This window comes from Streptomyces neyagawaensis, assembly GCF_023516595.1.
Taxonomy (GTDB): Bacteria; Actinomycetota; Actinomycetes; order Streptomycetales; family Streptomycetaceae; genus Streptomyces; species Streptomyces neyagawaensis.
The window spans coordinates 115,343-171,339 of record NZ_JAMGBG010000041.1; the positions used below are offsets into that span (position 1 = coordinate 115,343).

General features: G+C 70.7%; 52 protein-coding genes (2 of these 52 running past the window's edge). 20 read left to right on the forward strand and 32 right to left on the reverse strand.

The features are described from left to right. Positions 1 to 884, forward strand: partial view of a methionine--tRNA ligase gene (gene metG, locus M8J73_RS19215; protein ID WP_055538396.1) — the 3' portion only. The gene continues 832 nt to the left of window position 1, outside the view; the window shows 884 of its 1,716 coding nt (coding positions 833-1,716); its start codon lies off the left edge, out of view; the stop codon is at positions 882 to 884. 53 nt (positions 885 to 937) lie between these two features. After that, positions 938 to 1,303 carry a PH domain-containing protein gene (locus tag M8J73_RS19220; RefSeq protein WP_055538397.1) on the forward strand — a complete coding sequence of 122 codons (366 nt, stop codon included), beginning with the start codon at positions 938 to 940 and terminating at the stop codon, positions 1,301 to 1,303. A gap of 56 nt (positions 1,304 to 1,359) precedes the next feature. Here M8J73_RS19220 and M8J73_RS19225 read toward each other — a convergent pair whose 3' ends face one another. Both M8J73_RS19225 and M8J73_RS19230 read right to left on the reverse strand, forming a co-directional pair. Further along, a complete protein-coding gene (locus M8J73_RS19225; RefSeq protein ID WP_055538398.1) occupies positions 1,360 to 2,235 on the reverse strand; it encodes a serine hydrolase domain-containing protein in 876 nt (291 codons plus the stop codon). Between the two features lie 175 nt (positions 2,236 to 2,410). Continuing rightward, a complete protein-coding gene (locus M8J73_RS19230; protein ID WP_055538399.1) occupies positions 2,411 to 2,776 on the reverse strand; it encodes a cupin domain-containing protein in 366 nt (121 codons plus the stop codon). A 255-nt stretch (positions 2,777 to 3,031) separates the two neighbouring features. Between M8J73_RS19230 and M8J73_RS19235 the strand changes: the two genes are divergently transcribed. From M8J73_RS19235 to M8J73_RS19245, 3 genes are read left to right on the forward strand one after another with little or no spacing between them, the layout of a single operon-like run. Beyond that, the gene (locus M8J73_RS19235) at positions 3,032 to 3,751 is read left to right on the forward strand and encodes a nucleotidyl transferase AbiEii/AbiGii toxin family protein (RefSeq protein ID WP_249828851.1); all 720 of its coding nucleotides are present in this window, start codon (positions 3,032 to 3,034) and stop codon (positions 3,749 to 3,751) included. Then, complete coding sequence (locus M8J73_RS19240) at positions 3,748 to 3,936, forward strand: hypothetical protein (protein WP_055538270.1); 189 nt, start codon at positions 3,748 to 3,750, stop codon at positions 3,934 to 3,936. The genes M8J73_RS19235 and M8J73_RS19240 overlap by 4 nt, the downstream gene beginning before the upstream one ends. An 11-nt stretch (positions 3,937 to 3,947) precedes the next feature. Beyond that, a complete protein-coding gene (locus M8J73_RS19245) occupies positions 3,948 to 4,286 on the forward strand; it encodes a hypothetical protein (RefSeq protein ID WP_240501180.1) in 339 nt (112 codons plus the stop codon). Positions 4,287 to 4,410: 124 nt separating this feature from the next. On the opposite strand, the gene M8J73_RS19250 is transcribed toward M8J73_RS19245, so the two are convergent. From M8J73_RS19250 to M8J73_RS19260, 3 genes are read right to left on the reverse strand one after another with little or no spacing between them, the layout of a single operon-like run. Next, on the reverse strand, positions 4,411 to 5,199 hold the full coding sequence (locus M8J73_RS19250; protein ID WP_055522576.1) for an ABC transporter permease: 789 nt from the start codon (positions 5,197 to 5,199) through the stop codon (positions 4,411 to 4,413). Further along, the gene (locus tag M8J73_RS19255; RefSeq protein WP_055538269.1) at positions 5,199 to 6,188 is read right to left on the reverse strand and encodes an ATP-binding cassette domain-containing protein; all 990 of its coding nucleotides are present in this window, start codon (positions 6,186 to 6,188) and stop codon (positions 5,199 to 5,201) included. The genes M8J73_RS19250 and M8J73_RS19255 overlap by 1 nt, the downstream gene beginning before the upstream one ends. Before the next feature lie 32 nt (positions 6,189 to 6,220). After that, positions 6,221 to 6,889, reverse strand: a complete 669-nt coding sequence (locus tag M8J73_RS19260; protein WP_055538268.1) for a DUF4097 family beta strand repeat-containing protein — start codon at positions 6,887 to 6,889, stop codon at positions 6,221 to 6,223. A 226-nt stretch (positions 6,890 to 7,115) separates the two neighbouring features. Between M8J73_RS19260 and M8J73_RS19265 the strand changes: the two genes are divergently transcribed. Then, positions 7,116 to 7,976, forward strand: coding sequence for a GbsR/MarR family transcriptional regulator (locus M8J73_RS19265; RefSeq protein WP_055538267.1), 861 nt, complete (start codon positions 7,116 to 7,118; stop codon positions 7,974 to 7,976). Positions 7,977 to 8,471: 495 nt separating this feature from the next. On the opposite strand, the gene M8J73_RS19270 is transcribed toward M8J73_RS19265, so the two are convergent. From M8J73_RS19270 to aspS, 4 genes are all read right to left on the reverse strand, one after another. After that, entirely contained in the window at positions 8,472 to 9,107 is a 636-nt protein-coding gene (locus M8J73_RS19270; RefSeq protein ID WP_240501178.1) for a GOLPH3/VPS74 family protein, read from the reverse strand. 2 nt (positions 9,108 to 9,109) lie between these two features. Then, the gene (locus tag M8J73_RS19275; RefSeq protein WP_063799188.1) at positions 9,110 to 9,547 is read right to left on the reverse strand and encodes a hypothetical protein; all 438 of its coding nucleotides are present in this window, start codon (positions 9,545 to 9,547) and stop codon (positions 9,110 to 9,112) included. 241 nt (positions 9,548 to 9,788) lie between these two features. After that, entirely contained in the window at positions 9,789 to 10,718 is a 930-nt protein-coding gene (locus M8J73_RS19280; RefSeq protein ID WP_055538265.1) for an intradiol ring-cleavage dioxygenase, read from the reverse strand. A 130-nt stretch (positions 10,719 to 10,848) separates the two neighbouring features. Next, positions 10,849 to 12,612: an aspartate--tRNA ligase gene (aspS, locus tag M8J73_RS19285; RefSeq protein WP_249828852.1), complete on the reverse strand. Its 1,764-nt coding sequence runs from the start codon at positions 12,610 to 12,612 to the stop codon at positions 10,849 to 10,851. A 365-nt stretch (positions 12,613 to 12,977) separates the two neighbouring features. Between aspS and M8J73_RS19290 the strand changes: the two genes are divergently transcribed. Beyond that, the gene (locus M8J73_RS19290; protein WP_249828853.1) at positions 12,978 to 15,566 is read left to right on the forward strand and encodes a SpoIIE family protein phosphatase; all 2,589 of its coding nucleotides are present in this window, start codon (positions 12,978 to 12,980) and stop codon (positions 15,564 to 15,566) included. A 160-nt stretch (positions 15,567 to 15,726) separates the two neighbouring features. Here the strand turns inward: M8J73_RS19290 and M8J73_RS19295 are convergent, their stop codons facing one another. Together M8J73_RS19295 and M8J73_RS19300 are read right to left on the reverse strand one after the other, a co-directional pair. Then, positions 15,727 to 16,767, reverse strand: a complete 1,041-nt coding sequence (locus M8J73_RS19295) for an AI-2E family transporter (protein WP_055542348.1) — start codon at positions 16,765 to 16,767, stop codon at positions 15,727 to 15,729. A 98-nt stretch (positions 16,768 to 16,865) separates the two neighbouring features. Beyond that, positions 16,866 to 17,984, reverse strand: coding sequence for a helix-turn-helix domain-containing protein (locus M8J73_RS19300; protein WP_249828854.1), 1,119 nt, complete (start codon positions 17,982 to 17,984; stop codon positions 16,866 to 16,868). Between the two features lie 241 nt (positions 17,985 to 18,225). On the opposite strand from M8J73_RS19300, the gene M8J73_RS19305 reads away from it, so the two are divergent. Continuing rightward, positions 18,226 to 18,993 carry a right-handed parallel beta-helix repeat-containing protein gene (locus tag M8J73_RS19305; RefSeq protein WP_055537573.1) on the forward strand — a complete coding sequence of 256 codons (768 nt, stop codon included), beginning with the start codon at positions 18,226 to 18,228 and terminating at the stop codon, positions 18,991 to 18,993. Between the two features lie 50 nt (positions 18,994 to 19,043). Here the strand turns inward: M8J73_RS19305 and M8J73_RS19310 are convergent, their stop codons facing one another. The 3 genes from M8J73_RS19310 to M8J73_RS19320 all read right to left on the reverse strand — a co-directional run bounded on the left by M8J73_RS19310 (position 19,044) and on the right by M8J73_RS19320 (position 21,562). After that, a complete protein-coding gene (locus M8J73_RS19310; RefSeq protein ID WP_157873067.1) occupies positions 19,044 to 19,730 on the reverse strand; it encodes a hypothetical protein in 687 nt (228 codons plus the stop codon). Between the two features lie 163 nt (positions 19,731 to 19,893). Beyond that, complete coding sequence (locus M8J73_RS19315; RefSeq protein ID WP_055537571.1) at positions 19,894 to 20,865, reverse strand: pirin family protein; 972 nt, start codon at positions 20,863 to 20,865, stop codon at positions 19,894 to 19,896. 190 nt (positions 20,866 to 21,055) lie between these two features. Further along, entirely contained in the window at positions 21,056 to 21,562 is a 507-nt protein-coding gene (locus M8J73_RS19320) for an SseB family protein (protein WP_055511713.1), read from the reverse strand. A gap of 150 nt (positions 21,563 to 21,712) precedes the next feature. On the opposite strand from M8J73_RS19320, the gene M8J73_RS19325 reads away from it, so the two are divergent. The 3 genes from M8J73_RS19325 (at position 21,713) to M8J73_RS19335 (ending at position 25,383) form a co-directional block, all read left to right on the forward strand. Then, positions 21,713 to 23,539: an acyl-CoA dehydrogenase gene (locus M8J73_RS19325; RefSeq protein ID WP_055537570.1), complete on the forward strand. Its 1,827-nt coding sequence runs from the start codon at positions 21,713 to 21,715 to the stop codon at positions 23,537 to 23,539. 174 nt (positions 23,540 to 23,713) lie between these two features. Then, complete coding sequence (locus M8J73_RS19330; protein WP_055537569.1) at positions 23,714 to 25,012, forward strand: M18 family aminopeptidase; 1,299 nt, start codon at positions 23,714 to 23,716, stop codon at positions 25,010 to 25,012. A 131-nt stretch (positions 25,013 to 25,143) separates the two neighbouring features. Continuing rightward, on the forward strand, positions 25,144 to 25,383 hold the full coding sequence (locus tag M8J73_RS19335; protein ID WP_055537568.1) for a DUF6458 family protein: 240 nt from the start codon (positions 25,144 to 25,146) through the stop codon (positions 25,381 to 25,383). Positions 25,384 to 25,423: 40 nt separating this feature from the next. Here the strand turns inward: M8J73_RS19335 and M8J73_RS19340 are convergent, their stop codons facing one another. Continuing rightward, positions 25,424 to 27,274: a thioredoxin-like domain-containing protein gene (locus tag M8J73_RS19340; RefSeq protein ID WP_055537567.1), complete on the reverse strand. Its 1,851-nt coding sequence runs from the start codon at positions 27,272 to 27,274 to the stop codon at positions 25,424 to 25,426. Between the two features lie 175 nt (positions 27,275 to 27,449). Here M8J73_RS19340 and M8J73_RS19345 point away from each other — a divergent pair, with 175 nt between their 5' ends. Next, a complete protein-coding gene (locus M8J73_RS19345; RefSeq protein ID WP_055537566.1) occupies positions 27,450 to 27,944 on the forward strand; it encodes an LURP-one-related/scramblase family protein in 495 nt (164 codons plus the stop codon). Positions 27,945 to 28,049: 105 nt separating this feature from the next. Here the strand turns inward: M8J73_RS19345 and M8J73_RS19350 are convergent, their stop codons facing one another. Then, complete coding sequence (locus M8J73_RS19350; RefSeq protein WP_055537565.1) at positions 28,050 to 28,868, reverse strand: carbon-nitrogen family hydrolase; 819 nt, start codon at positions 28,866 to 28,868, stop codon at positions 28,050 to 28,052. A gap of 245 nt (positions 28,869 to 29,113) precedes the next feature. On the opposite strand from M8J73_RS19350, the gene M8J73_RS19355 reads away from it, so the two are divergent. Beyond that, on the forward strand, positions 29,114 to 29,938 hold the full coding sequence (locus M8J73_RS19355) for a maleylpyruvate isomerase family mycothiol-dependent enzyme (protein WP_055537564.1): 825 nt from the start codon (positions 29,114 to 29,116) through the stop codon (positions 29,936 to 29,938). A 93-nt stretch (positions 29,939 to 30,031) separates the two neighbouring features. On the opposite strand, the gene M8J73_RS19360 is transcribed toward M8J73_RS19355, so the two are convergent. Both M8J73_RS19360 and M8J73_RS19365 read right to left on the reverse strand, forming a co-directional pair. Continuing rightward, complete coding sequence (locus tag M8J73_RS19360; RefSeq protein ID WP_079054703.1) at positions 30,032 to 31,345, reverse strand: MFS transporter; 1,314 nt, start codon at positions 31,343 to 31,345, stop codon at positions 30,032 to 30,034. After that, positions 31,342 to 32,028: a GntR family transcriptional regulator gene (locus tag M8J73_RS19365; RefSeq protein ID WP_055537574.1), complete on the reverse strand. Its 687-nt coding sequence runs from the start codon at positions 32,026 to 32,028 to the stop codon at positions 31,342 to 31,344. Before M8J73_RS19365 ends, M8J73_RS19360 begins: the two co-directional genes overlap by 4 nt. 248 nt (positions 32,029 to 32,276) lie before the next feature. Between M8J73_RS19365 and M8J73_RS19370 the strand changes: the two genes are divergently transcribed. Together M8J73_RS19370 and M8J73_RS19375 are read left to right on the forward strand one after the other, a co-directional pair. Next, positions 32,277 to 33,179, forward strand: a complete 903-nt coding sequence (locus M8J73_RS19370; protein WP_055537563.1) for a D-alanyl-D-alanine carboxypeptidase family protein — start codon at positions 32,277 to 32,279, stop codon at positions 33,177 to 33,179. 188 nt (positions 33,180 to 33,367) lie between these two features. Continuing rightward, the gene (locus M8J73_RS19375) at positions 33,368 to 34,414 is read left to right on the forward strand and encodes a BRO-N domain-containing protein (protein WP_055537562.1); all 1,047 of its coding nucleotides are present in this window, start codon (positions 33,368 to 33,370) and stop codon (positions 34,412 to 34,414) included. 95 nt (positions 34,415 to 34,509) lie between these two features. Here the strand turns inward: M8J73_RS19375 and M8J73_RS19380 are convergent, their stop codons facing one another. The 4 genes from M8J73_RS19380 to M8J73_RS19395 all read right to left on the reverse strand — a co-directional run bounded on the left by M8J73_RS19380 (position 34,510) and on the right by M8J73_RS19395 (position 40,228). Beyond that, complete coding sequence (locus tag M8J73_RS19380; RefSeq protein WP_055537561.1) at positions 34,510 to 35,982, reverse strand: dihydrolipoamide acetyltransferase family protein; 1,473 nt, start codon at positions 35,980 to 35,982, stop codon at positions 34,510 to 34,512. An 11-nt stretch (positions 35,983 to 35,993) separates the two neighbouring features. Further along, complete coding sequence (locus M8J73_RS19385) at positions 35,994 to 36,995, reverse strand: alpha-ketoacid dehydrogenase subunit beta (protein WP_055537560.1); 1,002 nt, start codon at positions 36,993 to 36,995, stop codon at positions 35,994 to 35,996. Between the two features lie 2 nt (positions 36,996 to 36,997). Next, the gene (gene pdhA, locus M8J73_RS19390) at positions 36,998 to 38,221 is read right to left on the reverse strand and encodes a pyruvate dehydrogenase (acetyl-transferring) E1 component subunit alpha (protein ID WP_055537559.1); all 1,224 of its coding nucleotides are present in this window, start codon (positions 38,219 to 38,221) and stop codon (positions 36,998 to 37,000) included. Positions 38,222 to 38,662: 441 nt separating this feature from the next. Next, the gene (locus tag M8J73_RS19395; RefSeq protein WP_055537558.1) at positions 38,663 to 40,228 is read right to left on the reverse strand and encodes a protein kinase domain-containing protein; all 1,566 of its coding nucleotides are present in this window, start codon (positions 40,226 to 40,228) and stop codon (positions 38,663 to 38,665) included. Between the two features lie 391 nt (positions 40,229 to 40,619). On the opposite strand from M8J73_RS19395, the gene M8J73_RS19400 reads away from it, so the two are divergent. Further along, positions 40,620 to 42,263 carry a protein kinase domain-containing protein gene (locus M8J73_RS19400; RefSeq protein ID WP_055537557.1) on the forward strand — a complete coding sequence of 548 codons (1,644 nt, stop codon included), beginning with the start codon at positions 40,620 to 40,622 and terminating at the stop codon, positions 42,261 to 42,263. Positions 42,264 to 42,365: 102 nt separating this feature from the next. Here M8J73_RS19400 and M8J73_RS19405 read toward each other — a convergent pair whose 3' ends face one another. Further along, positions 42,366 to 42,908 carry a bacterial proteasome activator family protein gene (locus M8J73_RS19405; RefSeq protein ID WP_055537556.1) on the reverse strand — a complete coding sequence of 181 codons (543 nt, stop codon included), beginning with the start codon at positions 42,906 to 42,908 and terminating at the stop codon, positions 42,366 to 42,368. A 267-nt stretch (positions 42,909 to 43,175) separates the two neighbouring features. Here M8J73_RS19405 and M8J73_RS19410 point away from each other — a divergent pair, with 267 nt between their 5' ends. Then, positions 43,176 to 43,568, forward strand: a complete 393-nt coding sequence (locus M8J73_RS19410; protein ID WP_249828855.1) for a hypothetical protein — start codon at positions 43,176 to 43,178, stop codon at positions 43,566 to 43,568. 251 nt (positions 43,569 to 43,819) lie between these two features. Here M8J73_RS19410 and M8J73_RS19415 read toward each other — a convergent pair whose 3' ends face one another. Beyond that, on the reverse strand, positions 43,820 to 44,800 hold the full coding sequence (locus M8J73_RS19415) for an NAD(P)H-quinone oxidoreductase (protein ID WP_055541174.1): 981 nt from the start codon (positions 44,798 to 44,800) through the stop codon (positions 43,820 to 43,822). 294 nt (positions 44,801 to 45,094) lie between these two features. On the opposite strand from M8J73_RS19415, the gene M8J73_RS19420 reads away from it, so the two are divergent. Then, positions 45,095 to 46,117: an ATP-binding cassette domain-containing protein gene (locus M8J73_RS19420; protein ID WP_055541175.1), complete on the forward strand. Its 1,023-nt coding sequence runs from the start codon at positions 45,095 to 45,097 to the stop codon at positions 46,115 to 46,117. Next, positions 46,114 to 46,962, forward strand: coding sequence for an ABC transporter permease (locus M8J73_RS19425; RefSeq protein WP_055541176.1), 849 nt, complete (start codon positions 46,114 to 46,116; stop codon positions 46,960 to 46,962). Before M8J73_RS19420 ends, M8J73_RS19425 begins: the two co-directional genes overlap by 4 nt. Before the next feature lie 60 nt (positions 46,963 to 47,022). Here the strand turns inward: M8J73_RS19425 and M8J73_RS19430 are convergent, their stop codons facing one another. The 6 genes from M8J73_RS19430 to pdhA (M8J73_RS19455) form a co-directional block, all read right to left on the reverse strand. Continuing rightward, a complete protein-coding gene (locus M8J73_RS19430) occupies positions 47,023 to 48,114 on the reverse strand; it encodes a potassium channel family protein (RefSeq protein ID WP_055541177.1) in 1,092 nt (363 codons plus the stop codon). A gap of 110 nt (positions 48,115 to 48,224) precedes the next feature. Then, positions 48,225 to 49,586 (reverse strand): molybdopterin molybdotransferase MoeA, encoded by a 1,362-nt coding sequence (locus tag M8J73_RS19435; protein ID WP_249828856.1) that lies wholly within the window; start codon positions 49,584 to 49,586, stop codon positions 48,225 to 48,227. After that, on the reverse strand, positions 49,583 to 50,641 hold the full coding sequence (locus tag M8J73_RS19440) for a DUF6457 domain-containing protein (RefSeq protein ID WP_249828857.1): 1,059 nt from the start codon (positions 50,639 to 50,641) through the stop codon (positions 49,583 to 49,585). The genes M8J73_RS19435 and M8J73_RS19440 overlap by 4 nt, the downstream gene beginning before the upstream one ends. 269 nt (positions 50,642 to 50,910) lie before the next feature. After that, positions 50,911 to 52,446: a dihydrolipoamide acetyltransferase family protein gene (locus M8J73_RS19445; protein ID WP_055540710.1), complete on the reverse strand. Its 1,536-nt coding sequence runs from the start codon at positions 52,444 to 52,446 to the stop codon at positions 50,911 to 50,913. Beyond that, positions 52,446 to 53,450: an alpha-ketoacid dehydrogenase subunit beta gene (locus tag M8J73_RS19450; protein WP_055540709.1), complete on the reverse strand. Its 1,005-nt coding sequence runs from the start codon at positions 53,448 to 53,450 to the stop codon at positions 52,446 to 52,448. The genes M8J73_RS19445 and M8J73_RS19450 overlap by 1 nt, the downstream gene beginning before the upstream one ends. Next, on the reverse strand, positions 53,450 to 54,583 hold the full coding sequence (gene pdhA, locus M8J73_RS19455) for a pyruvate dehydrogenase (acetyl-transferring) E1 component subunit alpha (RefSeq protein WP_099966650.1): 1,134 nt from the start codon (positions 54,581 to 54,583) through the stop codon (positions 53,450 to 53,452). Before pdhA (M8J73_RS19455) ends, M8J73_RS19450 begins: the two co-directional genes overlap by 1 nt. 189 nt (positions 54,584 to 54,772) lie before the next feature. Between pdhA (M8J73_RS19455) and M8J73_RS19460 the strand changes: the two genes are divergently transcribed. After that, positions 54,773 to 55,258: an Lrp/AsnC family transcriptional regulator gene (locus tag M8J73_RS19460; RefSeq protein ID WP_055542543.1), complete on the forward strand. Its 486-nt coding sequence runs from the start codon at positions 54,773 to 54,775 to the stop codon at positions 55,256 to 55,258. A gap of 116 nt (positions 55,259 to 55,374) precedes the next feature. On the opposite strand, the gene M8J73_RS19465 is transcribed toward M8J73_RS19460, so the two are convergent. Continuing rightward, the gene (locus M8J73_RS19465; protein WP_055542542.1) at positions 55,375 to 55,968 is read right to left on the reverse strand and encodes a TetR/AcrR family transcriptional regulator; all 594 of its coding nucleotides are present in this window, start codon (positions 55,966 to 55,968) and stop codon (positions 55,375 to 55,377) included. Then, positions 55,965 to 55,997, reverse strand: partial view of a 3-hydroxyacyl-CoA dehydrogenase gene (locus tag M8J73_RS19470; protein WP_055542541.1) — the final stretch only. 1,485 nt of this gene lie beyond the right edge of the window; the window shows 33 of its 1,518 coding nt (coding positions 1,486-1,518); its start codon lies off the right edge, out of view; its stop codon occupies positions 55,965 to 55,967. The genes M8J73_RS19465 and M8J73_RS19470 overlap by 4 nt, the downstream gene beginning before the upstream one ends.

Here is a 55,997-nt window from a genome sequence, read left to right on the forward strand (position 1 = left end):
ACCCGGAGAACCGCGACTGGAAGTCCTGGTGGTTCGACGTCGACACCGACGTCCGCTACACGGAGTTCATGGCGAAGGACAACGTCCCCTTCCACACCGTGATGTTCCCGGCCACCGAGCTGGGCGTCCGCGAGCCGTGGAAGAAGGTCGACGTCGTCAAGGCGTTCAACTGGCTGACGTACTACGGCGGGAAGTTCTCGACGTCGCAGAAGCGGGGCGTCTTCACCGACCAGGCCCTGGAAGTCCTCCCGGCGGACTACTGGCGCTACTTCCTGATCGCCAACGCGCCCGAGTCGGACGACTCGTCCTTCACGTGGGAGCACTTCACCGCCACGGTCAACAAGGACCTCGCCGACACGCTCGGCAACTTCGTCAACCGCGTGCTGTCCTTCTCCCGCAAGCGCTTCGGCGACGAGGTCCCGGCGGGTGCGGCGGCCGGTGAGGCCGAGGCGAAGCTGGGCGAGGAGATCGCGCGGCTCCTCGCGGAGTACGAGGAGCACATGGAGGCGCTCCAGTTCCGCAAGGCGGCGGCGGCGCTGCGCGCGCTGTGGTCGGCGGGCAACTCCTACCTGGAGGAGAAGGCGCCCTGGCTGGAGATCAAGACCGACCAGGAGGCCGCGGCCCTCACCCTCCGCACGGCGATGAACCTCATCCACCTCTACGCGGTGGTCTCCGAGCCCTTCATCCCGACCTCCTCGGCCGCCATGCGCGGCGCCTTCGCCCTGGAGGACGACACCGCCACCTGGGTCACCCCGGAAGAGGCCAGGTCCCTGACCTCGATCCCCGCCGGCACCCCCTTCACCGTCCCCCCGGTCCTCTTCGCCAAGCTGACGGAGGACGACCTGGAGGCGTACAAGGAGCGCTTCGGCGGCCAGGCCGAGTAGCGCAGCGTAGTCGGGAGGCAACCCCGGAGGGCCGGGCGGGCGTCTCCTGGTACATGGCACTGTTCGGAAACGCGCACACCGTCAATCCCGCCAAGGCCCAGCAGGACTACGCACGTCTGCTGGGCCACGGTGAGCAGGTCCACGCCGCGTTCCTGCTGATCCGCGACACCATCCTGTTCACCGACCGCCGTCTCATCCTGATCGACAAGCAGGGGATCACCGGCAAGAAGGTCGAGTACCACTCCGTCCCGTACCGCAGCATCACGCACTTCTCGGTCGAGACGGCCGGTCACTTCGACCTCGACGCCGAGCTGAAGATCTGGCTGTCCGGCTCCCACGAACCGATCGAGAAGACGTTCACCAAGGGCGTGGACATCTACGAGGTCCAGGCGATCCTCACGCAGTTCGTGGCCGGGTAGCCCCGGGCCTGAAGCCATCTTCATCGTTCAGCGCGGCCTGGGCACTGCCCAGGCCGTCACCGCTGCTCGTGCCGGCCCGCCACCGAGGTACGGTCGGCTGCCGCACGCAGTTCGTCCACACCGGCTCTGTCCGTGTCCCTGACGGACCCCGAAAGGCGGTGAACGACCACCCAACGGCCGTCGGAAACCGCTCCCGCGAAGATCCGGGACTTTCGGGTGGCGCCGTTGTGGAAGATCAACGGCCGTTCCCCGACCCGGCGCCAGGTCAGTGCCGGCTCCCCGAGGGTCTTGTCGACGACGAGCCCGGTGAGCAGGCGCGCGGCTGTCCGCGTGCTTGCCCACATGCCCCCGGCGGGCAGGATGGCTCCGGTCAGATCCCAAGGCTTCGAGGGGCGGCCGAGTCGGTTCGTCCCCAACAGGCGCTGGTCCCTGGGCGGTCCGGCCGTCACCGCGCCTGCGGGCAGGCCGAGTGGCGCGAGCACATGATCGCCGACCAGCTCCTCGTAGTTCCGGCCGGTGGCTGAGGTCAGTGCCGCGCCGAGGACGGCGTACCCGAAGTTCGAGTACTCCTCACGCTCTCCCGGTGTGGCGGTGACCAGACTGTCGAGACGGCCTGCCAGCTCGTTGAGCCGCGTCTGGGTGAAGTCTCTGTACGGGTTGAACAGGCCCGTGTCGGGAGGCAGCCGCGGAAGGCCCGAGGTGTGGTCGGCCAGGTGCCGGAGAGTGATACCCGTGCGCGGTGCCGCGCTCAGCCACCGTTCCACCGGGTCGTCGAGGGACACCACGCGTTTCTCGGCGAGCACCGCAAGGACGGTTCCCGTCAGGACCTTGGTGAAGGAGCCCAGCTCCACATACGCGTCGGGATCATGCCCGCCGGTCACCCGAGGCCCGTCGAGGTGGCCGCCGATGACACAGGTGGGGGGACGTCGCACAACGAACCTTTCACTCCGAGGAAGCGGCCGCGACCGGCTCGTGGTGCTGTACCGAGGAGAAGAGACTATCCATGATCATCGGATCTCGACAACCGACGCATTCAAGGCACTGGCGCGAACCGGCCTTACATGTCAAGGACGGCGCCCCCTTTCCTCGGCCGGTGGTGAGTGGGGGTCAGCCGAGGTTGGTCTTGATGTGCCCGATGACCTCCTCGAACTCCTTCCGGGGCGAGAAGTCCACGTACTCGCAGTCCTCCAGGGCCTCCGGTACATGGCCGGGCGCCCAGTAGAAGGCCTCGCCCGCCTCGTAGGTCGTGTGGCCCTCCTTGGTGTGCATCAGCAGCCGGCCCTTGAACATGTAGCCCCAGTGCGGGACCTGGCACAGGCCGTCGGGCTCGCCCTTCAGGGCGGGGCCCATGTTCGCGCCCTTGGGGAGCCGGACGAAGGCGACATCGGTGTCCCCGCCGATGTCCTGCATCCGTAGTTCGACGCCGTCGCCCTCGATCTCGACGGGTACGTCCGTCCGCGTGACCGCCCTCATGCCGACCTCCCACGAGTGCTCGGGCGGGGCGTTCCGGCAGCTCCGCCACTCTTTCCAGTCTGGCCTCACCGGTCACACGACGCCCGGTCGTGCGCGTTCCGGGCACGTCCGCGGGTGCTGTCCGGGGGGCGAGCGCGCATCAGGTCGTTCGAAGGGCCGGGGCCACGTGAACCGGGGAGATGACAGGGCCAGAGCCCGGGAGCCGTGATAATCCATGTCCATGGCCCCACCCCCCACCCTCCCCCTGGCCCGCGCGTGAACGACCTCCCCGGGCCGCCGGGTCCCCCCGACCCGGTCCTCCATCTCCTCACCGACATCCTGGCCATCGGCGCCCCCTACGCCCTGGCCGTGACCGGCGACCACGCGGTACGGGCCCACGGGCTCACGGAGAGCCGGCCGCCGGGCCGCCTGCTGGAGGTGGCGACGGAACACCAGGCCCCGATGGACGAGATCGCCGGCGCCGTCCGCACCGGGCTGGCGGGACGCGGCTGGCTCGTGGAGGAGGCGGAGGGCACCCCGCTCTCCGCCCGCCTCCTCGTCACCGACCCGACGACGGCGGAGGAACGCACCCTGGACATCCTCAAGGAGTCCCTGTGGCACCCCGCGGTCGAGACGTCGCTGGGGCCGGCCCTGTCCCTGGAGGACGTCGTCGGTACGAAGGTCCGGGCCCTCGCCGACCGGAACACCGCCCGCGACCTCGTCACGGTCCACGCGGCCGCCGCCCACTGGACCGTCCTCGAACTGGAGGAACTGGCCCGCCGCCACACCTCAGCAACCGCCTCCACCTTCGATCTCGCCGACCTCCAGTCCCGGTTGGAGGCCACCGAGTGGCTCGACGACCGTGAATTCGCTCGCCAGGGCCTCGACGAACAGGCCACCATGTCACTCCGCCGGTGGGCCCAGTCCTGGGCCGCCGACATCGCCGAACGCCTGCTGGAGGAGGAGGCGTTGACACCTCCACCGGAGGCCGAGTGAGCAAACGCCGTTACGTCGCCCGGGGCGTCCCCGGCGGCTACCGCATCTACGACCACCGCCGCCGGGGCTGGTGGGGCGACCTCTACGAACTCTGCCCCGACGACCTCCTGAGGGAGCTGAACGGCGGCAAGGACCCGGAGAAGCTGTCGGCCCTGCTGAAGCGGTACCGGGCACTGAGGCGATAGTCGCCGAACTGGTGGGCCGGGCGGAGTCGTATCTGACGGCGGACATCGGCTGCCGGATGCTGACGGCGGCGTGGCTGCACCGTGACGAGCGGGGGCGGGCCGAACTGGTGGCGGCCGTGGCGGACGCGGCGGCGGAACCCGACGACGAGGACGCGTCGGCGGCCCTGCGCCAGCAGATGAAACGGGCCCTGCGCGAGGACGAGGAACTGCGGCGCGAGCTGACGGCCCTGCTGCCGCGTCAGGAGAACCGGGGCGTGACGGTGACGGCCTCGGGCCCCCGTTCGATCGCCGGCGGCGGCAGCATCCGCGTGGCGATCACCGGCGACGGACACACCGCGCCGGAGCGGTGACACGCGACCCTGGCGGTGACACACGAACGGGGCGGCGTACTCCGACGCCCTGTCGGTGTACGCCGCCCCGGGTGGGACGGAGTGTGGTGCGGGGTGCGGGTTGCTGCCCGCGCTGTCACGGCGACTACTTCGGGTCGCCGTTGAACTTCGACGTGGACCAGAAGTAGCCGAGCACCGCGAGACCGACGCACCAGGCCACGGCCAGCCATCCGTTGTGACCGATCTCGGTGCCGAGGAGCAGCCCGCGCAGGGTCTCGATGGCCGGGGTGAACGGCTGGTACTCGGCGATCGGCTGGAACCAGCCCGGCATGGAGTGCAGCGGCACGAAGGTGCTGGAGATCAGCGGGAGGAAGATCAGCGGCATCGCGTTGTTGCTGGCGGCCTCGGCGTTCGGGCTGACCAGGCCCATCCCGACGGCGATCCAGGTGAGCGCCAGGGCGAACAGCGTGACCAGCCCGAAGGCGGCGAGCCACTCCAGGACGGTGGCGTCGGTGGAGCGGAAGCCGATGGCAACGCCGACGGCGCCGACGAGGACCACGCTCATCAGGCACTGCGCCACACTGCCGATGACATGCCCGACGAGCACCGACGCACGGTGGATCGCCATCGTGCGGAAGCGGGCGATGATGCCCTCGGTCATGTCGTTGGAGACGGACACCGCGGTGCCGATGGTGGTGGATCCGACCGTCATCAGCAGCAGGCCGGGCAGCAGGTAGGCGATGTAGTCGGAGCGGTCGGCGCCGCCGCCGAGGCCCGCGCTCATCGCGTCTCCGAAGATGTAGACGAAGAGCAGCAACAGCATGACCGGCGTGAGCAGCAGGTTCAGCGTCATCGACGGGTAGCGCCGGGCGTGCAGCAGGTTGCGGCGCAGCATGGTCGTCGAGTCGCGGACGGCGAGGGAGAGGGAGCTCATCACAGGGCCTCCTTGGCCTGGGCGGGGATGTCGGTGCCGCCGGTGAGGGCGAAGAACACGTCGTCGAGGTCGGGGGTGTGCACGGTCAGTTCGTCGGCCTCGACGCCGGCGGCGTCCAGCCGGTCGAGGACGGAGCGCAGGTCGCGCTGGGAGCCGTCGCTGGGGATCCGCAGGGTCAGGGCGTCGTCGTCGGCGGTGCCCCCGCGCGGCCGGAGGGGCGCGTCGGGGAGGGCGTCCTGGAGGAGTGCGGTGGCGGCCGACCGGTAGAGGGCCGGGTCGGAGAAGCGGAGCCGGACGTGGCCGCCGGGGATCAGTCGCTTGAGTTCCTCGGCGGTGCCCTCGGCGGCGATCCGGCCGTCGTGGAGCACGGCGATCCGGTCGGCGAGTTCGTCGGCCTCCTCCAGGTACTGGGTGGTGAGGAAGACGGTGACGCCGCCCGTGACCAGCTCGCGGATGATCTGCCACATGGTGTGGCGGGAGCGCGGGTCGAGGCCGGTGGTCGGCTCGTCGAGGAAGATGACGCGCGGGCTGCCGACCAACGTCATCGCGATGTCGAGGCGGCGCTTCATGCCGCCGGAATAGGTGGAGGCGGGCTTCTTCGCGGCCTCGGTGAGGTCGAAGCGCTCCAGCAGTTCGGCGGCGACCCGTCGCCCCTCGCTCCTCGGCAGGTGGTGCAGGTCCGCCATGAGGAGCATGTTCTCCTCGCCGGTGATGAGCCCGTCGACGGCGGAGAACTGCCCGGTGACCCCGATCGCGGCGCGCAGGGCCTGCGGCGCGGTGGCCAGGTCGTGGCCCGCGACGCTGATCCGGCCGCTGTCGGCGGTGATGAGGGTGGACAGGATCTTGACGGCGGTGGTCTTGCCGGCCCCGTTCGGGCCGAGCAGGGAGAAGATCGTTCCTTCGGGGACGGTGAGGTCGATGCCGTCGAGCACGACCTTGTCGCCGTAGGACTTGCGCAGCCCGTGCGCCGCGATGGCCGGGGTGGTCATGGTGGATGTGCTCCTTCGAAGGGCCGGGAGGGTCAGAGGCTGCGGGCGGTGATGTCGCCGCAGGAGGTGGTGGCGCGGATGTCGAGCGCGGTGGTGCCCTCGTTCTTGAGGGCGTTGCTGACGCGGCCGTACGAGGTGCCGGCGTCCAGGGCGGCCGAGACGCCGGGGGCCGCGGCGACCGAGATGTCACCGGACTCGGTGCGGAGCACGACCGTGCTGCCGACGGCCTCGTCGATACGGATGTCGCCCTGCTGGGTGCTGATCTCCGCGGGTCCGCCGAGGCGGCCGATCGCGATGTCACCGGCCAGGACGGCCAGCCGGGCACGGCCGGTCTCGTCGAGCTTGACCTGGCCGAGGGCGCCGTCGATCGCGACGTCCCCGAGCCGTCCGACGCCCCGGAACTCGACGCCGGCCGAGGTGGCCTCGACGTGCGAGCCGGTGGGCAGCTGGACGGTCACCTCGACCGAGCCGGCGGGGCCCACGAGGCGGTTCTTGACCGGAGCCTTCGCGGTGATCCGCAGGGTGCCGTCGGCGTACTCGACGGTGGTCGCCTCGGCAAGCTGCACGTCCCGGTCCTTGGAGGCGTCCACGGGGCGGACCTCGACCACAGTGTCGGCCCGGTCGGCGGCGATGACCTGCACCCGCCCGGCCTGGATGTCGAGGACGGCGGCGATCGGGGCGGCGGTGGCGAACTTCTGCATCGTTCTCTCCCTGGTGGGTTTCTGTTTCCAACGAGGGAAAAGCTACGTTGCATTCACGATGTCAGCAACTACTTCGTTGCGTGCAATCGACATTGCTGCAGCTAGATGCCATGAAATCATTGCAATGGGCCTGAACTTAACGCAACAACACCCCGCTGACTCCGTTGCAATGGAATGGAGGTGAACGCTATGGTGGGTCCCCACGCGCACCTCGAAGGAGACCCCCATGCCGGGAGGCAGGCTCACTCAGCCCGAACGTCAGCAGATCGCCCTGGGGCTGGCCGACGGTCTCGCCTACGCCGAGATCGCGCGACGCCTCGACCGCCCCACCTCGACCATCACACGCGAGGTCATGCGCAACGGCGGCCCCACCGGCTACCGAGCCGACCTCGCCCACCGCGCCACCGAACGCCGTGCGCAACGGCGCAGGCAGGCCGCGCCACGGGGGCCCGCGGAGTCCACGGCGGCGTACGGCCGGGACACCGAGGCCGTGCGGGAGTTCGAGGAGACGTTCGCCACCGTGATGATGGCCTCGGGCATGCCGAAGATGATGGCGCGGGTCATGGCCTGCCTCACCCTCACCGACTCGGGCAGCCTCACCGCGTCCGAACTGGTCCAACGCCTCCAGGTCAGCCCGGCGTCCGTCTCCAAGGCGATCACCTATCTGGAGGGCCAGGCATTCGTCCGCCGGGAGCGCGACGAACGCCGCCGCGAGCGCTATGTCGTCGACGACGACATCTGGTACCAGTCGATGCTGGCCAGCGCCCGGGCCCTCAACCAGGTCATCGAGACCGCCCGGCAGGGCGTCGGCGTCCTCGGCCGCGAGACCCCGGCCGCGGCCCGCCTGGAGAACGTCGCCCGCTTCCTCGACTTCGTCAGCGAGAGCACGATCCGCGCAGCGGAGCAGGCCCGCGCGGTGCTCCACACGAAGACGGGGAGCGGGGGGAGCGGCGAGGCGGAGGCCGCCCCGGCGGGCAGCGGGAAGGGTGACGCCGGGGCCCCGGGCGCCAGCGGAGCGGGGAGCGGGGAGGCCGACGGCACGGGCCCGGACAGCGGCGCGGGAAGTGGGAAGACCGCGGGCACATAGGCGGGTGGCGCGGAAGCCACCGACAAACAGGCAGGCGGCGCGGAAGCCACCGACACACAGGCAGGCGGCGCGGAAGCCACCGACAAACAGGCAGGCGGCGCGGGAGCCGTCGGTTCGGACACCGGGGCGTAGTCAGCCGCGCCGCTCGGCGCTGGGCGTCGGGAGGCGTCCGCTGGTCACTCCGTCGAGGGCAGCTCGGCCACACCGCGGGCTCCCCGGCCGCCCACAGTGCCTCCACCGCCCAGCCCTGCACCTGGTCCGCGACCTCGGCCGTCAACACCCCCGGCCGCCCGTCCGACTCGGCCCACACTCCCCATCCCGACCCACCCGGCGCGTAGACCACCACACCGGGGCCGTCCTCGTCCTCCCGCACCTCGGGTCGCACGGAACACTGCGCGCGCAGATCCCGTAGCACGGCGGCCAGCGCCTCGCTGAACTCGGGTTCGTTACGGCTCATGCGTCGGACGCCCTTCGGAAGAGGACCGCAGGCACGGCTCAGGTCACCGCCGTGATGATCACGACCGTGGTCGCCATCGTGGCGGCGGTGAGCGCGGCCGAGGTCGCGGCGGCCGTCTCGGCCATGCGGCGCAGGGCGGGGTCGGCCCAGTGACGTTCGGCGATCTCCGTCATGCGCCGCTCGACCGCCGTGGACTGCTCCTTCTCCAGGTCGGGGAAGGCCAGTTCCCGCAGGTCGGCGTGGTGGAGCAGGGTGATCAGGGCGGCGGTGCGGTGGTCGGGTTCCCGCCCCTCCAGGACGACGGCGGCGAGTCGCCCGCGCAGCGCGGCCTCCACCGTGCCGTCGACCTCCGGGTGGACGGTGGTGCGGAAGACGAGGAGGAGCCGACGCTTCTCCTCGCGGACCAGGCCCTTGTCGAGCAGGCCCCGCAGGGCCTTGTCGTACTCGGCGCCGCGCTGCTCGTTGATCCACTTCTCGGCGTCGTCCGGGAGCGCCGCGTCCTCGGGGCCGCCGACGAGCGCCCGTTCCAGCAGGGCCGCCGCCGCGATCGCGAACGGCGTCCGCAGCGGCAGCTTCGCCTCACCCGTGGAGTCGTCGAGGGAGAGGAGGAGGATCTCCTCACCGAGAGTCGTGGGGACAGGGCCGGAGGCAGAGGCAGAGGCAGAGGACGACATGGTCATGATCGGTAAGACGCGTCGAGCCCGTACGACAGTTCCCTCCCCTCGACCCGGGCGGCGTTCCGCTCGCCCTCGGCGGCCGGGTCCAGCCCCAACGCCCTGCGGGCCTCCCCCACATGTCGCAGGCCCTCGGTCGCGGTGCGGACGACCGCCGCGTACTGGTCGGGCGTACGGGCGGAGGCCAGCCGCGCCCGTGCGGTGCGGAGGCGTTCGGCGGCGTCGGCCAGGGCCCGGGCCGCGTCTTCGTCCGCGCCGGCCTGTGCCCGTACGTCGATCCCGGCCAGGCCACCGCCGAGCCGGACCACCCAGCGGTTGGCGTCGGCCTCCGCGTCCAGGTCGGACGTCGCTCCCCGCCCGTCGTCGTGGCGCCGCTGGGCGATGACCGCGACCACCGCCCCGAGGACCAGCAGCAGTGCGAGCAGCACGGCGAATTCCATGGCCTCCTCCACGTTCCGAGGTTCTCCGGTGTTTCCGGTCCCCTACGGGTTCCTCGCTCTCTCCGTCCATCACACCCGCGGCGCTGTGCGCCTCCGTCGAAAAACCTGTGCGTCGCCTGATGACTTCCGCAGCGTCCGGCCCACCGGGTCCGGCCCACCGGGTGCTTACGGGCACGCCGAAAGGCCCGGAACCCGAGTGAACGGGATTCCGGGCCTCGCGCCGAACCACGCGGTGAACGCGTCAGCCGTCGGTGCCGGTGTGCGTCGCGTCCGGGTCGACGCCGACGGTGATGGTGCCGGTGACGCCCTTGGCGATATCGTTCTTCCGGTACTTCAGCTTGAGCAGACCGCCCTGGGTGCCACTGCCGTCATAGATGGTGTCCTCGTCGAGGGTCGTGCGCTCCGTCGTCGAGGTGGAGTACGGCTCGACCTCGGCGGAGGCGAGCACGGCCTCCTCGTCGAAGAAGAACTGCCCGGTGTGGCAGGTGGTGCCGCCCTCGTAACCGGCGTCCGTCCACTCACCGTTGACATGCACCTTGGTGTGGACGTGCACACAGCGGCCTCGGTACCAGCCCGGGAAGACCGTCCGGAAGGTGACGAAGCCCTTTTTGTCGGTCTTCCAGGTGCCCCGCAGATAGCGGGTGTCGCTGGTCGGCTCCTCGTGGCCGCCGCCACCGCCGCCACCGGACGGGGGTTCGCCGGTCGGGGCGCCGGAGGGCGCGTCCGAAGGGGTGCCGGAGGGCGCGTCGGTGGGGGCGGTGCCGCCTCCCTCGGAGAAGCTCTCGTAGCCCGAGTAGAGGCCCAGCGCGTCGCAGTGCCAGATGTCGACGGCCGCGTCCCGGATCGGCGCACAGCTCTCGGAGTCGATCACCTTGATCCGAAGCATGAAGGGGATGCCTTCCTTGTCCTCGGTGATGTCCTGCCGGATCTTGTCGGCGTCGATGTAGTAGGGGCCCTCGGTGGTCTCGGAGGTGAGTGTGTAGCAGGCCTCGCCGCTCGACGCGCTGCTGCTCGCGGAGGCGGGCCCGCTGCTCTCACCTGCGAACGCGCCCGCCGCGAGGGTGCCTCCGACGCCCACGGCGACCGCGGCGCCCGCGCCCGCCGCGACCACCTTGCGCCGCGTCAGAACCCTTTTGTGTTGCGGCCCTTCGGCCGTCTGGTTTCCCGTCATGGGCAGGGAAGCTAGGGACGGCGTCTGTCAGGAGCATGGGTAAGAGCTGGGCAAGAGCCCTGCATGGGCGCCGTAAACGAAAGTGGCTCGGAACCGACGCCGGTTCCGAGCCACCTACGGCTGATCAGCCCTACTTCGGCTGCGGCTTCCGCACCGACAGGTGCAGCTCGCGCAGCCGCGCCTCCTCCAGCTCCGTCGGCGCGCCCATCATCAGGTCCTGGGCGTTGCCGTTGAGCGGGAAGGCGATGGTCTCGCGGATGTTCGGCTCGTCGGCGAGGAGCATGACGATGCGGTCGACGCCCGGGGCGATACCGCCGTGCGGCGGGGCGCCGAAGCGGAACGCGCGCAGCATGCCGGCGAACTTCTCCTCGACGGTGTCACGGTCGTAACCCGCGATCTCGAAGGCCTTGAGCATGATCTCGGGCTCGTGGTTCCGGATCGCGCCGGAGGACAGCTCGACGCCGTTGCAGACGATGTCGTACTGCCAGCCGAGGATGTCCAGCGGGTCCTGGGTCTCCAGGGCCTCCAGACCGCCCTGCGGCATCGAGAACGGGTTGTGCGAGAAGTCGATCTTCCCGGTGTCCTCGTCCTTCTCGTACATCGGGAAGTCGACGATCCAGCAGAACCGGAAGACGCCCTCCTCGAAGTGCCCGGCACGCTTGGCGGCTTCCACCCGCACCGCGCCCATGATCTTCGAGACCTCGTCGAACTCGCCCGCGCCGAAGAACACGGCGTGACCGGCGGCCAGCGACAGACGCTTGGTCAGCTCGGCGACGTTCTCCTCGGTGAGGAACTTCGCGATCGGGCCGGACAGCGCACCGTCCTCGCCGACACGCACCCAGGCCAGGCCCTTCGCACCCTGCTCGATCGCGTACTCGCCGAGCTGGTCGAAGAACTTCCGGGGCTGGCCGGAGACGTCCGGCACCGGCAGCGCCCGTACGTGCTTGCCGGCGAACGCCTTGAACTCCGAGCCCTCGAAGATGTCGGTGATGTCGACCAGTTCCAGCTGGGCGCGCAGGTCCGGCTTGTCGGAGCCGTACTTGAGCATCGCCTCGCGGAACGGGATGCGCGGGAACGGGGAGGTGACGTGACGCCCGTTGCCGAACTCCTCGAACAGCTCGGTCATGAGCTTCTCGATGGGCTGGAAGACGTCCTCCTGCTCCACGAAGCTCATCTCGACGTCGAGCTGGTAGAACTCGCCCGGCGAACGGTCCGCGCGCGCGTCCTCGTCACGGAAGCAGGGCGCGATCTGGAAGTACCGGTCGAAGCCCGAGATCATCAGCAGCTGCTTGAACTGCTGCGGAGCCTGGGGGAGGGCGTAGAACTTGCCCGGGTTCAGGCGCGAGGGCACGACGAAGTCGCGGGCGCCCTCGGGGGAGGTGGCGGACAGGATCGGCGTGGCCATCTCGTTGAAGCCGAGGGCCGTCATCTTGTGACGGATGGCGCTGATCACGGCCGTACGCAGCATGATGTTGCGGTGCATGCGCTCGCGGCGCAGGTCGAGGAAGCGGTACTCCAGGCGCCGCTCCTCGTTGACCCCGTCCTCGGCGTTGATGGTGAAGGGGAGCGGGGCGGCCGCGCCGAGCAGCTCGACCTCGCCGACCTCGACCTCGACCTCACCGGTGGGCAGGTCGGGGTTCACGTTCTCGGCGCCGCGGGAGACGACCTTGCCGTCGACGCGGACGGTCGACTCCTTGGAGATCTTGTCCAGGGCCTCGTACGCCGGGGTGCCCGGACGGGCGACGAGCTGCGTGATGCCGTAGTGGTCGCGCAGATCGATGAAGAGGATGCCGCCCAGGTCGCGCCGATTGTGCAGCCAGCCACTCAGCCGGACGTCGGTGCCGACGTCAGAGGAGCGGAGCTCGCCGCAGGTGTGGGACCTGTACCGATGCATCGTCGTTCATCCAGTCTTCGCTGATCGGGGATCTGGGGCCGTGCCACACGGTTCACTGTCCGTGTTTCACGTGAAACACAGCCAAGGGTACCGGGCACCCCAAGATCGCCTCCCCACCATTTACCGCCGCCCACGGGGGCAACCGCGTCCTACGGCTCCTTGGACACCGCTCTCCCCGCCCCGGACACCTTTTCCCGTACGGATACGCACCGTCACAGCCATAGCCAGGACCGCAAGCGGTTTCTGTCGTTATCGTCAACCGCTGTCACCGCCGTCGCCGCCGATCGCGGTTACCTCCGGACACCACTCGGTGCCCGGCACAGCTTCGGTGGCACGGTCCGATCAGCTGTTCTTAGAGTGGGTCAATGCGCACTGGTGAGCCCCCGCCCACCGTGGAGGACGTCCTGTCCGCCCTGGCGACGGGACTGTGGACCTGGGACAGCGCTGCCGGAAGCGTCACCGTCGACGCCGAGGCAGCCCGACTCCTGGGGCTGCCCCCGGAACCGACCACCCTCACCCAGGCCGGAGCGCGCTCGAGACTCCACCCCGTCGACTGGAACGAGATCGTCTCCGTCGTCCAACTCGCCGTCGCGGAGGACACCCTCGCCGAGGTCCGGATCCGGGTCATGGACGAGCAGGGACGAGTCGTCCGCACCGTCCGCAGCCGTTCCAAGCCGACCTGGGATCCCGTGCGCAGATCGGTGGAGCTGATCGGCACCATCCAGGAAGTCACCGAACCCTCGCCGCAGACCGCGGCGCGCGCCCCGGCGGCCGTCACCGGCGACTGGCGGCGCTCCCGCGAGGCGTTCCTGCTGGACGCGGGGCGGGCACTGGCCGAGGCGCGCTCCACGGAGGAGGTGCTGCGGGTCGCGGCGGGCCTCGCGATGCCGGGCTTCTCCCCGGACGGGCTCGCCGTGTTCGGGGTGGAGGCCGACCGACTCACCGTCATCGGGCACCACGGGCACAACCACGGCGACGAGGGCCCGTTCACCCATATGCCGCTGGAGACGGACTACCCGGCAGCGGAGGTCGTCCGCACCGGCCGCGCCGTCTATCTCTCCTCCCCCGAGGACTACAAGTCCCGTTACCCCACCGCCTGGCCGCTCGCGGAACAGTTCAACCGCCGGTCCTGGGCCTTCCTGCCGCTGATCGTCGCCGGCCGCACCATGGGCGCGTGGATGGCGGGCTTCACCTACCCGGTCACCTTCACCCCCGACGAGCGCTCCGTCCTGACCACCGTGGCCCGGATGCTCGCCCAGGCGCTGTCCCGCGCGGGCGCCGCCGAGACCGAACGCGAACTGACCGACGGCCTCCAGCGCACGATGCTGCCCACGCTCGGCCCCGAGATACCCGGCATGAGCGTCGCCGCGCGCTACGTCCCCACCGGCGGCGGACTCCAGGTCGGCGGCGACTGGTACGACATGATCGCCCTGCCCAGCGGCCGCTTCGCCCTCGTCATCGGCGACGTCCAGGGCCACGACGTACGCGCCGCCGGGCTCATGGGCCAGCTCCGCATAGCGCTGCGCGCCTACGCCTCCGAGGGCCACCCGCCGGACGCGGTCCTCTCCCGCGCGTCCCGCTTCCTGCACGGCGTCACCGCGGACACCTCCGGCGACACCTACACCGACCTGCGCTTCGCGACGTGCCTGTACGTGGAGGTCGACCCGGTGACCGGGGTGCTGGACATCGCCCGCGCCGGGCACCCCGACCCGGCGATCCGCATGGCCGACGGCACGGTCCTGGTCCGGCCGACCCCGGGCGGCCTGCCCCTCGGCATCGACCCCGACGCCGACTACCCCACCACCCGGCTCGTCCTCGAACCCGGCGAGACGATGCTCCTGTGCACCGACGGCCTCATCGAGACGGGCGGCCACGACCTCGACACGGGCTGGCGGCGCATCAGGACGATCCTGGAGTCCTTCGACACGGACGCGAGCGCGGGCGCGGGCTCGGACACGAGCCCGGACGCGGGCCATGCCCCCGTGCCGGCCCCGGACGCGGACCAGGTCAGGCGCGCGGCGGATGGCAACGCTGTCGGGGGTGACGGGGCGGGGAGCGGGGGGCCGAGGGCGGCGGGTTCGGCCACCGCCATGAGGTCGGAGAGGCTGGGGGAGCCGGGGGAGAGCCTTGGGGGAGCGGGCGAGCTGGGGGCACGTTCGGCACCGAGGGCGGCCGAACCGGTGGCCATGACGGCCGAACCGGTGATCACGGCGGCCGAACCGGTGTCCATGGCGGACGATCCGGTGGCCGCGGCGGCGGCTGCGGCCTCTCTCGTGGCCGGCGGCTCGGTGCCTTCCGGTGCCGGCCCGGCTTCCGTCGCTCTGCCCGGAGACCTCCCCCTGGTGAACGGGTTCGCTCCCGGGCGGCTGGAGGCACTGGCCGACGCGCTGGTCCAAGGCGTGCACGGGCCGTCGTCCCATCACACGCCCGGCCCGCTCGCCGACCGGCGCGAGGACGACATAGCGATGCTGCTGCTGTCCCGCGAGGCCGACGGTGCCGGCCGCGGCGACACGGTCGGCGTACGGCCTCCCGTGCGCCGCACCGCCCTGACCGTCGCGCAGGCCGAGCCGGAACGCATCGCCGGGGCCCGCCAGCAGGTCCGCGAACTGCTCCACGACTGGACCTGCCCCGACCAGGTCGACTCGGCGGTCCTCCTGGTCTCCGAGATGCTCACCAACGTCCTCGTCCACACGGACGCCGACGCGCTCCTCGTCGTCGAGATGACCGGCGACGGCGGCAAGCGGCGGCTGCGGATCGAGGTGACCGACGCCAGCGACGACCTCCCGCACAAGCGCCGCCCCGGAGAACTGGCCTCCTCGGGACGCGGTCTCGTCCTCATGGACGTGCTCGCGGACGCCTGGGGCGTCGACCCGCGCGGCGACGGCAAGAGCATCTGGTTCGAACTCCACGAGCCCTCGGAACCGCCGGGCCCGCCGGACGAGACGGCGGGGTGACTCCCACCACCAGGCCCTCCTGCCCCCGGACCAGGTAACCCCCGGCCAGGCCGCCGCCAGGGCCTGTCGTTTGGATCAGCTTCGGGATACGGCGCCTTGACGCCGCAGATGTGCGTGCCAAGCGCCGCGGACCAGGCGTGATCCAAACGACAGGCCCTGGCTAGGCGACCCCCTCCTTCACGTACCGGTCCCGGAGCTCGTGGACGACTCCGAAGGCCGCCGCGGTCAGCGGTACCGCGAGGAGCATGCCGAGGACTCCGGCGACCGAGGCGCCCGCGGTGATGGCGATCATGACGACCGCCGGGTGCATCTGCACCGTCCGGCTCTGGATCATCGGCATGAGCACATGCCCCTCCAGCTGCTGCACGGCGAGCACGATCCCGAGGACCCACAGCGCGATCACGGCCCCCCGGTCGGCGAGGGCCACGAGCACCGCCACCCCACCCGAGACGACGGCGCCGAGATACGGGATGTACACGCCGACGAACACCAGCGCGGCGAGCCCGACCGCGCCCGGCACATCGAGGATCAGCAACCCGATCCCGATGCACGTGGCGTCGATGAGGGCCACAAGGGTCGTCCCGCGCATGAACCCCTCGACGGCCTCGAACGCCCGCCGCGCGATGGCCTCCACCGTGTCGGCCAGCCCGCACGGCGACAACGCGCGGATGGTGCCGGACACCCGGTCGGAGTCCCGCAGGAAGAAGAAGACGAGCAGAAGCGCGAGGACGGCCATGGCGATGGCCTCGCCGACGACACTCACCCCGCTGAGGACGTTGGACGCCGCCGTGCTCCCGAACCTGCCCAGCAACTCCTTGGCGTTGGCGGCGAGATCGTCCAGGGAGGTGCCGGCCGCACCGAAGTGCCGGGTGACGTCCTCGGCCGCGTCTCTGAGGGAGGCGATGATCTGGTCCCCGGTGCCGATGAGCGCGGCGGCCACGACGTAGACGGCTCCGCCCACGACCGCGACCACCGCGACGCAGGTGAGGCCCGCGGCGAGCGACCGGTGCATCCGCGCCCTGACCAGTCGCCGGTGCAACGGCCCGAGCAACGCCGCCCCCAGCAGGGCGAGCAGCACCGGCGTGACGGCCGTCCTGAACTCCACGCACAACCGGATCCCGACGTACACGACCCCGGCGACGAGCAGCACGACGGCACACCAGGCGGCGAGACGCCGCACGGGTTCGGGGAGCAGCAGCACCCCTCCAGCGGACCACGGCCACCGTCACCCTGTCGTGCGCGGACACCCCGGCCGAGTGACGTGGGCGACCGGCCGGACCAGTGCGGGTCGTCCGCGACTCATTCGCGCCCGGTCGGGTCGCGGCCGATCAGGAACAGCTGCGCGTCACTCGCGCCACCGGCGCCGGTCGCGTCGGCGCAGCCCTCCGCCACCGCGACCGCGCACTTCTCCTCGGGGCCGCCGCGCATACCGACGCAGATGTCCGCGTCGCCGCGCCCCGGCCGCAACCGCCACGCGCCCTTCGTGCCCTTGCCGGTGCCCTCGGCCCGTTCGATGCGGAACAGCTGGGAGGAGCCGCCGACCTTGCAGTCGTCCCAGGGCTCGAACATGTGCTGGAACTGGCTGTCGCTGAGGAGAGTAAGACAGCCCTTGCCGTGCCGCGGATGGTCCCACTGGATGCGGTAGTACCCGTCGTCCGCCCGCAGCAGATATGTCTTCGGCGGCACGGCCTCCTCGCACGGCCGCTGCATCGCCACCACCTTCGACTCACCGCTGTCCACCCGTACGTCCCCGTCGGTGAGGCACAGGTCGGGAGCGCGTACGGGGCGGATGCGGGTGAGCCCCGGTGCGGGACCGGGCGCCACGGGAACGTCCGCGCCCTCGCCGGCCCGCGTCCCGGAGGGCTCCGACGTCCGCGTCGTCCGCCCACTGTCCCTGTCCCCGCCGCCGCTCGACGACGCCCCGTCGCGCGGTAGCCACACCAGCGCGCCGACGACGATCAGGGCGACCGTTCCGAGCGAGGCCACAGCGGCAAGCGACGCAACACGAACCCGTCCCCCGACAACCCCGCCGCCGCCCGGCCCATCACCGGACCCCCGCCCCGCTCCTCCCTGTCGCTCCTCCTCTCGTGGGGCATCCCCCATGACAACGAGCCGTTCCCTGACGGCCAACCACGTCGGTACGGCGGTCTCCGGGACCCCACAGGCCCGGACGAGCGCGGAGACGACCTCGGCGCGCGGGAGCGCGTCCCGCCGCAGGACATCGGCGAGGGTGCTGCGGGCGAGGACCTCGCCGCGCTCGGCGGCACGCTGCTCCAACTGCCGGTAGGTCAGCCCGCTGCGCTCCTTGAGCCGGCGCAGCAGAGCGACGTACTCGGCGGAGGTGCGCGCGGTCTCCGGCGCTAACTCCCCACCGTCCTCCGGCTTCCCTGCATTCCCGCGGTCCCCCGTGCTCGCCATCCGGTCATTGTCGGCCGGGGGTACACCGCCGACAACCCCTGTCCCAGCCATGTCGAACACCCCGCAGTACGGCCCGGACAAGCCGTTGACCAGCCCGGACAGCCGCGCTCTGTCCGGGACAGGGCAAGGGCGTTGCCGGACAGGATCAGACGACCCAGGCTCGGTTCCTGTCGCGACGGCCGGACCCACGGGGGTGGACCGGCCGCCGCGCGTCCCACCACCGACCGAAGGGACTCTCCTCATGCGCAAGCACACCGAACGCACCCCACGCCATCGCACCCTCCTTCTCCCGAGGCCCCTGGCCGCTGCGGCGTTGGGCGGCGCACTGGTCCTGACCGGCCTCGCCGAACCCAGCTGGTCCGCGACGGCCGGCGCCGCCGCGTACCCGGGGCAGGGCCCGTGCCCGCCGGGCGACTACCAGCTCTGCATCAACGGAGGCCCCGGCGGCTTCACCATCAGGGGCCGCACCTTCTCCGGACACGACAACGCGATCCTGCTCCGCAATGTCTCGGACGTCACGATCACCGGGAACACGTTCAAGAACCTCAGCGGCAGGACCGGTTACGCCGGGGTCCATGTGAAGAACTCGTCCGGCATCGTCATCAGGAAGAACAAGTTCACGAAGCTCCGCAACGCCGGTCACATGCACGGCGTGTACCTGGTCAACACGACCGGCAGCACCATCGCCGGCAATACGTTCTCCTCCATCACCGGCGACCCGGTCCGCATCCGCGACGGCAGCCGCAACAACTCCGTCACCGGCAACACCTTCACCAGGTCCGGCACGTACGCGATCTTCAGCGAGTGGCGCGACCACAGGAAGGGCGAGAGCTGTGGCTCCGCCAACACCATCAAGAACAACAAGTACGGCCCCGGCTACCGCGGCACCCCCCTCCCCCTCATCCGCTGGGGCGGCAGGGGCAGCGGCAAGACAGGCCCCGACAAACTGACCTGGAAGACCTGCAAGACCCCCACCATCACCAACAGGGGCGGCAACACCAGGCTCTGAACGGGACTGTCGCAGGAACGCGTCAACCACTGCCTGCGGAGCGAATCCCGCTACTCCCCGACCGGCGGACGCACGATCAGGACCACCCCTGCCGCGATCGTCCACAGGGCCATGAGGAGGACCGTCAGCCAGGCGGTGAACGGGCCCGCGCAGCAGAGGACGGCGATGCCGAAGCCGGCCCAGCCGAGCCAGGCGGGTACGGCGTGGGTGGTGACGCCGGCGCGCCAGACGGCGAAGAGCAGGACGGCCGCCCCGGCCATCGCCGCGATGAACCCGGCGTACGCGACATCCATCAGGAGCATGGCCACCATGGCCGTCCCCGGTCCCACCACGAACGTGTCCGTGTTGAGGGCGGAGATGGCGTAGATCCCACCGGTGATCGTCGCGATCATGGTGAGCACGGCGAACACGATCCCGCCGGAGAGCACCAGCTGGGAGCGGCTGCCGACGCGGCGGGCGAGCGCGGACAGGAACCACAGGAACAGCATGCTCGCCACCAGCATCACCAGGGTCATGGCCTCGGTGACGTCGAGGTTGCTGTCGTCGAGGTAGAAGGCGACCGTCTCGCGCAGTCCGTCCTCGTCGGTGTAGTCCGGGGTGTTGGCGTAGGTCACGATGAGTCCGACGAGCATCAGGACGCCGGACGCGATTCCCGCGATGCCGGGCCAGAGGTCTCTTCGCGGTGGCGGTTCCGTCAGCCTCGGCGGCCTCTGCGCTGTCGGTGTCGAGATAGTCATGTCCACCTCCCGCGCGACAGTACTTATCTCCAGTATGCGCGGTATGGATCTTTTGTCTTCCTTTCTTGTCGGGCCCCGCACACACGATGAGGCCCCCGCCCGGTCGGGCGGGGGCCTCATCAGCGGCTGTGCGCAGGCATCAGGCAGACCGGCGAACCGGCGGTCAGATACCGCCCTCGGTCATCCCGTGGACCGCCGGGATCGTGCCCAGCCGGCCCTTCTGGAAGTCCTCGAACGCCTGCTGCAGCTCCTCGCGGGTGTTCATGACGAACGGGCCGTAGTGGGCCATGGGCTCACGGATCGGCTGTCCGCCGAGCAGCACGATCTCCAGGTCGGGCGCGTTGGAGTCCTGCTTCTCGTCCGCCCGCACCGTGAGGGACGAGCCCGCGCCGAAGACGGCCGTCTGACCGAGGTGGATCGGGCGCCGGTCCGCACCGACGCTGCCGCGCCCGGCGAGCACGTACGCCAGCGCGTTGAAGTCCTCGCGCCACGGAAGCGTGATCTCCGCGCCCGGCGCCACGGTCGCGTGGAGCAGGGTGATCGGGGTGTGGGTGATGCCGGGCCCCTGGTGCCCGTCCAGCTCACCGGCGATGACGCGGAGCAGCGCGCCGCCGTCGGGGGTGGTGAGGAGCTGGACCTGGCCGCCGCGGATGTCCTGGTATCTCGGCGCCATCATCTTGTCCCTGGCCGGGAGGTTCACCCACAGCTGGATGCCGTGGAAGAGTCCGCCGGACATGACGAGGGCCTCCGGCGGCGCCTCGATGTGGAGGAGGCCGGAGCCGGCCGTCATCCACTGGGTGTCACCGTTGGTGATGGTGCCGCCACCGCCGTGGCTGTCCTGGTGGTCGAAGATCCCGTCGATGATGTAGGTGACGGTCTCGAAGCCACGGTGGGGGTGCCAGGGCGTGCCCTTCGGCTCTCCCGGCGCGTAGTCCACCTCGCCCATCTGGTCCATCATGATGAACGGGTCGAGGTGACGGTAGTTGATCCCGGCGAACGCACGGCGGACCGGGAAGCCCTCGCCCTCGAAGCCGCTGGGCGCGGTCGTCACGGCGAGCACCGGACGGGACACCGCGTCGGTCGACGCGACGACACGGGGCAGGGTCAGCGGGTTCTCGACGGTCACTGCGGGCATGTCGGTACCTCCTTGTGCGTTCACTTTAGTTGATTGTTGAACTTTCTGCCAGGTCTAACGACGAACGCCCGGAGGGCATTCCCTCCGGGCGTTCATCTCGTCCCGCGATCGACCCCGGACACCGAGCCGGGACCGACACCCCGCAGCCGTCGCCCACCGAGCCGCACGGCACGTCGGGCGTGGCGCGGAGCTATCCGTACATGCGCCGCATCGCGAACTCCACCATCTGCTCCACCGCCTTGGCGTCGAAGACCATCCGGTGCTCCCCCTCCATGTCGAGGACGAAGCCGTAGCCGGTCGGCAGCAGGTCGATGACCTCGGCGCCGGTGATCACGAAGTACTTGGACTCCTTGCCGGCGTACCGGCGCAGCTCCTTGAGTGAGGTGAACATGGGGATCACCGGCTGCTGCGTGTTGTGCAGCGCCAGGAACCCGGGGTTGTCACCGCGCGGGCAGTAGACCTTGGACGTCGCGAAGACCTGCTGGAAGTCCTCGGCGGCCAGCTGACCCGTGGTGAAGGCACGCACCGCGTCCGCGAGGGACGGCGGGGACGGCTCCGGGTACAGCGGAGGCTGCTGCCCGTAGCCCCCGCCCATCGGGCCGCCGGGCATCTGCCCCGGCATCTGCTGCCCGGACATGGGCTGCTGCGGCGGGGCGTACTGCTGCTGAGTGCCAGCGCTCTGGTCGTAGCCGTACATGCGGCAAAGCGTAACGAGTCACAGATGACCCGATCGGGGTTGCTTCTTATTACCGGTGGGTAGCATCATCGACGAGAAGCTACTTGTTGGTATGTGAACTAGCGCGAGGATCCAGTGCCTCGCCGATCCCTCTCTTACGGAGCCGTCGCCATGGGGCACTACAAGTCGAATCTCCGCGACATCGAGTTCAACCTCTTCGAGGTGCTCGGCCGCGACAAGCTGTACGGCACCGGCCCGTTCGCGGAGATGGACACGGACACCGCCAAGAGCGTCCTGGAAGAGCTGACCCGCCTCGCCGAGAACGAGCTGGCGGAGTCCTTCACGGACGCCGACCGCAACCCGCCGGTCTTCGACCCGGAGACGAACACCGCCCCGGTCCCGGCCTCCTTCAAGAAGAGCTACAAGGCCTTCATGGAGTCGGAGTACTGGCGGCTCGGCCTGCCCGAGGGCATCGGCGGCACGACCGCCCCCGCCTCCCTGATCTGGTCCTACGCGGAGCTGATCCTCGGCGCGAACCCGGCCGTGTGGATGTACTCCTCCGGCCCGGCCTTCGCCGGCATCCTCTACGACGAGGGCAACGACGTACAGAAGAAGATCGCCCAGATCGCGGTCGAGCGGACCTGGGGCTCCACCATGGTGCTCACCGAGCCGGACGCCGGTTCGGACGTCGGCGCGGGCCGCACCAAGGCGATCCAGCAGGAGGACGGCTCCTGGCACATCGAGGGCGTGAAGCGCTTCATCACCTCCGGTGAGCACGACATGGAGGAGAACATCCTCCACTACGTCCTCGCCCGCCCCGAGGGCCACGGCCCCGGCACCAAGGGCCTGTCCCTCTTCCTCGTCCCGAAGTACCTGTTCGACTTCGAGACCGGCGAGCTGGGCGAGCGCAACGGCGTCTACGCCACCAACGTCGAGCACAAGATGGGCCTGAAGGCCTCCAACACCTGCGAGATGACCTTCGGCGACCGCCACCCCGCCAAGGGCTGGCTGATCGGCGACAAGCACGACGGCATCCGCCAGATGTTCCGCATCATCGAGTTCGCCCGCATGATGGTCGGCACGAAGGCGATCTCCACCCTCTCCACGGGCTACCTCAACGCCCTCGAGTACGCCAAGGAGCGCGTCCAGGGCCCCGACCTGGCGAACTTCATGGACAAGACCGCGCCCAAGGTCACCATCACGCACCACCCCGACGTCCGCCGCTCGCTGATGACGCAGAAGGCGTACGCGGAGGGCATGCGCGCGCTCGTCCTCTACACCGCCTCCGTCCAGGACTCGATCGCGGTGAAGGAGGCGGCCGGCGAGGACGCCTCCACCGAGCACGCCCTCAACGACCTGCTCCTCCCGATCGTCAAGGGCTACGGCTCCGAGAAGGGCTACGAGCAGCTCGCCCAGTCCCTGCAGACCTTCGGCGGCTCCGGCTTCCTGCAGGAGTACCCGATCGAGCAGTACATCCGCGACGCCAAGATCGACACCCTGTACGAGGGCACCACCGCGATCCAGGGCCAGGACTTCTTCTTCCGGAAGATCGTCCGCAACCAGGGCGCCGCGCTGAACTCCCTCGCCGAGGAGATCAAGAAGTTCCTGGCGCTGGGTGAGGGCGGCGAGGAGCTGGCCGGTGCCCGTGAGCACCTCGCCAAGGCCGCGGTCGAGCTGGAGGCCATCGTCGGCCTCATGCTCACCGACCTCGCCGCGACCGAGCAGGACGTCAAGAACATCTACAAGGTGGGCCTCAACACCACCCGCCTGCTGCTCGCCTCCGGTGACGTCGTCGTCGGCTACCTGCTCCTCAAGGGTGCCGCCGTCGCCGCCGAGAAGCTGCCGAACGCCTCCGCCAAGGACAAGGCCTTCTACACCGGCAAGATCGCCGCGGCCAAGTTCTTCGCCGCCAACGTCCTGCCCGGCGTCACCCTGGCCCGCAAGATCTCCGAGGGCGTCGACCTCGACCTGATGGAGCTGGACGAAGAGGCGTTCTGACCTCCCGGCCCCGGCCCCGAGCGGCACCGCCGCCGGGGCCGAGGCCCCACTCCGACGCGGTCGGGTGGTGGACGGGCCCTGCCCGCCCGTCCACCACCCCGTCCTCCGTTCCTCACACCAGGGCCCGCTCCCAACCCCGGGAGCGGGCCCTCGTACGTCGTTAAGGTGAACCCCATGCGCACACCCCCACGCTTCGATCGCGGCCACACCGACGACCTGATGACCTACCTCGCGGCAAGCCCGTCCCCGTACCACGCGGTGGCGAACACCGCGGAGCGGCTGGAGAAGGCCGGCTTCCGCCAGGTATCCGAGACGGACGCGTGGGACGGCTCCCTGGGCGGCAAGTACGTGCTGCGCGGCGGCGCGATCATCGCCTGGTACGTGCCGGAGGGCGCCGAACCCCACACGCCGTTCCGTATCGTCGGCGCCCACACCGACTCCCCCAACCTTCGGGTGAAGCCGCGCCCCGACAGCGGCGCCCACGGCTGGCGCCAGGTCGCCGTCGAGATCTACGGCGGCCCGCTGCTCAACTCCTGGCTGGACCGCGACCTCGGCCTCGCCGGCCGGCTCTCGCTGCGCGACGGCACCCACCGCCTCGTGAACATCGACCGGCCCCTTCTGCGGGTGCCCCAACTCGCCATCCATCTCGACCGTTCCGTCTCCTCCGAGGGTCTGAAGCTCGACAAGCAGCGCCACCTCCAGCCCGTCTGGGGCCTCGGCGACGACGTCCGCGACGGCGACCTCATCGCCTTCCTGGAGCAGGAACTGGGCCTGCCCTCGGGCGAGGTCACCGGCTGGGACCTGATGACCCACTCCGTCGAACCGCCCGCCTACCTGGGCCGCGACAAGGAACTGCTGGCCGGGCCCCGCATGGACAACCTCCTCTCCGTGCACGCCGCCACGGCGGCGCTCGCCGCGGTCGCCACCTCCGGTGACGGCCCGTCGTACATCCCCGTCCTCGCCGCCTTCGACCACGAGGAGAACGGCTCCCAGAGCGACACCGGCGCCGACGGACCGCTCCTCGGCGGAGTGCTGGAGCGCTCGGTGTTCGCCCGCGGCGGCTCGTACGAGGACCGGGCCCGCGCCTTCGCCGGCACGATCTGTCTCTCCTCGGACACCGGTCACGCCGTCCACCCCAACTACGCGGAGCGGCACGACCCCACGCACCACCCGCGCGCGGACGCCGGCCCGCTGTTGAAGGTGAACGTCAACAACCGCTACGCCACGGACGGTTCGGGGCGCGCGGTGTTCGCCGCCGCCTGCGAGAAGTCCGGCGTGCCGTTCCAGACGTTCGTCTCCAACAACTCCATGCCGTGCGGCACCACCATCGGGCCCATCACCGCGGCCCGGCACGGTATCCAGACCGTCGACATCGGCGTCGCCATCCTCTCCATGCACAGCGCCCGCGAGCTCTGCGGCGCCAAGGACCCCTACCTCCTGGCGAACGCCCTGGCCGCGTTCCTGGAGGGCTGACCGGCACCCCGCCCGGCACCCGACCGGCCTCCCCCTGTTACTGGCAAGCCAGTTCGGGTACCCGGAGTCCACCGGTAGGACCGAACGACCGGAACGACCGGCCGACCCAACCGGACTGGGAGGGAACACTCATGGGTTTGGGCGGGTGCATCATTCTGATCGCCGTGGGCGCCATCCTCACGTTCGCCACCGACTGGGACATGCAGGGGGTCAACCTCGACCTGGTCGGCGTCATCTTCATGATCGTCGGACTGATCGGTGTCGCGACGTTCAGCAGCATCGCCAGGCGCAGGCGGGTCGTGGTGCCGTCCACGACGCCCGTCATCGACGAGGAACGGCACCACCACCGGGACGGGTACGGCGGCGTGTGACCGCCCCGGTCGGCGACGAGGGCGGCGCGGGCCATCAGTCTCAGCCGAGGCCGGCCGTGCCCTCGTCCATCCCCGCGAGCACCAGCGGCAACCGGTCCGCGCCACCGGACGAGACCCGGACCGGCACACCCCAGTCCTGCTGGTGCACATGGCAGGCCGGGTACTCGTTGGCCGGGTCGTCGTCGCAGGACGCCGCCATCGCCGAGACATGCAGGACGCCCTCGGATATGGAGGGGTTCAGCTTCAGCGTGCGCGACAGGGCCGTGTCCGCGCCGTCGCCCCCGAGCAGCAGCTCGGGCGGGGTGGAGGACACGAGCAGACGGGTCGACGGCCCGTACCGTTCGTCGAGCTTCTGCCCGGCGGGCGCCCGGAAGACGATGTCGAGCCGGAGGCTGCCGGGGGCGACCTCGGTGGGTGCGCGCCGGGTGCGGTGGGCGACGGCCTCCACCTTCACCGTCTCCTCCGGCAGCCGCAGCCGGGTCAGCCGGTGCCGCGCGGACTCGACGACCACGATGTCGTCCCCGACGAGCACCGCGTCGCTCGGCTCCCGCAGATCCGTCGCGAGGGTCGTCACCTCGCCCGTGGCCGGGTCGTAGCGACGCAGCGCGTGGTTGTAGGTGTCGCTGATCGCGACCGAGCCGTCGGACAGGACCGTCACCCCCAGCGGATGCTGGAGCAGCGCCTGGTCGGCGGCGCCGTCGCGGTGCCCGAAGTCGAACAGGCCGGTGCCGACCGCCGTGTGGACCGCCCCGTCGAGGTCGACCCAGCGCAGCGCCGACGTCTCGGAGTCGGCGAGCCACAGCCGGTCGGCGGTGGCCGCGAGCCCCGACGGCTGCGCGAACCACGCCTCCGCACCCGGACCGTCCACCAGCCCCTCGTTCGTCGTGCCCGCCGCCACGGCGACGGTGCAGTCCTCCGGGTCGTACGTCCACAGCTGGTGGACGCCGGCCATCGCGATCCACACCTTGCCACCGAAGACGGCCACGTCCCACGGTGAGGACAGGTCGACCTCCCAGGCCAGGCCGGAGGTGGGCGAGCCCTGCCACCACTGGCGGCCCGTGCCCGCGAGGGTGGACACCTCGCCGGTGGCCGGGTCGAGGCGGCGCAGCGCGTGGTTCACGGTGTCGGCGACGACCACCGTCCCGCCGTCCAGCAGCGCCAGGCCCTGCGGCTCGCTGAACCGGGCGTGCTCGGCGCTGCCGTCCACGAAGCCGCGCTCACCGGCGCCGTACCGGCGGACGACCGTCTCGCCGTCCGGAGCGAGCCGCACCAGCTGATGGCGGGTGGTGTCGCTGACGAGGAAGTCCCCGCCGGGCAGGAGCAGCGCCTTCCCGGGGAAGCGCAGCACCGTCGGCTCGGGGTCCGGCGCCACATACGGTCCGTCGCCGCGTCGCAGGCTGCCCTTCGCCTCGTGCTCGGTCTCCAGCTCGGCGACAAGCCGCTCGATGGCGTGCGCATGGCCCTCACCCGCGTGCTGGGCGACCACGTACCCCTCCGGGTCGATCACCACGAGGGTCGGCCAGGCCCGTACCGCGTACTGCTTCCAGGTGGCGAGCTCCGGATCGTCGAGTACCGGGTGCTCGACCCCGTATCTCTCGACGGCGTCGACCACCGCCGCGTGCTCCGCCTCATGCGCGAACTTCGGCGAGTGCACCCCGATGACCACAACGGTGTCGCGGTGCTTCTCCTCCAGCTCGCGCAGCTCGTCGAGGACATGCAGACAGTTGATGCAGCAGAACGTCCAAAAATCCAGCAAAACGATCTTTCCCCGCAGGTCAGCGAGGGTGTACTGCCTCCCGCCCGTGTTCAGCCAGCCGCCCTTGCCGGTCAGCTCGGGGGCGCGGACACGGACACGGCGGGGTGCGGGGTGCTGGGTCGTGGAATCGCTCATGGATCAAGGGTGCCACTTGCCCGCGACCCGCCGCCGAGCCTGTGGACAACTCTCGGCCGCACCTGTGGACAACGTCGCCAGATGCCTGTGGACAACCTGAGTGCAAGGCCGGGACCTGCGTCCTTTCGGCCTACTGGCGAGGTGGGGCGGCGGGCGCCGGGGAACGCCTGGGAGCATGAGATTCCTCGTACGCGACCGGATCCTCGGCATCGGTGACGACTACTGGATCGAGGACGAGCACGGCAGGAAGGTCTTCCTCGTCGACGGCAAGGCCCTGCGGCTGCGGGACACCTTCGAGCTGAAGGACTCGGCCGGGCGGGTCCTGATCGACATCCGGAAGAAGATGTTCGCGCTGCGCGACACCATGGTGATCGAACGGGAGGGCGAACCGTTGGCCACGGTCCGCCGCAAGCGCCTGTCCCTGCTGCGCAACCACTACCGGGTGTCGCTGACGGACGGCACGGAACTGGACGTCAGCGGCAAGATCCTCGACCGCGAGTTCCTCATCGAGTACCAGGGCGAGGCCCTCGCCGTCGTCTCCCGCAAATGGCTGCGCGTCAGGGAGACGTACGGCCTCGACGTCGTCCGCGACGACGCGGACCCGTCGCTGCTGATCGCCGTGACGGTGTGCGTGATCAACCTGGCGGAACGGGAGAAGGGGATCGGCTGAGGCGCAAGGCAGGGTGGGCCGCGGCTCACCCGGGCGCCGCCGGCCGCGGCCCGTGGTCGGCGGTCGGCGGTCGGCGGTCGGCAGTCGGCAGTCGGCGGTCAACGCTCAGCGGCGCGGGGGCTCCAGGCCCAGCCGTCGGTCCTTGAGGGCCGGGAACTGCTCGCGGGTCGTCGCGACCTTCGCCGGGTCGAGCTCCACGGTGAGGACCTCCTCCCCGGAGCCCGCCTCGGCCAGCACCTCGCCCCAGGGGTCGACCACGATCGAGTGACCGGCCTGCGGAACTCCCGCGTGCGTGCCCGCCGTTCCGCAGGCGAGGACGTACGCCTGGTTCTCGACGGCCCTGGCCCGGGCGAGCAGGGTCCAGTGGGCGCGGCGGCGTTCGGGCCAGCCGGCGGGGACGACGAAGGTCTCGGCGCCGGCGTCGACGAGGCCGCGGAAGAGTTCGGGGAAGCGGAGGTCGTAGCAGGTGGCGACGCCGAGGGTGGTGTCCGGCAGACGGACGGTCACCAGTTCCTCGCCCGCGCCCATCAGGACCGCCTCGCCCTTGTCGAAGCCGAAGCGGTGGATCTTGCGATAGGTGGCGGCGAGTTCACCGGAGGGGGAGAAGACGAGAGACGTGTTGTAGAGGGGTCCCTCGCCCGCGGCGGAGCCGCTGTCGGGTGCGGCCCGCTCGGGGATCGAGCCGGCGTGCAGCCAGACGCCCGCGTCGGCCGCCGCCTTGGCCATCGCCTCATGGGTCGGCCCGTCGAGCGGCTCGGCTTCCGCGGTGAAGGATTCGAACGCGAATGCGCCGGTGGTCCACAGCTCCGGGAGGACGACGAGATCGGCTCCGGCCTGCTCACGGATCAGCGAAGCCACCCGACGCCTGCGCGAATCGACCGATTCGCCCTCGTTTACACCGATCTGAAGGAGCGAGGCGCGCACACTACCACCGTCCTGGCATTCGAGCCGTCAAACACGGGCCTACGATCGTCACACGAAAGCACTGCCGGGGTGCCGCACAGCAGCGTAACTTAACGTTCCACAGCACCCACTGACCGCCGCCGACGCCCACCCCCCGCCGTCAACGCCGACGCCGACGCCGACGCCCCTACTGAAGACCACCCGCCACGTAGCCGACACGTACCGACCGTACTGACACGTACCGACCGCCCGAGGGGTCCCGTTCCGTGAGTCTGCATCCCACTCTTCAGCCCTACGCCGACGCCTGGACCCACGCAGTGGATGCGATAGCCGAATTGGTGGCACCGCTCGTGGAGGGCGAGTGGAACAGGCGGACGCCGTGCCCCGGCTGGTCGGTACGCGATGTGGTCTCCCATGTCATCGGCATGGACTGCGAGATGCTCGGCGACCCGCGCCCGATCCACACCCTGCCGCGCGACCTGTACCACGTGCGCACCGAGCACCAGCGGTACATGGAGATGCAGGTGGACGCCCGCCGCCACCACACGGCGCCGGAGATGACGTCCGAGCTGGAGTACACGATCATCCGCCGCAACCGCCAGCTGCGGAACGAGTCGCGGCAGCCCGACCACAAGGTACGCGGCCCGCTCGGCACGGAACTGACCCTCGAGCAGGCGATGCGCAATCGCGCGTTCGACACATGGGTCCACGAGCAGGACCTGCGGGCGGCGCTCGGCCTGCCGGGGAACCTGGACTCGCCGGGCGCGTACATCGTCCGGGACGAACTGCTCTCCGTCCTGCCGAAGGTCGTCGCGGAGGACGCGCAGGCCCCGCGCAGTTCGGCCGTCGTCCTCGATGTGCACGGCCCGCTGGAGTTCATCCGCACGGTCCGCGTCGACATCCAGGGCCGCGGCACCCTGGAGACCTCGCCCGCGCTCGGCCCCGCCGCCACCCTCACCCTGGACTGGGAGACCTACGTCCGCCTCGCCTGCGGCCGCGTCACCGCCGACACGGTCGCCGACCGCATCAAGGCGGAGGGCGACCCCCACCTGATCGCGGCCATCCTCCACGCCTTCGCGGTGACGGTGTAGCGGACGGCTGGGTAACGGACGGCGGCGGGTGTGGCGCCCGCTACGCCCTCCTCAGCCGACCCCGATCGCTCGAACCCGGCCCGGAGTGTGCCCTCACGCCGGTACGTGCACCGTCTCCACACGGCTGGCGACCAGGCGTTCGCGTTCACGGCGGGCCGCTCGGGCACGCAGGCGGAAGATCTGGGTCAGGCCCAGGGCCTGGAGGACGAAGATGGCGGAGAAGGCGATGCGGTAGTTGTCGTTTGTGAGGTCGAGGAGGACGCCGACGGCCAGCAGGGTCGTCATGGAGGCGACGAAACCGCCCATGTTGGTGATTCCGGAAGCCGTGCCCTGACGCTCCGGCGGATTCGCGGGACGGGCGAAGTCGAAGCCGAGCATCGAGGCGGGACCACACGCGCCGAGGACCGTGCACAGGACGATCAGCAGCCACATCGGCGCGTGCTCACCGGGATAGATGAGGGTGGTCGCCCAGACCGCCGCCGTCGCGAGCACCGTGCCGAGCGCCAGCGGCAGCCGCGCCGCGTGGTGCCGGGCCACGATCTGGCCGTACACCAGTCCGACCACCATGTTGGACAGGACGACGAGGGTGAGCAGATCACCGGCGGTGGCCCGGCTCAGCCCCTGCGCCTCCACCAGGAACGGCAGCCCCCACAGCAGCAGGAACACCATCGCCGGGAACTGCGTGGTGAAGTGCACCCACAGCCCGAGCCGGGTACCCGGCTCCCGCCAGGACGCCGCGATCTGCCGCCGCACATACGCCGCCCCCTGGTGCGGGAAGGGCTCCGGTTCGTGCCCGTCCGGGTGGTCCTTCAGGAACAGCAGGGTGAGGACGAGGACGACGAGCCCGGCGACGGAGCTGCCCGCGAACGCCGCCGTCCAGCCCACCCCGTGCAGCAGCCGGGCCAGCACCAGCGTCGACACCAGGTTGCCCGCCATGCCGGCGAGCCCCGCGAACTGCGCGATCAGCGGACCGCGCCGAGCCGGGAACCAGCGGGTGCCGAGCCGCAGCACACTGATGAACGTCATCGCGTCGCCGCAGCCCAACAGTGCCCGCGAGGCCAGCGCCATGCCGTACGACGGTGCCAGCGCGAAGCCGATCTGACCGGCCGTGAACAGCACGACCCCGAGGGTCAGCACCTTCTTCGTGCCGAGGCGGTCCACCAGCAGACCCACCGGTATCTGCATGCCCGCGTACACAAGCAGTTGCAGGATCGAGAACGTCGACAGGGCTGAGGCGCTCACATGGAAGCGGTCGGCGGCGTCGAGTCCGGCCACCCCCAGCGACGTACGGAAGATGACGGCGACGAAGTAGACCGAGACGCCGATGCCCCACACGGCGAGGGCACGGCGGCCACCGGGCGGGTCTCCGGGCAGGGCGGCGGACGGGGACAGAGAGGGGCGGCTCAACGGACGTCCCCCCGCGCCAGGTTGGAGAACCAGTTCACATGGCGGTGGACAAGGCTCACGGCCGCCTCCGCGTCACCCGCGCGCAGCGCCCGGAGGATCTCCTCGTGCTCGGTGAGCGTCTTGGTGATGCGGTCGGGGTGCGCGTGCATGAAGGCCACGCCCATGCGCAGCTGCCGGTCGCGGAGCTGGTCGTAGAGGCGGGAGAGGATCTCGTTGCCGCCGCTGCGGACGATCTCGGCGTGGAAACAGCGGTCGGTCACCGCCGCACCCGCCAGATCACCGGCGGCGGCCTGCGCCTTCTGCTGTTCGAGGAGTTCCTCCAGGCGGGCGATGAGCCGCGGCGAGGCCGGCACCGTCTTGCGGACCGCGTGCTCCTCGACGAGCTGCCGGGTCTCGACCACGTCGGCGATCTCCTGAGCGGAGACCGGCAGGACCAGCGCGCCCTTCTTCGGATAGAGCTTGATCAGCCCTTCGACCTCCAGCCGCAGCAGCGCCTCCCGCACCGGCGTCCGGGACACCCCGACCGCCTCGGCCAACTCGCCCTCGGTGAGCAGGGTGCCGCCCTCATAGCGGCGCTCCAGCACACCCTGCTTGACGTGCGCGTACACACGGTCGGCGGCGGGGGGCCGCTTGACGGCCGGGGCTGCGGGCGGACGGGGCTTCGAGGGTGCTGCGGAGGCCATGCCCACAGCATAGATACAACACGTACGCATCGCTCGCCTCGTCCACGATCCGGGATGGACCCCCTCCGCAACCCACTCTCACCCCCTCGGCGAGCTGTGAGATGGACCTGAATTGACCCCCGCGCCACCCGCAGCACAACCTTTTGTGCTACTCACTTGTCACACGAGAAGCGGCCCTTCTGTGCCTGCCGTACCGGCTCCCAACCGGCCGCGCTCCTCAGACATTTGACACAATCGGGGTACTTGACTTGATTACCGCCATAAAGGGTCCGCGTGTCCGCAGAGGCGCTGCCGTAGTCGTCACCACCGGCGCGCTCGTCGCGACCGGCGTTCTCGGCTCCGCTCCCGCGCAGGCCGCTCCCGCGAAGCCCACGATCACCGCCGCGGGCGGTTACGTGATGAACAGCGGTACCGGCACGAGCCTGTACACCAAGGCCGCCGACACGAAGCGTTCCACCGGCTCCACCACGAAGATCATGACCGCGCTGGTCGTGCTCAGCCAGTCGAACCTGAACCTCGACAGCAGGGTGACGGTCCAGAAGGCGTACAGCGACTACATCGTCGCCAACAACTACGCCTCCAACGCCAAGCTGATCGTCGGCGACAAGGTCACCGTCCGCCAGCTGCTCTACGGGCTGATGCTGCCGTCCGGCTGCGACGCCGCGTACGCCCTCGCCGACAAGTACGGCACCGGCTCGACCCGTTCGGCCCGCGTGAAGTCGTTCATCTCCAAGATGAACAGCAAGGCCAAGAGCCTCGGCCTGACGAACACGCACTTCGACTCCTTCGACGGCATCGGCAAGGGCGCCAACTACTCGACGCCGCGCGACCTGACGAAGCTCGCCCGGGCCGCGATGAAGAACACCACGTTCAAGTCGGTCGTGAAGACGAAGTCGTACACGGCCAAGACGATCACGAAGTCCGGCGCGACCCGCACAATGGCGCCGTGGACCAACACCAACCCGCTGCTGGGCACCTACAGCGGCACGATCGGCGTGAAGACCGGTTCCGGTCCGGAGTCCAAGTTCTGCCTGGTCTTCGCCGCCACCCGCAATGGCAAGACGATCATCGGCACGGTTCTCGCGTCCTCGACGATCGACAACCGCGCGGTGGACGCCAAGAAGCTGCTGAACTACGGCTTCGCCGTCTGAGCCTGAAGACTGCCCTTCGGGCCGCTCTTCGAACAGACGAAGGGGGTCACCGCGCGACAGCGGTGGCCCCCTTCGCCGTTCCCCCCGCAAGCCGATTCCGCGATCTTCGCTCGCGATAGTGAACATCACCCATTCAGCTGGCATATTCGATTTCCTCCGCCCTACGTTCCGCAGCGGAGGTGGTTCAGATGATCGAACCCAGCAAGCACCAACCCGACCCCCGGACGCAGCGCGACGCCATCGACGCCGGCGACTTCGTGTACGCGGCCACCGGGGCCCGCGTCCGCCGACTGACCATGCCGGACGGAACGCATTGGTTTCCGGCGGTGGATGTCTGCAAGCAATTGGGGCATACAAGCCCGAGCAAAGCAGTCGCCGACCACGTACCGGAAGATCATCGAGCGACCCTCGAGACCGTCAGCCAGGCTTACGGTCTCAGCATTCCCGCAGGTGGAGAGTGGCGCCGAGATCTGATTCTCATCGACATCGGGGGCCTTCTTCTTCTGGTCACCGCCTGTACGAAGCCCACAGCCGCTGCTTTCAAACAATGGGCTATCCAAGTGATCGAGGCCGTGCAGCGGCAAGGCTCTTACATGTTGGAGGAGGCCGAGGTGCAGCCCGCCGGACCGGGCGCCCCCATCGCCTACGCCATGCCCGAGCAGATCGCCGACGCCATCGTCCGGCTGGAGGAGCGCAACCTTCAGGCCGATGAGCAACTGGCGGTCGCCCAGCAGAAATCACTGGCGCTGCAACAGCAAATGGTCGACACACAGCAGACGATGCTGGAGACACAGCAACAGATGGTGGGCACCCAGCAACAGATGCTGGAGACGCAGCAGCAGATGCTCGAGATGCAGCGCGCCGGCCTCGTCGCCCAGCAGGCCATGGCCCAGGCCATGGAGCGCATCGCCAACCGGCTCGACGCTCTCTCCGTCGAGCGCCCGGTCCCCTCCGCCGCCGCGTTCGAGACGCACCCCACCACCGAGTCCGTGCTGGCCGACTGGCGTGAGCGGCTGTCGGTGACGGCGGATGTGTGGGCGGTGGCCGTGGTGATCGCCCCGGTGCTCGTCGAGGAGGGTGAACTGCGTCAACCGTTGGAGGCGATCGCCGCCCGTACGGGGCTGTCCGTGCAACGCGTCAACGACTGCTTGCGGCTGCTGCGCGAGCACGCCTGCATCCGCCCCCAGGGCGCGACGGAGGACGGCGCGCCGGTGTACGTGCTCAACCAGCGCTGACGGGCGCTTGAACAGGGCCAACGACGAAGGGGCCGGTCGCAAGACGAATTTGCGACCGGCCCCTTCACCGTGAGCCTATCCGGCCCAGGGCGGTGTCACGCCCAGGTGATCAGCCTCTTCGGCTGTTCCAGGATCGCGGCGACGTCCGCGAGGACCTTGGACCCGAGTTCCCCGTCCACCAGCCGGTGGTCGAAGCTGAGCGCCAGGGTCGTCACCTGACGCGGCTTGACCTTGCCCTTGTGGACCCACGGCTGCGGCTTGATCGCGCCGACGGCGAGGATCGCCGACTCGCCCGGGTTCAGGATGGGCGTGCCGGTGTCGATGCCGAAGACACCGACGTTGGTGATGGTGACCGTGCCGCCCTGCATGGCGGCCGGGGAGGTGCGGCCCTCCTTCGCCGTGGACACCAGCTCGCCCAGGGACTCGGCGAGCTGCGGCAGCGTCTTCGCGTGCGCGTCCTTGATGTTCGGCACGATCAGACCGCGCGGTGTGGCGGCCGCGATGCCCAGGTTCACGTAGTGCTTGACGACGATCTCCTGGGCCGCCTCGTCCCAGGAGGCGTTGATGTCCGGGTTGCGCTTGATCGCGACCAGCAGTGCCTTGGCGATCAGCAGGAGCGGGTTCACCCGCAGGCCCTGCATGTCCTTGTCCTGCTTGAGCTCCTCCACCAGCTTCACCGTGCGCGTCACGTCGACCGTGACGAACTCCGTGACATGCGGGGCGGTGAACGCCGAGCCGACCATCGCCGCGGCCGTCGCCTTGCGGACGCCCTTGACGGGGAGACGGGTCTCGCGAGCGCCGTCGTACGACACCACCGGCGCCGGAGCGGCGGCAGGGGCCGCGACCGCGACGGGCGCCGCCGCGGCGGGCTCGGGCGTCTTCGGCGGGGCCACCGCCGCGTGGACGTCCTCGCGGGTGATGATGCCGTCCGGGCCGGACGGGGTGACCGTCGCCAGGTCGACGCCGAGGTCCTTGGCCAGCTTGCGCACCGGCGGCTTCGCCAGCGGGCGCGGCGGGGAGACGGTGTGCGGGCCGTGGCCGTTCAGCTCGCCCTGGACGGGCTGGAGGGCGGTGGCGCCGTACAGCGTGTCCTCGACGGGCGCCGCGACGGGCGGGACGCCCTTGCGGGGGCGCCGCTTCGTGGACGACTCGGCGACGCCGTAGCCGACGAGGACCGGCTTGCGGCCCTCCGACTTGGCCGGGGCGGGCTTGGCCGGGGCGGGCTTGGCCGGGGCGGGCTCCGCCGGCCGCGGCTCGGCGGCGGGCTTCGCGGGCGCCGCCTCCTCGGCCGGCGCCGGGGCGGCGCCGCCCGACACGTCCACCGCGATGATGGACGTGCCGACGTCGACGGTGGTGCCCTCGGGGAAGTGCAGGGCGCGTACGACGCCGTCGTACGGAATGGGCAGTTCGACGGCGGCCTTGGCCGTCTCGACCTCGCAGACGATCTGGCCGTCGGTGACGGTGTCACCGGGCTGGACGTACCACTTGAGGATCTCGGCCTCGGTGAGTCCCTCGCCCACGTCGGGCATCTTGAACTCGCGCAGAGACGTGTCTGTCATCGTCGTCACGGACCTCTCCCTCAGTACGCCAGCGAGCGGTCGACGGCGTCGAGCACCCGGTCCAGACCCGGCAGGTACTCCTCCTCGAGACGCGCCGGCGGATACGGGGCGTGGTACCCACCGACCCGGAGGACGGGGGCCTCCAGGTGGTAGAAGCAGCGCTCGGTGATGCGGGCGGCGATCTCGGCGCCCGAGCCGAAGAAGACCGGGGCCTCGTGGACCACGATCAGCCGGCGGGTCCGCTCCACGGACGCCTGGATCGTGTCGAAGTCCAGGGGGGACACCGACCGCAGATCCAGGACCTCCAGGGACTTGCCCTCCTCGGCGGCCGCGTCGGCGACCTCCTGGCAGAGCTTCACCATGGGGCCGTACGCGGCGAGGGTGAGGTCCGTGCCCTCACGGACCACGCGGGCCTTGTGCAGGGGGCCGGGGATCGCGTCCGGGTTGACCTCGGCCTTGTCCCAGTAGCGGCGCTTCGGCTCGAAGAAGATCACCGGGTCGTCGCTCTGGATGGCCTGCTGCATCATCCAGTAGGCGTCCGACGCGTTCGACGGCGAGACCACCTTCAGGCCCGCGACATGCGCGAACAGCGACTCCGGGGACTCCGAGTGGTGCTCTACGGCGCCGATGCCGCCGCCGTAGGGGATGCGGACGACGACCGGCAGCTTGACCTTGCCCAGGGAGCGGGCGTGCATCTTGGCCAGCTGGGTGACGATCTGGTCGTACGCGGGGAAGACGAAGCCGTCGAACTGGATCTCGACCACCGGACGGTAGCCCCGCAGGGCGAGGCCGATGGCCGTGCCGACGATGCCCGACTCGGCGAGCGGGGTGTCGATGACCCGGTCCTCGCCGAAGTCCTTCTGGAGGCCGTCCGTCACCCGGAACACGCCGCCGAGCTTGCCGACGTCCTCGCCCATGACGAGGACCTTCGGGTCGGCTTCGAGGGCCTTGCGCAGCGATTCGTTGATCGCCTTGGCCAGCGCCATGTTCTTCGACGCCGATGTCGCGGTCTGCGTGGTCATCGCTACTTGCCCTCCTCTACGTCCACGTCGGCGAACGACGCCTGGTACGCGGCGAACTGCGCGCGCTCCTCGTCCACCAGCGCGTGCCCGTCCGCGTACACGTTCTCGAAGATGGCGAAGTGGTCGGGGTCCGGCATGGCACGCACCACTTCGCGCACTCGCCTTCCCAACGCCTCGCTCTCCGCTTCGAGTTCCGCGAAGAATCCCTCGTTCGTGTCGGTTTCGGACTCGAGGTAGCTGCGCAGGCGCGCGATCGGGTCCTTCGCCTCCCAGGCCACCCGCTCGTCGTCGTGGCGGTAGCGCGTCGGGTCGTCGGAGGTGGTGTGGGCGCCCATGCGGTAGGTGTACGCCTCGACCAGGGTGGGGCCCTCGCCCCGGCGGGCGCGCTCCAGCGCCCACTTGGTGACCGCGAGGCAGCCCAGGACGTCGTTGCCGTCGACGCGGACGCCCGGGAAGCCGAAGCCCTGGGCGCGCTGGTACAGCGGGACGCGGGTCTGCTTCTCGGTGGGCTCGGAGATCGCCCACTGGTTGTTCTGGCAGAAGAACACGACGGGGGCGTTGTAGACCGCGGAGAAGGTGAACGCCTCGGCGACGTCGCCCTGGCTGGAGGCGCCGTCACCGAAGTAGGCGACGACCGCCGAGTCGGCGCCGTCCTTGGCGATGCCCATCGCGTAGCCCGTGGCGTGCAGCGTCTGGGAGCCGATGACGATCGTGTAGAGGTGGAAGTTGTTGCCGTTTGGGTCCCAGCCGCCGTTGTTCACGCCGCGGAACATGCCGAGCAGGTTGGTCGGGTCGACGCCGCGGCACCAGGCGACGCCGTGCTCGCGGTAGGTGGGGAAGACGTAGTCGTCCTCGCGGGTGGCGCGGCCGGAGCCGATCTGGGCGGCCTCCTGACCGAGCAGCGACGCCCACAGGCCCAGCTCGCCCTGGCGCTGCAGGGAGGTGGCCTCGGCGTCGAAACGACGGGTCAGCACCATGTCGCGGTACAGGCCGCGCAGCTCGTCATCGGTGATGTCGGCGACGAACGGGTCGTACTCCGCGTTCTTGACGCGCTTGCCCTCGGGCGTCAGCAGCTGGACGAGCTCGGGCTCGGTCCCGCCGGTCGTCTTCTTCGCAGTGGCGCGCCTGGTGCCGGTGGTGCCGGCCGCCTTGCTGCCGGTGCTGCCGGTCTTGCCTGCGGCGCTGCGTCGCGTCGTCTTGCGCGCGGCAGTGCTCTCCACGGTCACGTGTGCTCCTCCGTCGGTCCGGCCCCCGGGATTGCCGGTAGACCAGTGCGGCTCGCCTGATCCCGGAACCCGTGCACGGGGTGGGTGCCCTTGGCCGGGAACAGACGTGACAGGTGCCCCGGCGAGCGCCCTGCACGAGGCACGTTACCCAGTGCTCCACATTCCTGTGAAACCCCTATTGACCTGCGAGTTTCCTTGGATTTCCAAGTATTTCGGTACTAGGTGATCCAAGTAAGTCGCGCTCGTGGGGAAACACCTGCTGGTCACAGCACTGGTCACGGCCCGGCAGGGGGCCGGAACACGGGCACGTTATCCCGGCCACCCCGGCCACGGGAAGACTTCACTTTCGAGGGCCGTTAGGGGTGGGTCGCCCGTCCCCGTACGAACCCCGTACGAAACCCCCAAACGGAAGAGGCCCCCGTGAAAGGGGGCCTCGATCCGTCACTCCTCGGCGCCGCCGGTGACACCGCTCGTCAGACCGCCGGCGTCGGCGCCACCGGTCTCCTCGTCCGGCGGCTGGCTGTCCGTGGGCTCCGGTTCCTGCGAAGTCGTCGGCTCCTCCTCCGGGGGCTCCTCGCTCGTCGGCTCCTCGGCCGGCTCGCTCTGCGTGGGCTTCTCACTGAAGCTCGGCGTCTGCGGGACCGAGGGCGAGTAGTTCTGGTTGTTCCCGGAGTCGGTGCTGCCGCCCGAGTCGTCCTGGCTCTCCTCGGCGCTCGGCGACTCGTCGTCCTTCTTGTCCTTGCTGGACGAGGAGGCCGACGGCGACTTGGTGACCTCGTTGCCGTTGCCGGTCTTCTCGCCGTTGCCGTTCAGCGCCAGGGCGACGCCCGCCGCGATGGCGATCACCGCGAGGACCGCGAGGATCCACAGCTTGCCGCGGCCGCTGCCCCGGTTGCCGCCGCCCTCGAAGCCGCCGTCGTCGCGCCCGCCGTAGCCGGGGAGGATCGGCTGCGGGATCTGCGAGGTGCCCTCGCCGGGGTGGGGCATGACGGTCGTCCCGGCCATCCCGCCCGGCGGAGTGTGCCGACCCTCGTGCATGGTGACGGGCCCGGTGTTCCAGGTGCCGGTGTGGCTGCCCTGGTCGTACAGCATCTCCAGGCCGTACTGGACGAGGCCGCGCATCTCCTCGGCCGTCTGGAAGCGGTCGTCGGGCTCCTTGGCGAGGGAGCGCATGACGAGGCCGTCGAGCTCCGGCGGCGCCGCCTGGGCGACCTCGGAGGGCGGGACCGGGATGTCCTGAACGTGCTGGTAGACCACCGACAGCGGCGTTTCGCCGACGAAGGGCGGGCGCAGCGCCAGCAGTTCGTAGAGCAGGCAGCCCGTGGCGTAGAGGTCGGAGCGGTGGTCGACGGCCTTGCCGAGCGCCTGCTCCGGCGACAGGTACTGGGGCGTGCCCATGACCATGCCGGTCTGCGTCATCGTGGTGGACGCGCCGTGCAGGGCGCGCGCGATGCCGAAGTCCATCACCTTCACGGCGCCGTTGGTGGTGATGATGACGTTGGCCGGCTTGATGTCACGGTGCACGATGCCGTGCTGGTGGGAGTAGGCGAGCGCCTCGAGGACACCCGAGACGATGATCAGCGCCTGCTCGGGGCCGGGCGCCTCGGCGTTGAGCAGCAGGTCACGGATGGTGCGGCCCTCGACCAGCTCCATGACGATGTACGGCACGGGGGTGCCGTTCACGACGTCCTCGCCGGAGTCGTAGACCGCCACGATGGAGTGGTGGTTGAGGCCGGCGACGGACTGCGCCTCGCGTGTGAAGCGGGCCTTGGAGACGGGGTCCTCGGCGAGGTCCGAGCGCAGCAGTTTGACCGCGACCGTACGACCGAGGCGTACGTCCTCGGCCGCGAACACCTCGGCCATGCCGCCCCGGCCCAGTCTGTGCGTCAGCCGGTAACGACCGTCGCCGACAAGCCCGCCGTTGCCCCACTGCTCCGGCGCATCTGACATTCCGCCGCCAGTCGCCTCGGGGTCGGACGGGCCCTGAGAGCGCTGCTGCTGTGCCATCAGTCCTCGCCGTCGTTTCTGCCCGCGGTCCGCGCGGTTCTTGTTACGGTCTCCGTCGGCCACGCTACAGCCTTCCCGCAAGGGGCCGGTCCGACTTGGGCGCGCGACCGCCAACGAGGGGGCTCGTGACGGATTCAAGGTGGATTCGGGGATTGACCGGCCATGAAACCCGCCCCGCGCGCACTCGTGCAAGTTCTGTGTACCGGGCGTACGCCCCCTGTAACGCTTCCGCGACGCTTCTTTCGCGTACGGTCACGGAACGGGCACCGCGCTTGACGTGTCAGTGCCCTCGGGCAGACTTGGCCGGGAATAGCACAAAGGATCACCAGGATCACCGATCGCGGACGCCACGTCGAGGGGCTCCGCGCGCGCCGATGGGGGACGCAGGAAGATGAGCCAGGACGCCGCACAAGGCCGGTACGCGGGGCGTTCGCTCGCCGGCGGCCGCTATCAGCTGCGTGACCTGCTCGGCGAGGGCGGCATGGCATCCGTCCACCTCGCGTACGACTCTGTGCTCGACCGACAGGTCGCTATCAAGACACTTCACACCGAGCTCGGGCGTGAGCAGGCCTTCCGCGAGCGCTTCCGCCGCGAGGCGCAGGCCGTGGCGAAGCTCACCCACACGAACATCGTCTCGGTCTTCGACACCGGCGAGGACGACGTCGACGGCTTGACCACGCCGTACATCGTCATGGAGTACATCGAGGGCAGGCCGCTGGGCTCGGTCCTCGACGCGGACATCCAGCAGCAGGGCGCGATGCCCGCCGACAAGGCGCTGAAGATCACCGCGGATGTGCTGGCGGCCCTGGAGATCAGCCACGAGATGGGCCTCGTCCACCGGGACATCAAGCCGGGCAACGTGATGATGACCAAGCGCGGTGTCGTCAAGGTCATGGACTTCGGCATCGCCCGCGCCATGCAGTCCGGTGTCACGTCGATGACGCAGACCGGCATGGTCGTCGGCACCCCGCAGTACCTCTCGCCCGAGCAGGCCCTCGGCCGCGGTGTCGACGCCCGCTCCGACCTGTACTCGGTCGGCATCATGCTGTTCCAGCTGACGACCGGGCGGCTGCCGTTCGAGGCGGACTCTCCGCTGGCCATCGCGTACGCCCACGTCCAGGAGGAGCCGGTCGCTCCCTCCTCGATCAACCGTTCGCTGCCGCCGGCCGTGGACGCCCTCGTGGCCCGCGCGCTGAAGAAGAACCCGAACGAGCGGTTCCCGAGCGCCGAGGCCATGCGGGACGAGTGCCTGCGGGTCGCCGCCTCCCTCCAGCCCGTCGCGCCGAGCATCGTGCCGGGCGCCCAGACGTCGAACGGCGCCGGGGTGTCGTCGGCGGTCTTCCCGCCCATCGACCAGACGGGCACCCCGCAGTCGGGCAGTGTCCAGACGCCGTACCAGCCGCCGTCGACGGGCGGCTTCGGACACCCGACGCCCGCGCCGACCCCCGCCCCGTCGTACGGCTATCCGCAGCAGGGCGGGTACCAGACGCCGCCGCAGACCTCCGCGTACGCGCCGCAGCAGGGTGCGGCCACGCCGCCGCCGTACAACGTCACGCCGCAGCAGTCCTCCCTGTCGGCCGGGCAGTCCGGGGGCGGCAAGAGCAACAAGGGTGTCGTCATCGGCGCGATCGTCGTCTCGCTCGTCGCGATCGGCGGTCTGATCACGGCCCTGTCGCTGAACGGCAAGGACGACGAGGGCGGCAGCGGCGCCAAGGCGTCCTCCTCGCCGACCGTGGTCGAGGGACACAAGGGCCCCGACACGTCGAAGGTCGTCGAGACCACGGAGTGCACGGAGCCGGTGGAGTCCTACAACGACCCCGAGAAGGTCGAACTCCCGGACTTCACCTTCAAGAACATCGACTCGGTGAAGAAGTGCCTCCAGGCCGCGGGCTGGGAGTACGACACCAAGGACGTCAACGAGAACACGTACGGCGAGGGCACCGTCATGGAGCAGTACCCCTCGGCGAACGAGGACGTCGACCCCAAGCAGATGCCGACGATCGTCCTCAAGGTCTCCACGGGCAACCCGGCCTGACACCGGCCGCCCACCGACGGGGGAAGGGCCCGGCACTCCATGTGCCGGGCCCTTCTCGTGCCTACGGTGGGGGGGTGTCTCGGGCCGCGTGGACCCGGGAGGCTAGAGGTACGGGCCGCCCGAGCGGCCGAGCGTGCGGGGGTCGTCGTCGCCTTCGGGGCCGCCGACGCCGGGGGGCAGGGCGCGCCGCATCTGCTCCAACTGGGCCCGGGCCGCCATCTGCTGCGCGAACAGCGTGGTCTGGATCCCGTGGAAGAGGCCTTCGAGCCAGCCGACCAACTGGGCCTGCGCGATCCGCAGTTCCGCGTCACTGGGGATCGCCTCGTCGGTGAAGGGCAGGGAGAGCCGTTCGAGTTCCTCGACCAGCTCGGGTGCCAGCCCGTCCTCCAGTTCCTTGACGGAGCTGGCGTGGATCTCCTTCAGCCGGGCCCGGCTCGCCTCGTCGAGGGGTGCCACCCGCACCTCCTCGAGCAGCTGCTTGATCATGCTGCCGATGCGCATGACCTTCGCGGGCTGTTCCACCATCTCCGTCACGGGAACCTCGCGGGAGTCCTCGTCTCCGCCACCGCCCACCGCCATTCCGTCCTGGCCCACGACCAGGATCTGGGGCTGTTCGGGCGATCGTTCGTTCCTCGGCATCTCCATGCCGCCATTCTCTCGCACGCCTCCACCTCACCACCGTGGTGCCCCCGACGCAGGGTGATCCACCGTTCACGTACGAGGTCCGGACGTTCCGGGGGCGGGCGACGGCACTCTCGGCGGCTCCTGAGGGCTGGCGGGTTGCGCTCCGGGTCAATACGGCCGGCTCGTGGTCGCCGCCGGTCATCGGCAGGGTGAGGCCGAGATGCCGGGGTGTGGGGTGCGTGTGACGCTGAGGTCGTGGTTCCTCGACTCAGGCTCTGTTCGTCGCACGTGACGGGACTGGTCCTCGTCACGGGACTCCTCATGGTCCCGGTGGCGGGCACGGTGCCGTCCGTCCACGCGGCCGTCGAGCCGGCCCCCGGCTCATCCTGGGCGGGCAGCCGCGCGGGAGAGGGCCGGGAGCGCCCGGGACGCCCGGACGCGGGGCTCATGGACCCGGAGGACCTCTACGGGGCCTCCGAGGAGCCGACCGCGGCCCCGGACGACCCTGCGGGCACCGCGACCCCCGAGCCGTCGCGGCCCGCCGCCTCACCCGTCGGCCGAGCGGGCGCCGAAGCCGCCGAGGGACCCGTGCTGGAGGCTCTCGCCCTGGGCGGCGGTCTCATGCTGATGGGCATCGGCCTGGGCCTGGCCTTCGTGGGGCTGAGGATCCGGAGGGGCTGAGGGGGGCGAGGCCGGGGCCGAGGGGGGCGAGGCCGGCCGTTCCGCCACGACGACCGCCACCCTGCACCGCCGGTCCGCGCCGCCACTCAGCCCGCGCACGGCGTGAGCGGCGGCGTCGACAGCGGCCTCCGTACAGCTCGTCGTACGGCGTTCGAGTGGCTTGTACGGTCACTCGTACGGGCCATCCGCCCGCCGGCGCGGAGGAGCCGCCAGCGGGCGGAGGAGCCCCCAGCGGGCACATCGGGGGACGGCTACGGCACCACCAGCACCACCTTGCCCACGTGGCCGCTGTCCTCCAGGACCCGGTGGGCCGTGGCCGCGTCGGGCATCGGGATCTCCCGGTCGACGACGGGGACCACCCGGCCGGCGGCGACCAGCGGCCACACGTGCTCGCGTACGGCCGCGACGATGGCCGTCTTCTCCTCCAGGGGCCGGGCGCGCAGCGAGGTCGCGCTGATGGCGGCCCGCTTGGCAAGGAGCGCCCCGATGTTCAGCTCGCCCTTGACTCCGCCCTGCATGCCGATGATGGCGAGACGGCCGTTGACGGCGAGGACCCGGACGTTGCGGTCGAGGTACTTCGCCCCCATGTTGTCGAGGATGACGTCGGCCCCCTTGCCGTCGGTGGCCTTGCGGACCTCCTCGACGAAGTCCTGCTCGCGGTAGTTGATCAGGATGTCCGCGCCGAGCTCGGCGCACCGGCGGAGCTTCTCCTCGGTGCCGGCGGTGACGGCGACCTTCGCGCCGACCGCCTTCGCCAGTTGGATGGCCATCGTGCCGATGCCGCTGGAGCCGCCGTGGACGAGGAGGGTCTCGCCCGGACGGAGGTGGGCGATCATGAAGACGTTCGACCAGACCGTGCAGACCACCTCGGGCAGCGCGGCCGCCCTGTTGAGGTCGAGGCCGGAGGGGACGGGCAGCAGCTGGCCGGCCGGGACGGTGACCTTCTCCGCGTAGCCGCCGCCCGCGAGCAGCGCGCACACCTCGTCGCCGACGTTCCATCCGGACACACCGGGCCCGATCGCCGCGATACGTCCGGAGCATTCCAGGCCGGGGTAGGGGGAGGCGCCCGGTGGCGGGTCGTAGAAGCCCTGCCGCTGGAGCAGATCGGCGCGGTTCACCGCGCTCGCCGCCACCTCGACGAGCACTTCGCCCTCGCCGGGCTCGGGGTCGGGGACCTCGTCCCACACCAGGGCCTCGGGTCCACCGGGTTCGGGAATCGTGATCGCATGCATGAGGGGACGCTACTCCTCGCCCCTCCGCCTCTCCCAGGGTGCCCGGGGAGTACGCCGACCACGCCGGTCACTCTCTCACCTCGCCCGGCGCGCCCTCGCCACCCGAGGACCCAGCCAGGACCACCGCCGCCGTACGCGGCGGCCGCCGCGACGGCGGAAATAGGGGTGCGTTCGATCCCCGTGGGAGGGACCGTGGAGAAATCACGCCCACGCGGCCGATGAGTTCCGACGGAACCGGCGGTCTCCCCTTGCGTAGCCCCGGACACGAGCCCTGTACGCGGAAGGATCTCAGACATGAGCGCACAGACATCCGGCCTCGCGATCGAGACCGCGGGTCTGGTGAAGACGTTCGGCGAGACCCGGGCCGTCGACGGCGTCGATCTCGCCGTGCCGGCCGGCACGGTCTACGGCGTCCTCGGCCCGAACGGCGCCGGCAAGACCACCACGGTGAAGATGCTCGCCACCCTGCTGCGACCCGACGGCGGTGAGGCCCATGTCTTCGGTCATGACGTCGTCCGCGAGGCCGACGAGGTACGCGGCAGGGTGAGCCTGACGGGGCAGTACGCCTCCGTGGACGAGGACCTGACCGGCACCGAGAACCTGGTGCTGCTCGGCCGTCTCCTCGGCCACGACAAACGGGCGGCGCGGCTGCGCTCCGAGCAGCTGCTGGAGGCCTTCGGGCTGAGCGAGGCCGCCGGCAAGCAGGTCAAGCACTACTCGGGCGGCATGCGACGCCGGATCGACATCGCCGCGTCCATCCTGAACACCCCGGACCTGCTGTTCCTCGACGAGCCGACGACCGGTCTCGACCCGCGCAGCCGCAACCAGGTGTGGGACATCGTGCGCGCGGTGGTCGCCCAGGGCACGACGGTGTTGCTGACCACGCAGTATCTGGACGAGGCGGACCAGCTGGCGTCCCGGATCGCCGTGATCGACCGCGGCAAGGTGATCGCGGAGGGCACGAAGGGCGAACTGAAGGCGTCCGTGGGGGCCGGTTCCGTCCATCTGCGGCTGCGGGACGCCGCCCAGCGCCCGCAGGCCGAGGACATCCTGCGTCTCGCGCTCGACGCCGAGGTGCAGCGGGAGCCGGACCCGGTGGCGCTGACGGCGCGCGTGGGCGGCGGATCCGCCAACGGCCAGGGTGCCGCCGAGGCCGCGGCCCGCGCCCTCGCCGAGCTGGCCCGCGTCGGCGTCGTCGTCGACAACTTCTCGCTGGGGCAGCCCAGCCTGGACGAGGTGTTCCTCGCCCTCACCGGACACGACACGAAGGCCCACGACTCCCACATCGTCGAGAAGAAGGACGAGGCGGCGGCATGAGCACCGCGACCAGCACCGACAGCAAGGAACTCGCCCCCGTCAGCGCCGAGTCGCTCGCCGCGCTGCTCATCACCAAGGAGCGCCCGCCGCGGCCCAGCGCGCTGTCCGCGTCGCTGACCTTCGGCTGGCGGGCCATCCTCAAGATCAAGCACGTCCCTGAGCAGCTGTTCGACGTCACCGCTTTCCCGATCATGATGGTGCTGATGTACACCTACCTCTTCGGCGGTGCCCTGGCGGGCTCCCCGAAGGAGTACATCCAGTTCCTGCTGCCGGGCATCCTGGTGATGTCGGTCGTGATGATCACGATGTACACCGGTGTCTCGGTCAACACGGACATCGAGAAGGGGGTCTTCGACCGGTTCCGCTCGCTACCGATCTGGCGGCCGTCGACGATGGTCGGCTACCTCCTGGGCGACGCCCTGCGGTACGCCATCGCGTCCGTGGTGATGCTCACCGTCGGCCTGATCCTCGGCTACCGCCCGGACGGTGGCGTCGTGGGTGTGGTCGCCGGGGTCGCGCTGCTCATCGTCTTCTCGTTCGCGTTCTCGTGGATCTGGACGATGTTCGGGCTGATGCTGCGCACCGAGAAGTCGGTGATGGGCGTCAGCATGATGGTGATCTTCCCGCTGACCTTCCTGTCCAACGTCTTCGTCGACCCGAGCACCATGCCGGGGTGGCTCCAGGCGTTCGTCAACAACAGCCCGATCACCCATCTCGCCTCGGCGGTGCGCGAGCTGATGGCAGGCGAGTGGCCCACGGCCGAGATCGCCTGGTCGCTCGGCTGGTCCGCCCTGTTCGTGCTCGTCTTCGGGCCGATCACGATGCGGCTGTACAACCGCAAGTAGCGGTCACGCCATGAGGGCGCCCCCGGGAAGCATGTCCCCGGGGGCGCCCTCATGGCATGGCTACGGCAGGTGCTTGGTCTCGGGGGTGATCTTTGTGCTCGGTGTGGCGCGGACGATTGTGATGAGCCGGTCCGTCAGCTGGAGTTCACCGATCGACGGGTCGTCGTAGCCGAGCACCCGGTGGCCGCGCAGCACGCTGACGACCAGGTCCTCCGTCTCCCGTACCTTCCGCCCCACCTCGGCCTTTATGACGGGCCGTTCGACGATGTCGAGGCCGCTGCCCTGCTGGATGAGGTCCTCCATGACCATGCCCGCGGCGGGGCTGAGCACCGAGAGACCGAGGAGCCGTCCGGCCGCGCTGGCACTGGTGATGACGACATCGGCCCCGGACTGCTTCAGCAGCGGCGCGTTCTCCTCCTCCCGTACCGCGGCCACGATCTTCGCGCCACGGTTCATCTGGCGCGCGGTCAGCGTGACCAGCACGGCGGTGTCGTCCCGGGCGGTGGAGATGATGATCTGCCGCGCCTTCTGCGCCTCGGCCCGCAGCAGCACATCGCTCCGGGTCGCGTCCCCGACGATGCCCGCGTATCCATCGGCCGTCGCCGCCTCGATCACCTTGGAGCTGGGGTCGACGACGATGACCTGCTCCTTCTTCAGTCCCGTCGCGCAGACGGTCTGGATCGCCGACCGCCCCTTGGTCCCGAAGCCGACGACAACGGTGTGCTCCCTCAAGGCCGCCCTCCAGCGGTTCAGTCGCCATTCCTCGCGCGTGCGCTCCGTGAGGACCTCCAGCGTGGTGCCGACCAGGATGATCAGGAACAGCACGCGCAGCGGTGTGATCACGAAGATGTTGGTGAGCCGGGCGGCGTCACTGACCGGGGTGATGTCGCCGTACCCAGTGGTGGAGAGGGTGACGGTGGCGTAGTAGAACGCGTCCAGCAGGTCGACGCGGCCGTCCGAGTTGTCGTTGTAGCCGTCGTGGTCGGCATAGACGATGAACGCCGTCGCGACCAGGACGAGCAAGGCCATCGCCAGCCGCTTGCCGACCTGGTGACTGGGGCGCTCGACCTCCCTCTTCGGCAGCTTCACCGGATGCGTCACATGACGCTCGTCCGCCCTCCGGGCGATCACGTCATAACCCGGCAGTTTCACGTGAAACACTCCCCGCTTCCCCGTACATCCCCTGGCCCCACTACGCCTTATGTGCCCTTTGTTTCACGTGAAACCCTCGCGCCCTCACGTCAGTTGGGTACAAGGATGTTTCACGTGAAACACACCTGGATTCCCGCGGTCGCCCAGGGCAGGTCGAGCAGCTCCAGCTCCTGACCGGGACGGGCACCGCCGGGTGGGACGACGGCAAGGGCATCGGCGGTGGCGATGCCGCGGAGCATAGCGGGACCGTTGTAGTGCAGCGGTACGGCGTCGTCACCGCGCAGGGCGACCGGGATGAGCCGGGTGTCGTACGGGTGCCCGTGCACCGCCTCCCTCAGTGGCATCCCGTACCTCTCGGGCGCGGCCCGTCCGGCCAGGGTCCGCAGAAGGGGCTCGGCAAGGGTGAACAGCCCCGAGACCGCGGCCAGGGGGTTGCCCGGCAGGCCCACGAGATGCTGGTTCTCCCTGGTGCGGGCCAGCAGCATGGGGTGGCCGGGGCGCACCTTGACCCCGTCGACGAGGAGTTCGGCATCGAGGCGGCGCAGTGTGGGGTGCACATGGTCGACAGGTCCGGCGGCGGTACCGCCCGTGGTGACGATCAGGTCGGCGGAGGAGGACCGCACGGCCTCGTACAGGGTGTCGGCGGCATCGCCGAGTCGGCGTACGGCGGTGACCTCGGCGCCGAGCGCACGGAGCCAGGACGGCAGCATCGGGCCGAGGGCGTCACGGATGAGGCCCTCGCGCGGAAGTCCCTCGGTGAGCAATTCGTCGCCCAGGACGAGCAGTTCCACGCGGGGGCGCGGCAGCACGGTCAGGGTGTCGTACCCGGCGGCCGCGGCGAGGCCCAGGGCGGCGGGGGTGAGCAGTGTGCCGAGCGGCAGCAGTTGGTCGCCGCTGCGGCACTCCTGGCCCCGGGGACGGATGTCCTGACCGTGCGCCATGTCCCGGGTGGCGTGCAGCCGGCCCTGCTCGTCGGTGCGGCCGTGTTCACTGCGCAGGACGGCGGTGGTGTCGAGCGGGACGCGTGCGCCGGTGGCGATCCGGACCGCCTCGCCGTCGGTGAGCCGCTCGGGCTCGGCGTGCCCGGCCAGCACGCCGTCCTCCCGGACGGCCCAGGGGCCGGGCCCCGCGACCGCCCAGCCGTCCATCGCGGACGTGTCGAAGGAGGGCAGATCGGTGAGGGCGGTGAGAGGGGCGGCCAGCACCAGACCGAGGGCGTCCTCGACGGTGACGGAGAGCGGGGAGCGGCGTCCGCGGGAGCGGGCGGCCCGTTCGGCGACGGCGCGGGCCTCGGGCCAGGGGGTGGCCCGGTGGTGGGCGTCCTTCTTCGCCCGGTGCGCGGCGGGGCGGCCGTCGGCCGGGGTGCCGTCGGCGGGGCGGGGGGCGCGCGGCCCTCGGGCTGGCCTGTCGTTGGCCACGGCCAGCGCCTCCTCCACATCCACGTCGAGTGCCTCGGCGTCCTGGGCGGTCATCCGGCGTCCGGGGCGGAGTCGGGGGCGCCGGACCCGGTGGCCGAGGAGCCGGGCTTGGCGTCCGAGGAACCGGGCTTGGCGTCGGACGCGTCGGCGCCGGTCTCGTCGGCCCAGCCGAGAGCCAGGGCCGTGGCCTTGTGGGCGGCCTCGGCGACCGCTTCCGGGCCTCCCCCGGCCTTCGCGGCCGCGTAGCCGACGAGGAAGGTGGTCAGCGGGGCCGCGGGCCTGGCCACGTTGTGGGCGGCATCACGGGCGAGGTCGAGCAGCTCTCGGGTGTCGACGTCGAGATCGATGCCCAGCTCGTCCTTGACTGCGGAAATCCATTCATCCAACACGTGGCCATGCTCCCTGATCCGTGCGCGGGCGGCGGCGATGTCGTCCCAGGTGTCGCAGTCGAACGACGCAAGGGGGTCGGTGATACGGGTGAGGCGGAGCGCCCCGACCAGCCGCCGCAGGGGCAGCCCGGCCGTCCCCCCGTGCTCGGCACGGAGCCGCGCCAGCTCCCGGCGCAGTGCGTCGGCCCGGTACGCGGCCACGAGGGGCTGATCGCGGCCCTCGGAGTCGGTGACGAGGACGCCGTCGGCGGGAGCCGGGGCGGGCGGGGAGCCACCGGGGGCTCCGGTGGGCGGGGCCGTGCCGCCGGTGCCCTCGACGACATCCGGAGCCGCCCCGTGCGGCGGCACGGCGCTGCCGCGAAGGGTGTCGAGCAGCCGCCGTACCGTCTCCCCGGCGAGGAAGGGCAGGTCTGCGGAGAGGACGACGACGTACGGGGCGGTGGTGCGGCGGAGCCCGGCGTCCAACGCGGCGAGGGGGCCACCGCCGGGGGGTTCCTCGCGGGCCCACAGCACGGGACGGGCGGTGGGTCGGGGATCGGCGACGACGACGATCGTCCGCGCCCCCGCACAGGCGGCCAGCACCCGGTCGAGCAGGGCCCGTCCGCCGACGCGCACCCCGGGCTTGTCCGCGCCGCCGAGCCGCCGGGCGGCACCCCCGGCGAGCACGACGGCGTCGTACCCCTCGGTACCGGGGCCGTCCGGCGGCTCGTACGCGGTCATCCCCCGAGTATGCGTGCCCATGCGATCACAGGGAACGCGGGGACGCCCGGTGATCCGGGGGGACGCCGGACACGTCACCGGAGACGTCAGGTGATGCCGGGGGACGCCAGGGACGTCAGGTGATGCCGAGGGAAGCCCGGTGATGCCCGAGGACGCCGGGCGAACAAGGCCGCTCGCGAAGGTCGCCATCGGGAGACCCGTGCGACGACGACGGAGGCCGCCGACGCCGGAGGCGGGGTCGGCGGCCTTCGACCGGGCAACGTACGAGGTCAGAGCGTGCGCAGCAGCACCGCCGGCTGTTCGACGCAGTCCGCGACGTAGCGCAGGAAGCCGCCCGCCGTGCCGCCGTCGCACACCCGGTGGTCGAAGGTGAGCGAGAGCTGCACCACCTGCCGTACCGCCAGCTCGCCCTGGTGGACCCATGGCTTCGGAACGATACGGCCGACGCCGAGCATGGCCGCCTCGGGGTGGTTGATGATCGGCGTGGAGCCGTCGACGCCGAACACGCCGTAGTTGTTCAGCGTGAAGGTGCCGCCGGTGAGCTGGGCGGGGGTGAGCGTCCCGGTCCGCGCGGCCTCGGTGAGCCGGGCGAACTCCGCGCTGAGCGACTCCGCGTCCCTCGCGTGGGCGTCCCGTACGACGGGCACGACGAGCCCTCGTTCGGTCTGCGCGGCGAACCCGATGTGCACCTGGTCGAGGCGCACGATCTCGCGGGCCTCCAGGTCGACCGTCGAGTTGAGCTCCGGGAAGCGGGCCAGCGCGGCGGTGCAGATCCGGGCGAGCAGCGCGAGGAGGGAGATCTTCGGGCCGCCGGCCGCGTTCATGGCCCTGCGGGCATTCATCAGTTCCGTCGCGTCGGCGTCCACCCAGCAGGTGGCGTCGGGGATCTCGCGCCGGCTCCGGGAGAGCTTGTCGGCGACGGCACCGCGCACACCCCGCAGCGGGACACGGGTGCCGGCGGCGCTCTCGGCTCGCGGGGGCACCGCGACGGGCACCCCAGCGGACACCGGGGCAGGCTGTGCGACGGCCGTGGGGGCGGCCGGCGAGGTCACGACACCGGCGATGCCGGCCCGCAGCGCCTGCTCCACATCGGCCCTCATGATCAGTCCGTCGGGGCCCGAGCCACGCAGTTTCCGCAAGTCCAGCCCGTTCTCACGGGCGAGACGGCGGACGAGGGGGGAGATCACGGGCACGGGACCGTCGCCACGCACCGGGTCAGAAGCGAACGGAGTGGCGTCGGTGAGCGCCCTTTCGGCGACCACGGCGGACACCCCACCGTTCGCCGCCCCACCGGCGGCCCCCGCCGAAGCAGTCGGAGCCGTCGCACGGGTCGAGGCCGTCGAAGCCGCCGGAGTCGTCGAAGCCGCGGGAGTCGTCGAAGCCGCCGGACTCACCGGAGTCGTCGGCCGTACCCTTCTGCGGCGCTTCGGCGCCTCCGAAGTGCCGTATCCCACCAGCACGTTCCCGGAGCCCTCGGCCTTCCCCGCGGAGTCCGCCCCCTGCGCGGCGGCCGCACCCTCTGCGGCACCCGAGGAGCCCGCGGACCCGCCGGCGACGGGGGCTCCCACCGCCACTGTCAACAGCGGCGCCCCGACGGGCAGTTCCGTGCCCTCCTCGCCGAAACGGGCGGTGACGACACCGCCGTAGGGGCACGGCACCTCGACCATCGCCTTGGCCGTCTCGACCTCGACGACGGGCTGGTCGATGGCGACGACATCGCCGACCTGGACCAGCCAGCGGACGATCTCCGCCTCGGTGAGCCCCTCACCGAGGTCGGGCAGCTTGAACTCCAGGACCTGTGCCATCAGTTCTCCGCCTCCCACTGCAGCCGTCCGACCGCGTCGAGGATCCGGTCGACGCCGGGCAGGTGGTGCCGCTCCAGCATCGGCGGCGGGTACGGGATGTCGAACCCGGCGACGCGCAGCACGGGCGCCTCCAGATGGTGGAAGCAGCGCTCGGTGACACGGGCCGCGATCTCGCCGCCCGGCCCGCCGAAGCCGCCGGACTCATGGACGACGACGGCCCGCCCGGTGCGCCGTACGGACGCGGCGACCGTCTCGTCGTCGAAGGGCACCAGCGAGCGCAGATCGACGACTTCGAGGTCCCAGCCCTCGGCCGTGGCCGCCTCGGCGGCCTCCATGCAGACGGGCAGGGACGGGCCGTAGGTGATGAGCGTGGCGCTGCGGCCCGTGCGGCGCACGACCGCACGGCCGATCGGCTCGACGGCCTGCGGTTCCTCGGGGTTCCAGGAGTCCTTCGACCAGTACAGGCGCTTGGGCTCGAGGAAGACGACGGGGTCGTCGGAGGCGATGGCGGCGCGCAGCAGCCCGTAGGCGTCGGCGACGGTGGCGGGGGTGACGACATGGAGACCCGGGGTCGCGATGTAGTACGCCTCGGAGGAGTCGCTGTGGTGTTCGACGCCGCCGATGCCGCCGCCGTAGGGGACGCGGATGGTGATCGGCATCGGCATGGCTCCGCGCGTGCGGTTGCGCATGCGGGCGACATGGCTGATGAGCTGCTCGAACGCCGGGTAGGCGAACGCGTCGAACTGCATCTCGACGACCGGCCGGAGCCCGTACATCGCCATGCCGACGGCCGTGCCGAGGATGCCCGCCTCGGCGAGCGGGGTGTCGGTGACCCGGTCCTCGCCGAACTCCTTCGCGAGTCCGTCGGTGACCCGGAACACCCCGCCGAGGGTGCCGACGTCCTCGCCCATGACGTGCACCGTCGGGTCGGCGGTCATGGCGTCCCGGAGGGCCCGGGTGAGCGCCTGCGCCATGGTGGCGGGCTTGAGAGCGACGGTGGTCATCAGTGCGCCCCTTCTTCTTCCGCCGCCAGCTCGGCCCGCAGCAGGGCCTCCTGCTCGCGCAGTTGGGGGGTGGGCTCGGCGTATACATGGGCGAAGAGGTCCATGGGGTCGAGCACGGGGTCCTGGTTCATGCGCTCGCGCAGATCGGCGGCCATCGTCTCGGCGGCGTCGCGGGCGGCCTGGATGCCGGCCTCGTCGATGAGGTCGCGCTCGGTCAGCTCCCGCTCCAGGAGCGTGATGGGGTCGTGGGCGCGCCAAGTCTCCACCTCGGCGTCGCCGCGGTAGCGGGTCGCGTCGTCGGCGTTGGTGTGGGCGTCGATGCGGTACGTCACGGCCTCGACCAAGGTGGGGCCGCCGCCCGCGCGGGCGTGGGCGACGGCCTCGGCGAGCACCTGGTGCACGGCGGCCGCGTCGTTGCCGTCGACCAGGCGGCCCGGCATGCCGTAGCCGACGGCCTTGTGGGCGAGGGACGGGGCGGCGGTCTGCTTCTCCAGCGGCACGGAGATCGCGAAGCCGTTGTTCTGGACGAGGAACACGACCGGTGCCTGCCAGACGGCGGCGAAGTTGAGCGCCTCGTGGAAGTCGCCCTCGCTGGTGCCGCCATCGCCGACCAGGGCGAGCGCGACCACGTCGTCGCCCTTGAGGCGGGCGGCGTGCGCGAGGCCCACGGCGTGCGGGAGCTGGGTGGCGAGCGGGGTGCACAGGGGCGCGACGCGGTGCTCGTGCGGGTCGTAGCCGGTGTGCCAGTCACCGCGCAGCAGCGTGAGCGCCTGCACGGGGTCGAGGCCACGGGCGACGGCGGCGAGCGTGTCGCGGTAGCTGGGGAAGAGCCAGTCGCGCTCCTCGAGGACGAGGGCGGCGGCGACCTCGCACGCCTCCTGGCCGGTGCTGGACGGGTACACCGCGAGCCTGCCCTGCTTGGTCAGGGCCGTGGCCTGCGTGTTGTACCGCCGACCCCGCACCAGCTCCGCGTAGAGGCGGCGCAGCAGCGCGGGGTCGACGTCGGCCGCCGAGTCGGTACCGAGCACGCGGTACGGACGCTCGTCGGGCAGCAGGGGCGCGGGGTCGGTGCGGGGCTGCCAGGCGGGGGGCGGTGTCGGATGGTACGCACCCCGCTGCTCCATGACCGTCATACGGCACCTCCTCGTGGGAGTGGCTCAGGGACGCGGCACGGTTGTGACACGTCTCACCTACCGATTGTTCGGTCGATGACGCATTTTGGCTACAGGCACCCCAAGGCTGTGGACAAACGGTTCTGCACAGCCTCAAATGAACGCAACACGTCCATGGCAGAGAGGTGGGGGCACATGGCAGCTGAACAAATGGCCGAGCCGCCGGAGCACGGCCCGGCCCTGCCGCCCCCCAGGCCGCTGGACGCCATAGATCAGGACATCCTGCGCATGCTCCAGGCCGACGGCCGCGCGTCGATACGGTCCGTCGCCGAGCGGGTCCATGTCTCCCGGGCCAACGCCTACGCACGTATCAACCGCCTCATCGAGGACGGCGTGATCCGCGGTTTCGGGGCGCGCGTGAACCACGAACGCGCCGGAAAGGGCACGTCCGCCTACATCACGCTGAAGATCGTGCAGAACTCCTGGCGCACCGTCCGCGAACAGCTGCGCCAGCTCCCCGGGGCCGCCCACATCGCCCTGGTGGGCGGCGACTTCGACGTCCTGCTCCTGGTGCACACGGCGGACAACAGAGCCCTGCGCGAGGTCGTCCTCACCAAGATCCAGGGCATCCCGGAGGTCCTGAGCACCCGCACGCTGCTGGTCTTCGAGGAGGAGCACGTCGAGCCGGAGGGGTGATCGGCAGCCGGAGCGGTGATCGGCGCACACCCCTAGGCGTACACGCGCGGGCGCCCGCCCTCCTCACAATCGGGCGCGCGATCGACAGACGGTGATGAAATCCGGTCGAATGACGGTCAGTCGCGCTGGGCGCGCAGCCCCGAGAAGACCAGTTGCGCCACCGCTTCGGACACCTCGCGCTCGCCCATCCCGCGCCCGTCCGGCCGGTACCACTCCACGATCGAGTTGATCATCCCGAAGACCAGCCGGGTCGCCAGCCGCACCTCCACATCCCCGCGCACGTCCCCGTCGGCGGCCGCGGCCTTCAGCAGCTCGGCGACCCGGTGGTCGAAGTCGCGGCGCCGCTCCAGCGCCCAGCGCTCGGTGTCGGTGTTGCCGCGCACCCGCAGCAGCAGCGTCACGTACGGCAGCTCGCCGATGAGGACCTCGACCATGCGCCGGACCACGTGCTCCAGCCGCTGAACGGCACGCCCCACGCGCGCGGGTTCCTCGTCGAGGATCCCGAACAGCTCGTCCAGCGCCCGGCTCACCGCCCGCCGCAGCAGCTCCTCCTTGCCGCTGACGTGGTGGTATATCGACGACTTGGAGATCCCGGCCGCCCGGGAGAGATGCTCCATGGACGTGCCGTCGTAACCCCGCTCGATGAAGACCTGCACGGCGACGGAGAGGAGCGTCTCCGGGGTGTACGTGTCGCGCTTGGCGGTGGTCATGAGGAGGTCCCCTCCCGCTTGTCGGAGGC

Excerpts from the sequence above, each read along its gene's own strand:
- M8J73_RS19220 (WP_055538397.1), top strand. The coding sequence starts at position 938 with ATGGCACTGTTCGGAAACGCGCACACCGTCAATCCCGCCAAGGCCCAG.
- M8J73_RS19230 (WP_055538399.1), bottom strand. The coding sequence starts at position 2,776 with ATGAGGGCGGTCACGCGGACGGACGTACCCGTCGAGATCGAGGGCGAC.
- M8J73_RS19250 (WP_055522576.1), bottom strand. The coding sequence starts at position 5,199 with ATGAGCTCCCTCTCCCTCGCCGTCCGCGACTCGACGACCATGCTGCGC.
- M8J73_RS19255 (WP_055538269.1), bottom strand. The coding sequence starts at position 6,188 with ATGACCACCCCGGCCATCGCGGCGCACGGGCTGCGCAAGTCCTACGGC.
- M8J73_RS19260 (WP_055538268.1), bottom strand. The coding sequence starts at position 6,889 with ATGCAGAAGTTCGCCACCGCCGCCCCGATCGCCGCCGTCCTCGACATC.
- M8J73_RS19265 (WP_055538267.1), top strand. The coding sequence starts at position 7,116 with ATGCCGGGAGGCAGGCTCACTCAGCCCGAACGTCAGCAGATCGCCCTG.
- M8J73_RS19270 (WP_240501178.1), bottom strand. The coding sequence starts at position 9,107 with ATGTCGTCCTCTGCCTCTGCCTCTGCCTCCGGCCCTGTCCCCACGACT.
- M8J73_RS19275 (WP_063799188.1), bottom strand. The coding sequence starts at position 9,547 with ATGGAATTCGCCGTGCTGCTCGCACTGCTGCTGGTCCTCGGGGCGGTG.
- M8J73_RS19280 (WP_055538265.1), bottom strand. The coding sequence starts at position 10,718 with ATGACGGGAAACCAGACGGCCGAAGGGCCGCAACACAAAAGGGTTCTG.
- aspS (WP_249828852.1), bottom strand. The coding sequence starts at position 12,612 with ATGCATCGGTACAGGTCCCACACCTGCGGCGAGCTCCGCTCCTCTGAC.
- M8J73_RS19290 (WP_249828853.1), top strand. The coding sequence starts at position 12,978 with ATGCGCACTGGTGAGCCCCCGCCCACCGTGGAGGACGTCCTGTCCGCC.
- M8J73_RS19300 (WP_249828854.1), bottom strand. The coding sequence starts at position 17,984 with ATGGCGAGCACGGGGGACCGCGGGAATGCAGGGAAGCCGGAGGACGGT.
- M8J73_RS19305 (WP_055537573.1), top strand. The coding sequence starts at position 18,226 with ATGCGCAAGCACACCGAACGCACCCCACGCCATCGCACCCTCCTTCTC.
- M8J73_RS19310 (WP_157873067.1), bottom strand. The coding sequence starts at position 19,730 with ATGACTATCTCGACACCGACAGCGCAGAGGCCGCCGAGGCTGACGGAA.
- M8J73_RS19315 (WP_055537571.1), bottom strand. The coding sequence starts at position 20,865 with ATGCCCGCAGTGACCGTCGAGAACCCGCTGACCCTGCCCCGTGTCGTC.
- M8J73_RS19320 (WP_055511713.1), bottom strand. The coding sequence starts at position 21,562 with ATGTACGGCTACGACCAGAGCGCTGGCACTCAGCAGCAGTACGCCCCG.
- M8J73_RS19325 (WP_055537570.1), top strand. The coding sequence starts at position 21,713 with ATGGGGCACTACAAGTCGAATCTCCGCGACATCGAGTTCAACCTCTTC.
- M8J73_RS19330 (WP_055537569.1), top strand. The coding sequence starts at position 23,714 with ATGCGCACACCCCCACGCTTCGATCGCGGCCACACCGACGACCTGATG.
- M8J73_RS19335 (WP_055537568.1), top strand. The coding sequence starts at position 25,144 with ATGGGTTTGGGCGGGTGCATCATTCTGATCGCCGTGGGCGCCATCCTC.
- M8J73_RS19340 (WP_055537567.1), bottom strand. The coding sequence starts at position 27,274 with ATGAGCGATTCCACGACCCAGCACCCCGCACCCCGCCGTGTCCGTGTC.
- M8J73_RS19345 (WP_055537566.1), top strand. The coding sequence starts at position 27,450 with ATGAGATTCCTCGTACGCGACCGGATCCTCGGCATCGGTGACGACTAC.
- M8J73_RS19365 (WP_055537574.1), bottom strand. The coding sequence starts at position 32,028 with ATGGCCTCCGCAGCACCCTCGAAGCCCCGTCCGCCCGCAGCCCCGGCC.
- M8J73_RS19375 (WP_055537562.1), top strand. The coding sequence starts at position 33,368 with ATGATCGAACCCAGCAAGCACCAACCCGACCCCCGGACGCAGCGCGAC.
- M8J73_RS19385 (WP_055537560.1), bottom strand. The coding sequence starts at position 36,995 with ATGACCACGCAGACCGCGACATCGGCGTCGAAGAACATGGCGCTGGCC.
- M8J73_RS19395 (WP_055537558.1), bottom strand. The coding sequence starts at position 40,228 with ATGGCACAGCAGCAGCGCTCTCAGGGCCCGTCCGACCCCGAGGCGACT.
- M8J73_RS19400 (WP_055537557.1), top strand. The coding sequence starts at position 40,620 with ATGAGCCAGGACGCCGCACAAGGCCGGTACGCGGGGCGTTCGCTCGCC.
- M8J73_RS19405 (WP_055537556.1), bottom strand. The coding sequence starts at position 42,908 with ATGGAGATGCCGAGGAACGAACGATCGCCCGAACAGCCCCAGATCCTG.
- M8J73_RS19415 (WP_055541174.1), bottom strand. The coding sequence starts at position 44,800 with ATGCATGCGATCACGATTCCCGAACCCGGTGGACCCGAGGCCCTGGTG.
- M8J73_RS19420 (WP_055541175.1), top strand. The coding sequence starts at position 45,095 with ATGAGCGCACAGACATCCGGCCTCGCGATCGAGACCGCGGGTCTGGTG.
- M8J73_RS19425 (WP_055541176.1), top strand. The coding sequence starts at position 46,114 with ATGAGCACCGCGACCAGCACCGACAGCAAGGAACTCGCCCCCGTCAGC.
- M8J73_RS19435 (WP_249828856.1), bottom strand. The coding sequence starts at position 49,586 with ATGACCGCCCAGGACGCCGAGGCACTCGACGTGGATGTGGAGGAGGCG.
- M8J73_RS19440 (WP_249828857.1), bottom strand. The coding sequence starts at position 50,641 with ATGACCGCGTACGAGCCGCCGGACGGCCCCGGTACCGAGGGGTACGAC.
- M8J73_RS19445 (WP_055540710.1), bottom strand. The coding sequence starts at position 52,446 with ATGGCACAGGTCCTGGAGTTCAAGCTGCCCGACCTCGGTGAGGGGCTC.
- M8J73_RS19450 (WP_055540709.1), bottom strand. The coding sequence starts at position 53,450 with ATGACCACCGTCGCTCTCAAGCCCGCCACCATGGCGCAGGCGCTCACC.
- pdhA (WP_099966650.1), bottom strand. The coding sequence starts at position 54,583 with ATGACGGTCATGGAGCAGCGGGGTGCGTACCATCCGACACCGCCCCCC.
- M8J73_RS19460 (WP_055542543.1), top strand. The coding sequence starts at position 54,773 with ATGGCCGAGCCGCCGGAGCACGGCCCGGCCCTGCCGCCCCCCAGGCCG.
- M8J73_RS19465 (WP_055542542.1), bottom strand. The coding sequence starts at position 55,968 with ATGACCACCGCCAAGCGCGACACGTACACCCCGGAGACGCTCCTCTCC.